Raw genomic sequence first — 55,053 nt, 5'->3', positions numbered from 1 at the left:
CGTTGCAGAGAAACCGGAGAATTCAAGGTCCACAAAAGTGCAGTGCCGTAGCCCCCGGAATAGTCGGCCGCGCATCCGTTCCCATCGCTCGACGGAGTACCACCTTTGCGTCGGGGGACCTCGCGAGCATCTGCTACAATATGACGCACAGTACTCCCAACCCACAGCGTTCCTGCGCCTTTTTGGATGGAGGTGGCTGATGGATGCGCTTTCCGATATCCGCTTTGAAGTCTTTAGCACGTGCCCGCAATCCGGCACGGTCCCGGCGGCTGACTATGTCGAACGGGTGCAGGCCATAGCCCGCTGGAGCGAAGAGGCAGGCTGCAAGGGGATCCTAGTCTACACGGAGAATTCCCTGGTCGATCCCTGGCTCGTCTCGCAGGTCATCTTGCAGGGCACCAAGCAGCTCTGTCCGCTGGTGGCGGTGCAGCCCGTCTACATGCATCCGTACAGCATCGCGAAGATGGTGAGTTCGCTGGCGCATATGTACGGACGCCGGCTCTATCTGAACATGGTCGCGGGCGGCTACACGACCGAGCTGACGGCGCTCGGCGACGCGACGGCGCACGACAAGCGGTACGCCAGGCTCGTCGAGTACACCGGCATCATCAAGCTGCTGCTGGAGAACGCCGAGCCGGTGACCCTCGAAGGGGAATTCAATGTCGTCCGGAATCTCAGGATGACGCCGCCGCTGCCGCCGGAGCTGCTGCCCGGCGTGTTCGTGTCGGGCTCCTCGGAAGCGGGGCTCGCGGCCGCCAAAGCGCTGGGCGCGACGCCGGTGAGATATCCCAAGCCGTCCGCAGAGTACGGACCGGCGGACGCCGCCGACTGCATGGGTTCGGGCGTGCGCGTCGGCATCATCGCCCGCCCGAGCGCCGACGAGGCCTGGCGGGTCGCGCACGAGCGCTTCCCCACGGACAAGAAGGGGCAACTGGCGCACAAGCTGGCCATGAAGGTTTCGGATTCGGCGTGGCACAAGCAGATGTCCGATCTTGCGGCCGAGACGGCCGCTCAGGATACGCCTTATTGGCTCGTCCCGTTCGAAAACTACCAGACCTTCTGCCCGTATCTGGTCGGCAACTACAGTGTCGTCTCCGACGAACTCGCGCGCTACGCCGCGGCCGGCTACGGAACGTTCATCCTGGACATCCCGCCCACACGCGAGGAACTAGTCCACACGGGCGAGGTCTTCGGATTGGCGCTGACGAAAGCCCGGCGTCGGAAAGCGTCCGTGCTTCGCGATTCGGCGCGTCAGGGATTGGCAGGCTAAACGAGGATCGCTCGATGGAGTTGCGCACGGACCGATCACGGCGAGGGCTGTGGACAGGCTTCCTGCGCTCGGCAGAGCTGTTTCCCGACCGTCCTGCCGTCGTTGCGCAGGGCGCATCGCTGTCGTATCGGCAGCTTCGCGAGGTTGCCGTCCGCATCGCGGCTTGCATCCAGGCCCATCGCGAGGTGTCATGGACGCCCCTGACTGCCGTGTTCGCGCATCGCAGCGCAACAGCGTTCGCCGGCGTGCTCGGATCGCTTCTTGCGGGGAACGGCTACGTGCCGCTGAACCGCACGTTCCCGGTCGAGCGGACCAAATCGATGTTCGTCCGTTCGGAGTGCCGCTCAATCATCGTCGACGCAGAATCCTTGCCGCAGATGGACGCGCTCATGGAGGGCGTGGACGAACGGCTGCTCGTGATCGCGCTCGGTCTCAAGGATCCGCACCCCTATCGCGAACGATGGCCACGGCACGTCGTCGTCGGGGCGGCCGATCTCGAAGAATACACCGACTGGCGCGAGCCGGAGGCGTGCGAGGACGCGATCGCCTATCTGCTGTTCACATCCGGCAGCACCGGAACCCCGAAGGGGGTGATGGTTGCGCACCGCAACGTCGTCGCCTATGTCGATCATGTCGCGGTGCGCTTCGCCATCACGGAGCTGGATGTTGTCTCGCAAACGTTTGACATGACGTTCGACCTGTCGGCCTCCGACATGTTCGTGGCGTGGGAACGCGGCGCGTGCGTCTGCTGTCCCTCGCAGAAGACCCTGATCAATCCGGGGCGATTCATCCGCGAGCAGGGGCTGACGGTCTGGTTCTCGGTGCCCTCGATGGTCGCCCTAATGAAGCAGTCCGGCCTCCTGAAGCCGGGAGGGTTTCCCTCGCTCAGGCTGAGCTTGTTCTGCGGTGAGCCGCTTCCCGTCAGTTGCGTCGAGGCTTGGACGATGGCCGCGCCGAACAGTGTCGTGGAAAACGTCTATGGACCCACGGAGTTGACCATCGCATGCACCGGCTATCGATGTGATCCAAACCGCGCGCTAGCCGAATCGGAGATGGGAATTGTGCCGATCGGCGCTCCGTTCCCGGGAATGGACGTGCTCGTCGTTGACGAGCGTCTAAACCAGGTCGAGCCGGGCGCGGATGGCGAACTGCTGATGCGCGGTCCGCAGATGTCACTCGGCTACTGGAAAGATCCCGAGAAGACCGCTGCGGCCTTCGTTGTCCCGCCTGGACGGGAAGACGTATTCTACCGTACCGGTGACCGTGTGCGCCGGCCCGCTGGCGACGGTCCCCTGACCCATCTCGGCCGCATGGATTCCCAGGTGAAGATCCTCGGGCACAGGGTCGAACTCGGCGAGGTCGAGGCGGTGGTGCGCGAGGCCTCAGGCGTCGACGGCGTCGTGGCGATCGGCTGGCCCATCACGTCGAGCGGCTATGTCGGCATCGAAGTGCTCATCGAAGGAGGGGCGGTCGATCTCGACCGGCTGCGCGAGGCGGTCGCCGCCCGCCTGCCCGACTACATGGTCCCCAGACGATGGCACGTCCGCAGTCGGTTGCCCCGCAACGCCAACGGCAAATACGACCGCAAGTCCATGCCGGCGCTTTTGGGGGACGGTCAATGAACCTTCCGACCCCGGACGACGTCCGCTCGTTCTTAGGAGCCTTCCTCAACCGCAAGCTGGAGGACCGCGGACTGCGTCCGCTGCGCGATCTTCCCGACGACTACGACCTGCTGCTGTCGGGAGCCCTCGATTCCCTAGCCTTCGTCGAGATGATGATGGCGGCGGGCGAGCACTTCGACAGGGAAATCGATTTCGAGGATCTCGACCCCGAACGGATGACGCTGATCGGCCCCTTATGCTTGTTCGTGTCGGAGCAATTGACACAGCCTCGGTAGCGAAAAGGGGCGATCGGGTCATCGCCACCATGATATCCCGGTGACTGGGCTCGCACATTGGACGGGCGCCGGGATGGGAAGTGAATTCGGGTTAGGGAGAGGTTGATGGTGCAGACCGGTACGCGGGCGCAAATTCTGACGCGCTCCAAGTATCATGCCGCCGACATCCTGCTCCGGCTCCTAAAAAGCCGACGGCGTCCCGCGTCCGGTCAAACCGTATCGGCGCCGCTGACCGGAAGCGCGTTGGCGCCGGCCAAGCAGCGAGAGGTCCGGTTCGCGGATTTCGAAAGCGTCGCGAAGCTGAAGGAACGCGGGGGACTTGCGAAAGACAGCCTGGAGAACTGGCAGCGGCTCTGGCAGCAGAATCCCGCATTGGTCGCCGCAAAATCGCAGCCCAGCATGGGATGGGTGCTGGAGACCGAGCAGGGGATTGTCGGGTACCAGGGAAACATTCCCGTCCTCTACCAGCTCGAAAGCCGAACGATAATCGCCGCGATAGCCGCTGGGCTGGTGATCGACCCCTCGTACCGCACTCGCTGCATCGGCCTGCTGGCTTCGTTCTTCCGGCAGCGAGATGTCGATCTCTTTGTGATCACGCACTCGACCGCATCCGTGGTCAATCAATCAAAAGCCCTTCATGCGAGGTCGTTGCCTGACCCCGACTATGACAAGATTTTGTTCTGGATCCTGGATGTTCATCAGTTCGCGCGGGCGCTTGCAGCGAAGTTCGGCCGCGGGAGCGGAATGGAGGCGGTCGGGACTTTCCTTGCCTCGTCGGCACTGCGGCTGGATTCGCTCCGTCGCGGACCGCGGGGCCGTCTGATGAGCAAAATAACGGAAATCGATGTGAAGAACATCGGGGACGAATTCGAAGCACTGTGGCGGCGCAAATTGCGCGAGGCCCCTCGGTTGCTGGCGGACCGAAGCCCCGCCTCTCTCAGGTGGCACTTCACGCTCCCAGGGAGCTCTTCGACGGTTGCCGTGCTCTGCTGCCATCGATTCCAGCGCTTGGCAGGGTATGCTGTCGTCCTTCATGCGGTCGACCGCAAGACCGGCTTGCGACGGTCGATGCTTGCCGACATCCTGGTGGAGCAGGACGACCCGGACGTGACCGAGGCGCTACTTGATGCGGCGTATTCGAACGCGGTCGCTTCGGGCGGTCATCTCTTCGAGGTGGTCGGCGTGGCCGGACACATCAGGCGGATCATGATGAGCTGGAAACCTTACGTCAGGAGCTACCCGACCGATCCGCTCGTCTACAAGACGACGGACCAGGCCCTGGCCCGCGCCCTCGCGGACGAGAACGCCTGGTACGCCGGCCCATTCGACGGCGACGCAACGCTGCTGCCGTGACGACTCCTTTCAGCCCGCGCGGCGGAACGAGGCGAGCGGCGTGCTGATGCCCAAGGCCGACGTGCATTCATATCGCTTCTATGTCGCCTTTTCAGGGCAAAGCGAACGCGGCCTTTATGATCGCCCTAGCGAAGCGTAACCTAACATCTTCGGGGTACGACGTTGGTGGGTTACGACGGAGCCGTCATCGGGCCGCGCTTTTTGTGCGGACCCGGTGGGTTACGGCGTAAGCATGCGGCGTAGGCCGCCGGCTGGCTGGTTTGTCCAGTTACCGGCTAAACCTCGTCGGGCTTTTCGGCCTTCGGCTTAACGATCGCCGCGAGCACCTGGCGGCGTTCTTCAATGATCCAAGGAGCGTCCTTGTGGATCTGGATCAGATGTTTGAGGTTCTCGATTCCATCATCGGTGAACGCCATCACCCCGTCTTCACCGACACCGACGACCCATAGCTGGCCGTCCTCGGTGTCCATTTCTTCGGCGACCTCGAACAGCCATTCCTCGTCTTCGCCGAGCATCTCAGCGACATGGCCGAGAGTGAACACGTGGCTGACCTTGTTGACGTGCCCCATCAAGCCGCCTGTGCCGCAAGGCCGTGCTGTTGCGCAGTCTTCCAGTTCCAGGGCAGCAGCTCATCAAGCCTGTGGGCGGGGTGGGTGGCGATGCGAGCGAGTACATCAGCGAGCCAGGCCTGAGGGTCGACGTCGTTCATCTTGGCAGAGACGATGAGGCTATACATGGCGGCGGCTCGGCGCCCTCCGCGGTCGGACCCACAGAATAACCACGACTTTCTGCCCAATGCGATGCCGCGCAGCGCTCTCTCGGCTGCATTGTTCGAGAGGCAGACGCGACCATCGTCGAGGAGGCGTGTGAAGGAGGCCCAGCGCTTGAACATGTAGTTCATGGCCTTGGCCAGATCGTGGCCGCGGGAGAGCTTGGCGCACTGCTCGCGCATATAGGCTTCCAGATCGGCGACGAGCGGTGCGCTCTGCGCCTGGCGAACAGCCTTTCGTTGGTCGGCGTTTTGGCCATTGATAGAGCGCTCGATCTCGAACAGAGCGTCGATGCGGCGCATTGGCGACGGGCGAGATGACGATTTCCTTCTTTCCGGCCGCTTTGCGCCGCGCGTTTTCCTCAAGATCCGCCATGGCGAAGAACGGGCGCCGGGCATGGACCCAACAAGCCGCTTCGCTGATAAGCCCAGGACTTCGCTCGGGCTCGTAGAGCTTGATGTATCCGCCGAAGGCGTCGGCCTGGAGGATGCCGGTGTAGTTGGCCAGATGCGCCTGCGGATGCTCACCACTTCGATCGCGCGAGTAATAAAACATCGCCGCCGGCGGATCTGAGCCGCCGAAGGGGCGGTCGTCCTTCACATAGACCCAGCATCGCGCGACATCGCACTTGCCCAAGGCCAGCACGGGCACGGTGGGTGAGTAGGCCGGAGGGATTTCACCTCCAGCCTCTCGCAGAACCGGGCGTGAGACTCTCGCCTCACCCGGCTCCCATCAGGCAAGCTTGCCGCCATCGCCGAGTTGCCAATGCACAAAGAGCCTGCGCTTCTCACGCGCGATCTTCTCCAGGAAGAGACGCGCGCGTCCTAAACGGTGATGGAAGCGCTTGTACTTTCGCTTCAGCCAAATAGCTAACGTCTGGTTGATGTAGCGTGCCAAAGGATAAAGCGCTGAGCGCGTGTATTGCCCATAATAAGCGATCCACCCCCTAACCATCGGGTTTAGCTCGCGAGCAATATCGTCCAGCGTCACCTCGGTTCGCCTGCGAAGTTTCAAGCCTCGGACCGTTGCCCGCATGGCGTTCAGCGCTGGTTTGCTGACCGCTGGGGTGAACCCACAGAACATCTTCTGCGAATGCGGCCCCAGGACCGATCGTGGCCGGAAGCAATAACCGAGAAAGTCAAACATGACCGTCTCGCTTTTACCTCGGCGTCGATCATCCTTGCAGTAGACGATCCTCGTCTTCGTAGGATGCAATTCCAGGCGGCACTTCGCCAGCCGAGCCTGGAGCGCTTCGCGAACGCTTTGCGCCTCCATCTCATTCCGACAATGTACCAACCCGTCATCCGCATACCGACACCACCTGAGATCGGGGAACATCCGTGCCATCCAGAGATCAAATGCATAGTGCATGAAGAGGTTGGCGAGGATCGGGCTCACCACGCCCCCTTGTGGGGTACCACGGCTTCGCTCGATTATCGTTCCATCCTCTTGCACCATCGGCGCTGTCAGCCATCTTTCAATGTAGAGCAGCGCCCATGCGCACGTCACATGTTTCCGGACGGCCCGAAGCAGAAGCTCGTGGTCGATATTGTCGAACAGTCGCTTGATGTCGAACTCCAGAACCCAATCGTACTTCTCGCCTCGCGGTCTTCTCCGCTTGTGCTTCCTATTTCGACTCAATCATTGCGCGCTCGACTTCGTCAGCGAGTGCTCGGTGATGCGCTGCCAGTTTGACGAACAGCGCTTTCTTTGCCGCGTTGGTCGCGAGCTTGCTGATTAGTTCGCACTCTTCCGCCTCGACGCTGGCAGATGATCCGGAAGTGGCTTATCGAGTAGGCCGGCGACCAGCACAGCGAGCGCTGCGCCTTCGATGGCCCCCTCGGCGTATTCGACCCTATCCCACTCGAAATGGAAGACCGCCGAAGCGATGGCCCGCATTCCGTCGATCGTCGTCGGGCGCATTGTGATCATGCGGGCGTAGAGCGCGCGCAACTGATCCATGGCGCCATCAAACGCCTCTTGCGCCGCTGCTAAGCCCGACTGCTCGTCAGCGTCGGCTATAGCTGCATTGTACCCGCTGCGCGCCTCCTCGCCGCGCAGACACGCGTCCCGATAGGTCCCCGGACGGGTATGACCGGCGGGCGATCTCAACCAGGCGGCCCGTTTCATCGTTCGCGGCATCCCGAAGCCGCGATATTTCGACGAACCGCCTCCCCAGTTCGGTCAGCTCGGCATCTGGACTGGCCAAGGAAACAGTTGTTGCGGCAGTCGGCGCCGCTGCGGCATCAGCCGATCAATACACACCTAAGATTTTGAAAACAATACAATTAATTTAAGCTACCGAAATTAGCCCACAGTCCAACCCACAAACACGAACGGCCCCGACGGCGCGCCGAGGCCGCCATTCCAGACTCCCGGTCGAGCGCGCCACCTGTCTCCGGGAGCAATGAAGGGACTCATTGGCCCGACCACTTGTTCCTGAGGATGGCGATGCCGCACAACAACGATAGCGGCCCTGGCGCCGCTTTAAACTCCCGGTCGGGGGGCAACCTATCGCGGGAGCCTGTGTAAGATTCCCGACATTACCACTTGTTCCTGCTCCTCTCGCAACATCACAGTGCGTAACAAGAAGTGCCCTTCGGCCAATCACCGAGGCCACAGGTTCTGCGGTTGACTCTGCGCTGGGGATTTCAGGGCCCCCAGTTCAGGAAGGAAACGCCGCCGGGCGTGTATTTTTGAGACCGGCGGCGTCTTTTCTTGGGACTATTTCGATGATCCACACGGCTTTCGTGAAGTTGGGCAGCAAAGACAGTAGTTGCCCGCCCTCCAAAAACTCGATTCCGAAATCTTTAATAAATTCGGACCAGCCTCCATCCGCGACAGGGAGGTGTGTCATGCGTAATCATGACTTCGTGCCCGATGGATTCCTCGCGCTAATCGCGACCTGCCTTGTGCTGTTGTGCTCGGGCCTGCTCGTTATCGCATTTAGCTAGTCTGACCTTGGCACCCTCATCGTTCCGGATGCTCCTATGGGCCGCTTGGGGACACCCGCGCAGAGCACAAGCATGCCGCATTTTCATCACGCAAAAACGGCTGGCCTGCTCATCCAGCATTCACGTTCAACTTCCTACTGTGTGGGGTGCCTTAGATTCCACGAGAGGAAACCATGAAGCTTGAATTTGCACTTGTTGGACTTGCTGCGCTCGGCAGCCTTGCTGCGGCAGGTAGCGCGTCAGCGATGCCGCTCGCCACACTTTATCCCGCTTCAAACGTCGAGAACGTTGCCGTAGTCTGCGGCCCGAACGGCTGTGTCCGCACGGCGCCCGTCTACAGGCCGTACGGCTACGGTTACGGCTATCGTGGCTACGGCGTCCGTCGTTACGGATACGTGCACAGGGGCTACGGTTATCACAGGGGTTACGGCTATCACGGCGGTTATCGCCGCTGGTGATTTCGCGCAAAAGCCCGTCGGTAGGATCATCCGGCGGGCAGATTGATCTGCATCACTCGCGTGTGTTGACCGCCCTGCTACCGCAGTGTTGCTGGGATTGCAGGGCCAGCTGGAAGACCGCCGCCGGGATGCTGCATTCAAGCCCGGCGGCGTACTTTTTGATCAGATCCAGGCCGCCGCCCGCGCTCACCGTCTGGGCCGGCTTCTGATTAATGGAACGGCAACGTCGTTTGCATAAGATGCAGCCCACTCGCTGCGGGACGCTCGAAAATGACCGAGTACGTCATCAGGGAAGTTGGCCTTCGTCAGTGGCTCGTGTTTGCCGATCGGCGAAGCATCGCTTTTTGCGCCGACGAAGATGAGGCGGTGAAAGCCATGGCCGAACATAGCGCGCGCCACCGTCGACCACCGGAAACAATGGAAATTGCGCCAGGGGAAAACCCGCCGGCGTGAACCGGCGGGCGCCTCGCCTTCACGCTAGGCTAAGTTGACGGCTGCAGCGGCCATCGTCTGCCGTAGCTGATAATGCCAGCCCTCCCGACCGATGCAGTCACTGTTGGGCCATTCCTCGCCCTTGTCTTCGTACTGGTTCACGTACTCGAGAACCGCAGCAACGCCGGCCAATGTCGTCGGAATTGTCCTGGCCAGATCCCAAGCTGCATCGGCCTCCGCATGGCAGCATGCTCCTTGATGGTCGTCGGCCAGCCAATAGGCCTCAGAGCGATATTCGGTGGCGTCGGTCGCCGTGATGGCTGCATTGTGGTCCGCGTCCGCCTGCTGGTGTTTTGCGATGGCCTCCAAAGCCGGATCAGTGGCCTGCGGTGATCGCCCTCCTCGATTCAGCGCTGAGGCGGCGACCGGGTTACCAGCAAGCAATATGAGATCGAACGCGACGGACCATGCGACGATCTGCTTCTCGTCGCGCAGGTAATACTGCGCCTTGGCGTCGCCCAAGACCGCCCCTTCAAAAGCCATCGAGGCCATCGATTTTACAGCAAGTTCGGAGAGATCTCTGGCCCGCACTAAACCGATGCCATGCTGCGCATCTCGATAGCACTTTTGAGCCCTCTCATAGTGCTCAAGCTTGGGTGTAAGCTCGAGATCATCCGCCAGCCGCTTAGCCCGACGCGACCATTGTCGGTATGCCCGCGGAGCGCTTGGGCTGGGGTTCTTGGCCTCCCACGCCCGATACCGATCCCAAGCTTCCTTCCGAGTTGCGCCGGCTTCCTTAAGCGCCTCATAGGCGGCTTCTAACGCGCGTGGAAGGCGTCGCGAAGCTCCGGGCGCGCGTCGTCGACATGAGGGACAACCAACGGTGCTTCCACTGCTGAGATCGGCGCGAGATATTCGCGATCATTGGCGCATGCCCTGGCGCCGCAAGCCCGCTCGTCATCTCCGCTACTGTCCGGCCCCGTCGATCGCAACGGCGGAAGACGGTGCTCATGTTCTGCGTCGGGTGCCAGCACAACGGCCGGCTGAAGCTCGCCGATCTGCCTGGATTGGGACTGGGCTGAAAACTCGGCGCACATCAAGTGCAGCGCTTGCGGTCGTTCCCGCTATCGCAAGGCTCATTAGGAACTTGAAGCGTTGTTGAGCCGTTTGGAGATTGCAAGACAAACGAGCATGACGCACGGTTCAGCCATCGCAACGAGATGTACAAAGAGCCGATCATTGACGAGTTAAGGCAGATTGAATTCGCGACAGTCGAAGGAGAACGGCGGCTGGCGGAGAAAGAAGCGCAGCTCATCGAATGTAGGCGGCTGAATGAGGACACGAGCAAGATTGAAGCCGAGCTTGCGGTAATGCGCGAAGTACAGCTTGATCGCGAGAGGCTTCGCCAGCGCCTGCTTTCTCTTCTGCACCCCTTATAGCGCGACAATCAGGATGAGAGCGCGTATTGCCTCACATATCGATGCTCCCGAGTGCGATCGGTTGCCTCATTTATTTTGCTCCCGGCTTGGGTTGAGGAGCAGGCCGGGTGCGGAGATGGCCGGGGTTTCGGAGCGCCCGGCCTCCTCCGCTGGCACCTGGCACATCATTGGGGTGTTGTGACCTCATACTCCGGAAGCGTTTCCTCCGTAGGAACGAACAGTAACGCGTTCGCTTGCTCGCTGCGCCAGGATTTAAGTCGACGTTGAAGCGTTCGAAGAAGCTTGTTCGGATAGGCTCCAGGATATTCCACCTGCAACCGGGAGAGCAGTTCGCTGCCAGTCCGCCAAGGTTCGACTTCAAACCATTTTCGCAAATCTGGCGTTGCCCTGATGAGCGGGTCGGGACGGCGCCGACCTCTCTTCGCTTTCGCGATTGGCCGATCCGTCGGTCGCATAGCTCCGTCCTTCCAGGCGGTTCGTAGACTTGCCAGAAAGAGATCAATCGATTGCGATACCCCACAGGATTGACGATAGGCTGGGTATCCGCAAGCGCCGCGAGGCCTTCCTGCGCGCCGCGGATATCGCGCAACAACGCGACCGGGTCGAGAGCGGCATAGATTTCTTGGAGTTGGGCGCGAACCGCGTCGGGCGTGCGGGCGTCGGCGGCCAAGCGCTGGTGTGGTGTTGTCGGCGCGCTGTATGTCTTGCGCACACGCGCACCGTCGCGCTGCTTGGCTATCAATTGAACGAGGGTTGGAAGAAGTTCACGAACAGCCGCGCCGATCGATAGAGTTCAGCCAGCAGGTTGGCCGCTTCCAGGCCCTCGAACCGACGATAGCCGACCATCCTGCGCACGGCGGCGCCGTTCTTCTGCTCGACGAACGCCTGGTCATTCTTTCGGTAGGGCCGGCAACGCGTGAAGACGATGTTGGCCGCCTCGCAGTAGGCTTTCAACGTCTCGTTCATGAACACGGTATCATTGTCAGTGTCGAGGCCGAGCAGCGCAAAAGGCAATTGTTTGCGCAATTCCGTCAGCACCGCACTCAACAGCGTCTGTTCGCGCACGATCAGAGGAGCGCACTCCGTCCAGCCAGTAGCAATGTCGGTGAGCACGAGGGTCTGTATGAAGCTGCCGCGCGCAGATGGACCGCTATGCGCGACAAGGTCGGCCTCGACGAATCCCGGCGCCGGATCATTCCAATCTGCCGACGTCCTTATTGGAACACTGCGACGCAATGAATGCGCCGCGTGCCGCCGGCGCTTGCGACCTAATTCTTCTCGGACCCGCACCAATGCGCGGTCGATCGTCGCAGCGCTCATCGCCAAAAGTCTGTCGCGGATCTCGGGGGCAAGGTCGAGGTGGCCGTGCCGTTCCATCGCCTCAATCAGCGCAGGCATTAACGCCTTCAGCCGCTTCCCGCAGATCCGGTCTGACGCCTCCCAAAGGAGCACGAGCGCGTTGTGTTCTGCCTCATTATAGACTCGACATCGCGCCCGTCGGCCTTGGCGTGCGTCTTCCTGACCTCGAAGTAGTCGCATCGCATGCTTGCGATGGAATCCGGTGATGTCGACGAACTCGTCCAATATCTGCGCCTTCTTCGCGCGATCCGAACGCCGATAGCGCGCGCCTGCTGCCGCCGTCAGTTCCTTCCGCGTTGCCATGCTTAGCCACCCCATCTTCGCCCCCGCTCGTTCCCGATCCAAGGGAGCAATTTACGTGAGGCAACGGCTCAGCATCCGGTAACAATTAGGGCGAGGCAATGCGGAGTCTCACCCTGATCGCCGCCGCGCACGCGGGGCTGCCGCGTGTTTGACCGCTTCGCAGACTGGAGCGCGCCGCGCTCAAACCGTCTGATATGCCTTCGTGGCCTGGGCCCGAGCGCTAGATGCTCTGGGAATTCCGATGGAGCTATTTCTTTGACGCAGGACCATATTTCGCAATCCGAACAACTGGCGAGCGTCGCAGCTCTGACGCCGAAGGCGGTTGACTTGCTAAATCTTCAAAAGAGGATTTCCGCTGTCCGGTTCGGTTAGGATCGCGGTGTCACTCGATGGCTGCGAGGCGGATACCTTCGACGAGAAGCACATAACCGTCAGGCCGCATCCACGGTCGCTTTTCCGGCCAACGCTCAAGCTGCTCCAGCGACTGGGCGCGCCTCGTCAAACGCCCAGGATAAGCGGCGCGGCAATGGATTGGAAGGTAACTACATAACCCGGATGCAGGCGAGCAACTTGGCGCAATGCCTGCAGCGCAGGCCGTGACATCGCGTGGAAGGAACTGCAAGAGCCCACGCCAGATCAACCAAGGCCACATTAGCAGATCGTGCGGGCTGGCACGGATCGCCTGCTACAATCTTTCGAGTGCTCTCTCTCGATATCCGCCGCCCCTCAGCAACCTCTATTACTTTCCGCGCGTGGAACAAAAACATCGGCAGGAGAAACGGGCCTCAGCGAGGATACCGAGCTTGCCGCTTTCCCCGGATTCCTACGGACGCGTTAACCACTTGCTGTCGCAGCCTAAGCAACTCGTTAACAGGGAGGTGCGATTATGCGGTCTTTGAGCGGAGAAATAGTGAAATGTCCAAGGGCATGGTCAAGCTGTTTAAGGAAGACAAAGGCTTCGGATTCATAAAGCCGGATACCGGTGGGGAAGATATCTTCTTCCATGTCACGTCCCTTCTGCCTGGAGTAACACCTAGGCCAGGTGATCGTGTTACTTTCGAACTCGGGGTTGATCGAAGAACCGGACGTAGCCGGGCCGACAAGGTTATGATGGGCTAAGACCCTCGCTCCAACGCGAACAACCGATCTGCGCAAAAATCGGAATCCTTTACCAAAAGTTGCCGTGCCCATTTCACGACTCGGGGATGCGCACCCTTCTCCCATGAGTGCGCATGGGCAGCCCCGCCCGCGCAAGACATTGATTTCATTCGGATAACAGGCCCCTAAAAACGCAAAATTTGGCAGTTCGGACCACATCAAGCTGACGATCGGCTGTCCTCCGAACGCGCAATGAGGCCGCGCCTGCGAAGTCGCGCGGTGAGCCCGTCAAGAGGGACGGGTTTGAAGTTCGGTCGCTCAGCGCCGCTTGAATCGTGACTGATCACGAGTTCATAACCCGGCAGGGTCTGCCGGCTGACGACATGGCGCAGGTCGTACGCAAACTGTTTGAGCGGCGAGAGCAGCCATTCTTCGTCGGCGACTGCTATTCCTAGCGGCTGGACGGACCGGTCGTCGCCGAGACATTTCCGCGGTTCGCGCAGAAGCCGGTCGAGGTGAAGCAGAGTTCGTGAGCCGCTAGCGCTCGCGCCAGGCGCGCATCAGCTGATCGGAGAACGGCTTGAAGAGGTAAGACATCACTGTGCGCTGCCCGGTCTGAATAAAGGCTTCGACTGGCATGCCCGCGATCAGCTTCACGTCGCCGAGGCGGGCCATCTCCGCCTCCGTCACCGCAATGCGGGTGACATAGAAGCTGGTTCCAGTCTTTTGGTCGTTCGTGACATCAGCGGACACGTGGTTCACTTCACCGTTTAGCTGCGGCGTGGTCCGCTGGTTGAAGGCGGTGAAGCGCAGCAGCACCGGCTGGCCGACCGATACCCGATCGATCTCATGCGGGGCGATGCGCACTTCGACGACCAGCAGGTCGTGGGCGGGGACGATCAGCATGATCGGCTCGCCGGCGGTGACGACGCCGCCTATCGTGTGCAGCGCGAGCTGCTGCACGGTGCCGTCCTGCGGCGCCCGGATATCGATGCGCTTGAGCTGATCCTCGGCGGCCACCCGCTTCTCGACCAGTTCCGAGGTCTTCGCGCGAATCTCGGCAAGCTCCTTTCCCACCTCGGTGCGGAGATCCTGATCGACCTGAATGATTTGCAGCGCGGTCTCGGTGATCCGGCCCCTCGCTTCGGCGATGGAGGCGACCAGAGCCCCGCGTTCGCCGTGCAGGCGCACCGCATCGCGCTCAAGTGTGGTCACGCGCGTGATCTGGACCAGGTTCTTGCGCCACAGATCGCGCACGCCGACGAGCTCCTGGTCGACAAACCTCGTCTCGCCGTCTTTCGCGGCGATCTGCTCTTCCAAGCCGCCGATCTGCTCTCGCAATTGGCCGATGCGCTCGTTGAGCTGGGCCTTCTTGCCTGCTCGGGCGGTGCCGCGCAGCTCGAACAGCTTGTGCTCGCCGACGAGCACGCGCGCCACGTCCGTGTCGGAGATACGCGCGATAAGGTCCGCCGGAAAGTCGACGCGCTTTTGGTCGTCGCGCTCCGCCTCGAGCCGGGCCTGGCGCGCCGCTAGCTCGTCGAGGCTCTTGAGAATGACCAGAAGGTTGGCCCGCGTCACCGTCTCGTCGAGGCGCAGCAGCACGTCTCCAGCCTTCACCCTCGAGCCCTCTCGGACATTGAGTTCGCCCACCACGCCGCCGGTCGGGTGCTGCACCTTCTTGCTGTAGCTGTCGACCACCAGCGTACCTGCGCCGATGACGGCGCCCGCGAGTTCCGTCGTGGCAGCCCAGCCGCCGACGGCGCCGGCGAGAAGGATGACACCCACCAGTCCCGCGCCGAGGTGCCGGCGGATCGAGAGCGGCACGACGTTGACCGGCTCGCGGTTCATGGGCTCGTTCATGGGCTCGCTCCCTCGCTCACGACCTTGAGCGGTACCGGAGCCGGCCGCGGCTGCATCATCTTGGCCAACAGCGCATCCTTCGGCCCGAGCGCCTGCACACGTCCCTGCGACATCACCATCAACTGGTCGACGCCGGAAAAGCGCGCTGGTTCGGTGCGCGACGACGATGACAATGCCGCCGCGTGCGCGCACGCCCATGATGGCTTGCGTCAGGGCCTGGTCGCCCTCCATGTCCAGGTTGGAGTTGGGCTCATCGAGAACCACCAGGAACGGATCGCGGTATAGCGCACGGGCGAGCGCGATGCGCTGGCGCTGCCCGGCCGAGAGCGCCGCTCCAGCCTCGCCGATCTGCGTGTCGTAGCCATCAGGCAGTTGCAGGATTGTTTCATGCACACCGGCCGCTGTCGCGGCGGCGATGGTCGCCGGCACGTCGGGTTCGGGATCAAATCGGGCGATGTTCTGGGCCACCGTGCCGGCGAACAGCTCGACATCCTGTGGCAGATAGCCGATGTGCCTGCCGAGTGCTTCCGAATTCCATTGTTCGAGGGCGGCACCGTCGAGCCGCACCTTGCCGCTTGCCGGTGTCCACACACCGACGATGGCGCGCACCAGCGATGACTTGCCCGCCGCACTCGGGCCGACGATGCCGAGCCCTTGTCCGGGCTGTAGTGTGAAGGAAACCTCGAGCACCACCGCGCGCTGATCGCCCGGCGGGGCCACGGAGACGGTCTCGACGGCGAGGCTTTTGCACGGCGGCGGCAGCGGAGTCTTCTCCGACTCGTCCGGGAGCTGCGCCCAGTATTGCTGCAGACGTTTCCAGCTCTGCCGGGCGGCGACCAGGCTTTTCCAGTGCGCGATGGCGAGCTCGACCGGAGCGAGCGCGCGCGACGTGAGGATGGCGCCGGCAATGATGATCCCGCCACTCGCCTCCTGTCGGATGACCAGATAGCCACCGACGCCGAGCACCGCCGATTGCAAGGCCATGCGCAGCACCTTGGAGGCGGAGCCGAAGCCGCCGGCGATGTCGGCGGCGCGCCTCTGGCTGGCCATGTAACCGTCGTTGGCCGCCGCCCAACGCGCGGCGAGGCGCCCACGCATGCCCATGGCGTGCAACACCTCGGCATTGCGGCGGCTGGCCTCGGCCAGGGCATTGCGCTGTGCTACCCGCCCGGTGATGTCCCTGGCGTGCGCACGCGTCAGCCGATCGGTGACTAGCGTCAGCAAAACGAGCAGCAGCGCGCCGATCAACGCGGTGAGCCCCAGCAGCGGGTGGAACAGGTAACAGATTGTGAGATAGAACGGGATCCACGGCAGGTCGAACAACGCGGTCGGCCCGAGCCCCGAGAGATAGCTGCGGACCTGATCGAGGTCGCGCATCGGCTGCAGCCCGTCGCCGCTGATGCGCGCCCGCAGCGGCCAGCGGGCAACAATGTCATAAGCCCGCTCCGAGAATGCGCGATCGAGCCAGTCGCCGATGCGGATCAGGATGCGCCCGCGCAAGATGTCAAGGAATGCATGGAAGAGGTAGAGGCCGCAGGCCAGGACGACGAGGCCGACGAGCGTCGGCACGCTGTGGCTCGGCACCACGCGGTCATAGACTTCCAGCATGAAGAACGAACTGGTGAGATATAGCACGTTCAGCATGGCCGTGATCAAGCCGATGCCGATCAGCACGCCGCGGCAGGCCCGGAGCAGCGACGGAAGATCGTGTGCGGTCGGTGACCCGTCGTGATCGCCGGCGGGAGCAGGCCGCATGCGCCCCCGCCGCCTTCGCGCCAGCCGGAGAAGGATGATTGCCGCCACGATAGGCAGCGCCGCGCGGAGCATGAAATCGCGCGGCCCGTCAAGAGCCGGGCCGAACCAGGCTTGCGCGTTGGCGGCGACTTGAGACCAGCACTCCGAGAGAATGTCCAACACGCGTATCGATTCCTAGGGGCTCTCGACCTCAAGAGACTTTGGCTCGGCGGCGCGGAGGCGCATCCATGTCGGATGCGTCTCCGCGCGACGGAACTAGGCCAACGGCCAGTGGCTCACGGTCGTCGAGTCCGGGTTGTCCACCAGCACGTTGAAGGTGGCCTTGGCCGTATCGCCATCGGCGTCGGTGTTGACGATCCGGAACTGGATGTCCTGATCGTTCACCGGGGCGGCCACCTGGGTGGTGAAGTTGATGATGCGGACACCCGCATTGGTGTCGACCGGGGTGAAGAAGAACCGGATGTATCCGGTCGAGAATGTTTCTCCGGCGGCATCGTGATTGCTGCCGGGCACGATAGTATTGCCCAAGTCCGCAACGGTGACGTGGACGTTGCCTTGCTTGAGACCGCTGATGGTTGGGTTCTCGTAGTCGATCAAATCGCCGGCGGAGTTGAACAGCCAATACTCCGCCTTGATGCTGGTGACGTTGCCGATTCCGGCCACATCGAAGGCCAGGTTCTTGAGGTTGAGGCCGCTGCCTTCATTGAAGAAGAAGCCCTCGTTCATGTTGATCTGCGACGCCTGCCCGTTCTTCACCCCGAAGCCGATATTGTCGGGGTTGAGGTCGTCGGCCGGGTTCGAGGTGCCGAGATCCGCGGTCAGCAACTGGGCCTGGGTTTGCAGTCCGAGGGCACCTGTATCGGCGGCGGGGAACAGCAGTCCGTTGAAGACGATGTTGTGGCCGCCGCTGGTGCTGACATTGAGCGTCTCGACCGGGCTCCCCGACTTGATGGCGCTGAAGTTGAGCGTCTCCGGCGGGTTGGCGAGCGTCTGCAGCACCGTGAAGGTGTAACCTGTGTCGGATACGCTCAGCTGGTAGACACCGTTGCCGCCGGAATCCTTGTAGGTCAGGACTGTATGATCGGTGTTGTATGACTGCGTGAGCCCGGTGATGGCAGCGGCGGCATCGATCGTGACCTTGGCCCCGTCGGCGCCGTCGGGTGACGTGAACGAGTCCGATCCCGAGGAGCCGGCAGTGAAGCCGACGGCCGGATGCTGGGCGTCCTGCCCGGAGAGGCTCTGCACCCCGCTGAGGCTTGGACCATCGTCGAGCAGCTGGAACTTGTTTCCGATGTTGGCCGCCGCGGCGGCGCTCGTGTCACCGTCCTTGTCGGTGGCAGTGGCCGAGAGCGTGATCAGGTCCGCGGCCATGCTAGCGCTGGCTTCGGAACTGTCGCCGACCGCCCCATCAGTGCTGGTGGTGTCGGCGGTCGCTTCCTTGACGGCCCGAAACTCCGAGAACGTGACGGTTCCTGCCGAATCGACGTGAACACCGAAAACGAGATCACCGCCTGAGTTCGTCTTGCCGATAACGTCCCCGGTGACGATGTTGTGGCTGGGGTCGTTGGCACTCGCAATACTGAGCAGAACAGCCTGTCCCGACACGGAATCGACCAGCCCGGAATCGACGTTGGCGGACTTGACGCCGAGCGTGTAGCCGCCGACGGCTCCAGCCCCGTCGGCGCCGTAATTGGGTGTGAACAGGCCGCTGAAGCTGCCGGACGTGGTGGTGTTCGCTGCATTGGGGGTGGAGCCGGCCGCAAGATAGCTCTCGTCGACCTGCAGTGCGGTGGCAGTGCCGTTCGCCAGGATGCTTGGCCCGTCGTCCTCGAACAACAGGTTGCCGCCGACGCCGGTATGCGCAGTGTCGTTCGTCGAGTTCGAGACGCTGAACGTGAAATTGCCGGCGTCGAAGCTGACATTGGATCCGCTGCCGCTGACCGGTTGGGCGTTGGCGACCACGAAGCGGTCCATGTGGCTGGATTGCGCGACCTGGAAGTCGACGGTGTAGTTCTTTTTCAGGCCATCGATGAAGTATGATCCGTCGCCCGCAGCCGTAACGGTGATGCCTGATGTGACTAGCTGGGTCTTCGCGAGGTCGGAATACACCTTGATCGTGTTGCCGAGGATCGGGACCAGCGTCTGGTCGTTGCCGGCCAAGCCGCTGCTGCCGATGCTGGTGGTCGAGACAAGATTGCCGGCCTGAAGATCACTCGTTTCGTTGAAGGCATATATGTGCACCTTAACAGTGGTGTTCGCGTTCCCGGGGTTCACCTGGGTCAACGAAAAGCTCGCCTCCGTCACCGAGGCCACATGCGTGCTGTAGCTGAGCTTCGTCAGATCATGCACGTCTGGATTTGTCAGGGGGAAGTCGGGGTAGTTCACGTGATTGACGACATCGACGCGCACCGCCTCTCCGGGATTGAGCGCTTGCGAATTGTTGCCGAGGCCCTGTGTGCTGACGGTCACTTTCGAGCCCGGCGCCAAGCCGGTGATGAGCATGTCGGGATCGCTGGTGTCCGTCCCGGCGGTCGCGGTCTGCTCGATGGCCGACCAGTCGTCAGATCCGGACGGCACGTGGCTGAAATCGCCGAAGCCGACCGTCGTCGTCGTCGTGAAGAAGGCCTTCACATCGACGAGGCCGGAAAGGTTAAGCGTATCGGCGTCGTCGATCCCGGTGGTATTGGTGTGCTTCAGCGCCTCGTACTGGATGGTCCAGACGTTGCCGCCTGTCACGTTGCCGGAGGTGATGGTCTCGTCCAGCACGATAGCGAAGGCGACGGTGCCTGTGGAACTGGCTTGCCAGGTTTGGCCACCGTCCGACGTTGTGCCCTCGCGCCCGAGCAGGATGTGGCTGTTGGAATCGGTGTAGAGGAAGATCTGCGCGCCGTCGCCGGTGGCGAAAATCTGGGTCGGCGTGCCGTTGGTGATCGTCCCCCCCGTGGAGTTCGAGAATTGCAGGTCGGTGACGGTGGTCGTGCCGAGCTGGATGAAATCGGTACCGGCACTGCCGATCGTCCGTGCCGCAGCTTGCGGAAACACCACGCTCGTATCACCCGACTCTTCGCCGGTGGAGCCAGCCGCAATGCCCAGACTGGTCTTGAGAGCCGCGCTCATGTTCGTAAGCAGGAAAGACCAGGCAACTTCGTTGTCGGGCCCCGCCTGAACACCCGTGTCATTGTCAGTGCCGCTGGTCTGCAAGCTCGCGGCTTCGTCGATGATGAGATTGCCGTTGATGGTCAATACTGATGCCATGATTTCCTCCCTGGGAAAGGCGGCGCTCGTTCGTACCTTCTTCGGAACAGGCGGTCGCCGCCCGGGCTCGCAATCGCCCAACGGTTTCGCTGCAAAACAATGCGCAATCCAAGCGTCAGCTCTTCGGCGATCTGTGGCGCTCGCCGGGAGGGGACGTCAGTTTCTGGAAGTCCGTTAAGACGGGGCGCAGCGGAAGCTTTGTCGCTATTTCGCGTACGCCCCTCCGACGCTGCCTGAATAATCAGTCGCGGAGAGAAGTACCTGCAATCGAATGATCGGATGCTTTTGCATGCTATTCTCCCTCGATCTGCTGCAAACTGCTGCGAACGCAAGTGGAGAAGCAAACACCGTCCAACAAATTTCGAGGCCATGCCTCCCAATGGAACTTTGCCAGTAAAGGAGTGAGAAAATTCAAGGTAAAGGGTGAAAAAGCAGTACCACCTATGGGGTAACGCGCATCCCGCACACCTATTTTGATAGGACAATGACAATATCGCCCTTTACGTGTGGACACGGCGGGGATGCTGCCAACAGCATGCGATAAGCCGGCACGATGATCATGCAAGAAGTGCTCTGGAAGCTGGGCCGGAAGATCAGCTCCTAACGCTGGACGGCTCCTCCACAGGCACGAGAGTGCCAAGGAGTGGGCGCCGTTTGAGGTTCCCACGATTCGGACTAGCAGCCTACGCAGTCAATTTCGACGATCGGTCTGGATATCGCGAAGTCGGTCTTCCAAGTGCACGGCGTTGATGGAGCCGGTCAGGTGGTCATACGCCGACAGTTGAAGCGCCGGCACGTCCTGGCATTTTTCCAGAAGCTGCCGCCATGCCTGGTGGGGATCGAGGCTTGCGCGTCATTGCATCATTGGTCACGCGAGCTGCGGACGATGGGGCATACGGTGCGGTTGATGGCTCAGGCCTATGTGAAGCCCTACGTCAAGCGGCAGAGCCTTTCGCTCGATCCAGGACCGGGTAGTACGACGGCATGTGATCGAAGCTGTCGAGGCGATGGCGGATCGCCGCGAGGCTCCCGACGACAATGCCGACACGGTGAACATCGCGGACAACCAAGATCGAGCCACCATCCGGCCAGAACGCGGCCATGAAGGCGACCAATGATCGCGATGTCAGCAGCGGCGAGGCAGCGCGATCTCGGCCTGGTTGACCCCTATCCCCAAGGTCGAGATCGCACCTTCGTAATGCCCGGATCAGTTGTCGTACCATTCACTGGAATTCCCCGCGTGTTCTTTACGTCGCTCGAGGCTGAAACGGCGGTGGCGGCATGAGTATGTTTCTTGTTTTCGGACATGCCTTCAGCGCGTCCATTGAGCCGAAGATCGTGCATCTTCTGCACGATCGCGAGGCCTTTAAGAAGGCATTCGTGGCTGGGTTTGAGGAGGCAGCTGCTGCGGGATTCGATGCCGTGGATAAATTGCCGGTCGTGCTCGATGACACGCTGATCAGAACAACCTTCCAAGTGCTGGAAGATAAGTTCAATCGATCAAACGACACATCGGAGCGGCGTAAAATCGTCGCCGAAATACTAAATCTGGCGGAGTTGGCAAAATGACCGCCCCCGACATCGAATTGCGCGCCCTCTTGCTGCCCGAATCGGAACCGCTCATGGCGCGGCCGGAAATTCACATTTCGGCATGTCCTGACGGCCCGGCCCACCCCAGAGCTACCCCAAGGCCGGGCCGCTTTTTTCTACTTTTCAGCAGGGATATTGCAGCGCGTTGGGGCGCACGAACTCGCCCGGTAGGTCTCCACCGATCACATCCCATCTCAGAGCTAATGTTGCCGTGGAGCGCAACCGGCCAGCCAAGCGCGAAGCAAATGACCAAGGAGATCGGCAGTCCGATTGCCGCCGCGAAACCAACGGGGTCAAAAATCTCTCTGGCACCGGGCCAAACCGCATCATTGCGAGTCAGCGACAGGATGCCGTTAGCGAGCATCGGCAGCGCCGTCGCCAGGATCATAAAGAATGTCCATGCCGCCAGCGAACCAGAGGCGTCCGCTTTTTCCGCCGGCACAAGACTCAACTGCGGGCACACCAACGTCGCGAATTCTTAATTCAGGACATTGACGAAGTCTTTCTCGCGCAAAGACTAACGGACTGGGAGTGCCTGTCTACGTGGTTCGTGCCATTCCGCGAACAAGCGAGCCATTGCATGTTCCTAGGCCGACCGACGCTGCGGAAGCGTCGAGTCAGATAGACAATGCTACCCGCATCAATCGCTGCGTTGTTCGCCCACCCTTTGTCGACCTGATGAAGGTAAGCTGCTGCATTCCTTGCGGTTGGGCTGTCGACCTTTGCGACGAGCAGAACGTAACGTCGTCTTCAAGACGGCACCGGTCTATTTGCGATTTGCGTCGGTAACACCACCAGTAGACTTGCAGGCGCCTCCGACTGGATTCCCGCCCTCGGGCCTCAGGGGGTAATCTGATAGCCACCTTAGTCACGTCTGCCGAAGATAGTCAGTTTTTGGTCTGATGCTGACTCTGCAGAATGTGTATTTCGGCTCGCGCCAAGTGGCGACGAAGTGCGGCAATTGCTTGAAGGCTCACCTCGAAGGCGACGGGGCCCATCTCCTTAGTTTCCAGACGAATGGCAGCATGTCCGTCGGAACGCAACATCGTCTCCGAACCAGTCACATTCAGGATCATAAGGTTTCGGTCCATTTTCCCTCCCATCGAACCCGTCTCTCACGAGGACGTTTCCTTGTTGCTTAGACGAGGCAGTGCTAGCGTCGGCTTGGCTTCGGCGTAAGCAGACCCTATTTCGGCCTCGTTTCTTTCATTTTAGCATGAAATCGCCGTTCCGTTCCGCCAACGGAGCACGCGGCTCCGCCGCACACCGCTGGATCGCGTCGGCTCTTGAGGAAATCCCGCTATCGTTACCAGGAGATTCGTCTTGATTGGCCGGGCATTTTCACAGCGTTGGCAGCTAGTAAATGCGGTGAAAGCGCAAGGTTAGTGGATGATGAACAAGCGGATGGCGACGGACGGCGATCTGTCGCGGTTTCAGTCCGACGGGGAATTGACGATTTTGGGGGTGGCGCCAGAAAACCTTTGATGTCCGGCATCCGCGCGAAATCGCGAGAGGGCTAAGTGGCCTTTGATCCAGCGAGATTGCTGGCGGCGCCGATCCGCTCGAAAAGCGCTCGCGAAAGTGGCGATAGTGATCAATGCCTTCACTTGCATACTGAACGGTGCGGTCGTGATATTGGCGTTGTCGTGTTCGCGGCCTGATCAAAGTCGAGCGAGGGTGACGCATTGCCGATCTGACTGAATGCTATCCATTACACGGCGACTTGCCCGCAAACAGCGCGATGGCATGCGCAGGCGTATTGCAGACGAAGTGCCGAAATGGCGCGACATCATCGCAAAGGCGGGAATCAAGCCGGTCAGAGCAGATCAACATTGCGCGACACGCACAGCGTGTGATCTTGCGAGCACGAGCCAGCATCCCTACGCTCCCCCTATAACAAAACAACCAGGGAGGCGATCGTCATGACTACAAGGCGGGATTTCCTGAAGGCGGGAGCAACGGCGGCGGCAGGCATCGTGTTCTGCGGCTGCGGGCTCGTCCACAACGCAAATGCGCAGCAATCGCGCAAGCAGTTGCCGGTCACGGTCAACGGCAAACGTGTCAAGACGATCGACATTCACGCGCATTGCCATTTCCGCGAGGCGGGCGCGCTGCTCGGCGCGGACGCCGGAAAATATCAACTGCCGCCGGTCAACGGCGCCGCGGAAGCCTTCATCGAGATCGACAAGCGGCTGGCTGCGATGGACGCGCAGGCCATCGACATGGAGGTGCTTTCGATCAATCCGTTCTGGTACGACCGCGACCGCGACCTCGCCGCGCAGATCGTGAAAATCCAGAATGAAAAGCTCGCCGAACTGTGTGCCTCGAAGCCCGACCGGTTCGCAGCTTTCGCCTCGCTGACGCTGCAGGCTCCGGACCTTGCGGTGCAGGAGCTGGAGACGGCGGTGAAAAAGCAGGGGCTGAAGGGCGCGGCGATCGGCGGTGTCGTCGATGGCACCGAATTCTCAAATCCGAGGTTTCATCCGGTATGGGCCAAGGCCGAGGAACTCGGCGTTCCCCTGTTCATCCATCCGCAGGGCGTGCCCGAGCTCAACAAGCGGCTCTCCGGCAATGGGTGGCTTGGCAACACGATCGGCAATCCGCTCGAGACCACGATCGCACTCTCCCATTTGATCTTCGAGGGCACGCTCGACCGCTTCCCGGGGCTGAAAATCATCGCCGCACATGGCGGCGGTTATCTCGGCTCGTACGCCGACCGCTCGGACCATGCCTGTCTGGTTGGACCCAAGGGATGCAATCCGGAGATCAAGCTCCAGAAGGCGCCGGCGGAGTATCTCAAGCAGATTTATTTCGACTCTCTGATCTTCACGCCGGAGGCGATCAGGCACCTCGCCGCCCAGGTTGGCGCCGGCCAGATCGTGCTGGGAAGCGACTATCCCTATCCATGGCAACTGGCAGCGGTCGACCACATCTTCGCCTCGTCGTCGCTAAGCGACGATGACAAGGCCAATATTCTCGGGCGGACCGCAGCAAAGCTGCTTGGAGTAGCCGCGTGAAGGCGGCTTGCTGCTGGACAAGCGGCTGTCGTCGCGCCTTGCCGCGCAACGACAGTATCAACGATCAGTAGGCCTTCACCGTCCGGATCTCGCTGCCCGGCCGAACCGTTGGTGCCACCTGCGCGATATTGGGTATCGGATCAGTGTAGACGGTGTCGGTTCCGACGAACTCCGCTTGCGTCGCGTCCGATATCCATCTGACCGCCGCCGGATGACTGACCAGCATCCCGATCAGCGCAACGACGACAAGCACCGGCAGCGCGACAAGCTTGATGCTGAAGCTCTGGTAATTGTGCTGTGGGTCCTGCCGTCGCTTGTCGAAAGAGCTCTGCATGGATTCGTCCATATTGTGCTCCCCTGACGCGTCACTTACCGCAGCGCGTGCAAGGCCGATGTGAATGGCTTCACAGGCCTGTTCAGCTCACCGTTTCGTGAAATGCGCGACCGACGGGGCGGCCGGCGCGACTACTCGCCGTCGTTCGCCCCGGCGTCGACCAGCTCCTGGAGGGTCTCGCGCTTCAACACGACGATCGCGCCATGCTCGAGCCTGACCCAACCGCGTATCGCCCACGCCCGGAGCTGCTTGTTGATGCTCTCGCGCGTCATCCCGACCATCTCGCTGATCTCCTGCTGAGTGATCGAGATGGTGCGCCCCTGCGGCTTGTGCTTGTCGCTCAGGCGCAGCAGCGCGCTGGCCAGACGGCCGGGCAGGTTCTGCAGGATGACCTGCTCGACCTGATCGCTGGTCCGGCGCAGTCTTTCGCAAAGCAGCTCGATGAACTTCATCGCAAGCGTCGGCTGGCTGCGCACGAACGGAATGAACTCGCGCCGGTCAATGACGAACAGCTCGCAATTGGTGTTGGCGGTGGCATCGGCCGTCCGCGACAAGCCGTCGAGCAGCGCGATCTCGCCGAAGATCTCGCCGGCCTCGATCAGGTTCAAAATCGCGTTGCGACCATCCGGCGACGAGATGCTGATCTTGACCGTGCCCGAGATCACCGCAATCAGGCTGGTGCCCGGATCGCCCTTGGAAAAGATCGTCGTGCCCCGCTTCAGCGTGGTGTGCTTGGCGTAGCGGCAGAGCTGATCGAATGCCTCGGGCTCGAGATCGGCGAAATAGGGATGCTTGCGCAACACCGACAGCTTGTTGTTCGAAAACAACGGCGCGCCGGAAGTTCGTTCTATGGGCGACGCACCGGTCATCGTGATCCAGACTGATTGTGTTGCGTTCAATCGGCCCGCCAGCACAGCGGACGCCGACAAAGCCATCGATCAATGAAAGCAGACGGAAGTATAGCCCCCCCGGGGCCCTACAGCAACAAAGGTCCGGGCCGGCGCAGTTGGGATGGAAGGCATCCAAGGTACAATTTGGAATAAATCTGTGTCGATGCAACGCTCAATTGCAGCTGCGCGCTGCCCTTGATCTGACATGCCCGGCCGATCCGCGACAATCTCGCCTGGCAAGATCCCGTCGGCGCGAGGGGTCAACGCGGCCAGCTCACAGCAGCTTGCCGTCTGGCCCAAAGAACGGATGCGGCCCGTCAAACTGACCGATCGGGACCTGGTGCGTGACCAACTGTCCAAAATCCGGCCCGGGAAACCACGTGTGCAAGTGAAATGCCGGCGGTTCCACCTTGAACGACGGTTCGCGGAGCTGTCCGAGGTCCAGGTCAACCGCATGGTTCGGCGCGGGGCACAATGTCGCGGGAATCCCGGCGAAGGAGGTCAGCATGGCACGATGGACGTGCCCACAGCCGATCAAACGCACCCGCGGATGGCGCCTGACGATTGCTGCCAGTTCTGCGGCATCGAAAAGGTCCTGGCGGTCCATGTGCCAGATGCCGCCCTTGAACGGCGGGTGATGCAGGAAAAGCAGCGCGGGCCGGTCTGCTGCCGCCAGTGTCGCGTCCAGCCATTGCAGCGTCGACGGCTCGAGCATGCCATGAGGCTTCCCGGCAACGCTTGAATCAAGCAGCAGCAGATCGAGGCCATTCACCTCGATCTCCTGGTCGAGCGGGCCTGTCGCGTGAACATAGGGTGCGGCAGGAAACGCGGCGCGCATCCACGCACGCGAGTCGTGATTGCCGGGAATTCCGGCAAACGGAACGCGCAACGGCGCGAGCAGTCGTTTGAGATGGTCGTATTCCTCGACCGACGGCGTATCGACAAGGTCGCCCGAGATGACGACGAAATCGGGCGCCGGCTCGAATCCATTGATCGCCGCCACGCAGCGTTCAAGCGCCTTCGCGGTATCGACCCGGCCATAGGCCAAGGCTCCCGGCGGCTTGATGTGGAGGTCGGAAATCTGGGCGATGAGGACCGGTTTCGACGGCATCGATCAATCTCGTGGTTCGGAGGGAAGCAGACGGACAGCGTCGGGCGCAATCGAAAGCCCGACACGATCGCCGATCCTGGCTTGAATCGTGTTGGGAGCGTCGACATTGAGCGGCTTGCCCGATGCATCACTCACGACGAGCCGCTGCCGGTCGCCGATGAAGCTGACGGAATCGACGAGTCCCGAGAGCAAACCCTCGCCCGCCTCCGTCACGCGAATGGTTTCGGGGCGGATCATGACGGTCGCGTTCGCGGTCGTAGCTGCACCCTCGATCGGCAGTCGCCCGCCGGGCAGGATCAATGCCCCGTTCTCGACCGGAGCCTCTACAATGTTCGCCGCTCCGATGAACTCCGCCACAAACCGGTCCTTCGGCGCGAAGTAGACCTCGCGGGGCGTACCGATCTGGGCGATTGCGCCTTTCCGCATCACGACAATCCGGTCGCCCAATTCCATGGCTTCGGACTGATCGTGGGTGACATAGATCGTCGTGATCCCAAGCGCTCGCAACAGCCGGTTGAGCTCGCTGCGCAGCCGGTCCCGCAACGCGGCGTCGAGCGCGGTCAAGGGCTCGTCGAGCAGCAAGATGCCGGGCCGGATCGCGACGGCGCGCGCCAGTGCGACGCGCTGACGCTGGCCGCCCGAAAGCTGGTCGATGCGGCGATTCTCCAATCCCGTGATGTTCGTCAGAGCAACCAGCTCGGCGACGCGTGCGGCACGCTCGCCCCTGGCAACACCGCGGATCTTCAGCCCGTAGGCGATATTGTCCGCCACCGTCATGTTGGGGAACAGGGCGTAGGACTGGAACACCATCCCGACATTGCGCCGCTCGATCGGGACCGAGGTCATGTCCTTGCCGTCGAACAGGACCTTGCCGCCGACATCCGGCAGCTCGAGGCCTGCGATGATGCGCAGCATCGTCGTCTTGCCGCAGCCGGACGGCCCAAGCAGCACCAGCGTCTCGCCACGCGCAATGTCGAGGGTCGCGGGATCGAGCGCGCGCGTGCCGTCGGCAAAGGTCTTGCCGCACGCCTCGATCCGCACCGCTGCGCCATGCCCGGCCGTGCTCATCGCTTGTGATCCCTGTCGGCCAGCAGCTGCATTGCGACCAGCAGCGGAATGATCATCACGAAGAAGATCAACGTATAGGCCGACGCCACTTCGAGCCGCATCGAGGCGTAGCTGTCGGCGAGCCCGATCGGCAGTGTCTTCGTCAACGGCGTATGCAGCATCCAGGTCAGGTTGAATTCACCGAGCGACAGCGTGACCACCATTAGCGCGCCGGCGAGAATTCCGGGTAGCGCGTTCGGCACGATGACGTCGCGGAAGCGTCGCCATGGCGATGCCCCGAGCGAGGCCGCCCCCTCATCCAGCGTCTTGATGTCCACGGTCGCGAACACCGCCATCACCGACCGCACCATGAACGGCATGGTGAAGACCACGTGGCCAACCAGGATGAACAGCCAGGAACGGCGAAAGTCGCCGAAGCTGCCATAGGCGAGCAGCAGTGCGAGCGCTATCGCAAGCCCGGGGATCGCCAAGGGCAGCGTAATGATTTCCTCGACGATGCGCGCAAGCCGGCCTCCCCGCGCATGCAGCGCATAGGCTGCGGGAACGCCGGCGAGCAGCGTGACGGCAAGGGTCGCGAATGCGATCACGAAGGAGAGCAGGATGGTGCCGGCATAGAGCTCCCAGACCTGCGCGACCCATTGCAGGGTCACGCCGGACTGGATGCCCCGGAAGTAGTTCACGGTCACGCCGGCGGAGATCGACAACCCCGCGGGGACGACCAGGAAGGCGGCAACGAGCAGCGTGAAGATGAACTGGCCGGTGAAGATCAAGCGATCACGCATGCGTTCACCCGGCCGCCGCGACCGCGCTGCCGCTGAACGAGCGGGCGAGCGCGAGGATGAGCCAGGTGATCAGGCCAAGTCCCACCGACAGCGCGGCCGAGGTCGCGAAATTGGCGGCCAGCGTGAACTCGGTATAGATCAGCATCGGCAGCACATCGATATTCGTCGCCAGCGTAAACGCAGTCCCGAAGGCCCCCATCGCCGTCGCAAATGCGATCGCGCCGGACGCAACGAAGGCCGGCGCCAGCGCCGGCAGCACGACGTCACGCTGGACCGCCCAGGGGCTGGCGCCGAGCGAACGCGCGGCTTCTTCCAGACCGACATCGAGCTTTTGCACGGCCGCCATGATGGTCAGGATCACGCGCGGGATCGAGAAGTAGAGATAGCCGAGGAACAGCCCGTAGATCGAATAGGCGAAGACGAACTTCTCGCCGAAGATCCGGTTCGACAGATCGCCGATCAGCCCCTGCCGCCCCGCCAGCAGAATGATCATGAAGCCGACCACCACGCCGGGAAACGCCAGCGGAAAGGTCAGCATCGCGATCAGCACGGCCCGGCCTGGAAAGCGGTGCCGCTGCAGAAACATTCCGGCTATCGTCGCCACGATCAGCGTGACGACGGTCGTTGCCGCCGCCAGGAGCACGGTATTGATCAGCGTCGCGCGATAACGAGATTCGGTCAGGATGGCGAGATATCCGGCGAGCCCGTGCGGCCCTTCGGCGCCTGCGACAACCAGCCGTGCCATCGGCAGCAGGAAGAATGCCGTGGTCACGACCGCGAGCGGCAGCAGGCAGAGCCAAACGAAGGATTTTTGCGACATCGGAAGAATGGTGCCCCGGCGAAGGGCACCATATTGCCTCAGCGAACCTCGGCGAGATAGCGGTCGACGAAGGCTTTTTGCACGTTTTCCATCTCGCCCCAGTCGACGCTCTTGGCGCGGGCGTAGTCGCTGTCGGGGAGGAATTTCCCCTTCACGGAAGCCGGCAGCTCGATCGGGCGGGCCGGACGCAGATAGGCATTGGTCCAGATCGCCTGCCCCTTGTCGGACAAGAGATAGTCCATCACCTTCTTGGCCTTCTCCTTGTCGGGTGCGTTCTTCACGAGACCAACGACATAGGGAAACACCACCGATCCCTCGCAGGGAATCACAAACTCGAAGTTGCCCTTCTCCGAATATTTCGCGCGATAGGCATTGAAGTCGTAGTCGAGCAGGATCGGCATCTCACCGGAGACGACGCGGGCATACGACGTCTGCTTGGGTACGATCGGATCGTTCTTGCGCAGCTCCTTGAAGAAGCTGATCGCCGGATCGAAGTTGCCTGGCGAGCCGCCGAGCGCCAGATTGACGGCGACCGCGCCGACATAGCCGACCGCCGCCGACGACGGATCGAGATAGCCGACCATCCCCTTGTAGTCGGGCTTCAGGAGATCCTTCCAGCAGGCCGGCACCGGCTTGCCGCCAAGCGCATCCTTGTTCACGAACAAACCGAGCGTGCCGGAGTGGATCGTGGTCCAGTAGCCATCGGGGTCCTTGAGGCCGGCCGGGACCTGATCCCAATGCGCCGGCTTGTAGGGCTCGAGCGCATCCTGGGCCTTGGCCTTCATGCCGAAGGTCACGCCGAAATAGCCGATATCGCCGACCGGATTGCTCTTCTCGGCCAGGATCTGGGCCAATGCCTGACCGGAATTCTTGTTGTCGTGCGGAATATCGTAGTTGAGGTCCGCCCTGATCGCCTTCAGCATCGACGCCCAATCCGCCCATTCCGGCGGACAATTGTAGCAGATCACGTCGGCCGCCCTGGCGGATTGCCACGGCGCGATCAGCGTCAGCGCCAGCAACGCAAGGACAAGGCGGACGGTCTTCATGGGAGGCTCCGGTCTGGGAGAGAATGCAAAGAGGATTTCAACATCAACCGGGCGACCAAGTATAGGCCGCGTATGAATGTTTTGCGACGCGCTTGCTGCCGTGCAGCAAATGCAACGGCTCCGATGCCGACCATCGGGTGCTCGCGGCAGCCCGTCGTTTCGCGCTAGGCTGTCAACCAAAAGAGGAAGCGCCCATGTACCAGCCGCCCGGCGTCAGCACATCGCCCGATCTTCCCGTTCCCGGCCTGATGCAGGCCTGGGTCCTTGGTGACCCCGGCCGGCTCCTGCTTTGCGAAAAGCCGACGCCGGTCCCCTCGCGTGCCGAGGTGCTGGTGCACATCGACGCGGTTGCGATCTGCGCCACCGATCTCGAAATCATCCATGCCGGGTCGCCGGCAAGCATTCAGGGCGGCCTGCCCTTCAACAAGAACTTTACGCCGGGCCACGAATACATGGGCACGGTCGCCGCACTCGGGCCGGACGTTGACGAATTCAGGATCGGTGATCGGGTCAGTGTCGAAATCCATGCCGGTTGCGGCCAATGCAAACGCTGCCGCCAGGGCATGTACACATCCTGTCTCAACTATGGAAAGCCGGAGAGGGGCCACCGCGCCAACGGCTTTACGACCGACGGCGGATTCGCGGAGTACGCAGTCAACCACATCAATACGCTGGCGCGCGTACCGGATAGCATGAGCGATGCGGAGGCGACGCTCGTGGTGACCGCAGGCACGTCGATGTACGGCTTGACGGAATTGGGGGGATTGGTGGCGGGCGAGAGCGTCGTGGTGATCGGCCCGGGGCCGATCGGACTTCTCGCAGTTGCCGTGGCCAAGGCGCTTGGCGCAAGCCCGGTGATTCTGACCGGCACGCGCAACAAGCGGCTGGCGATCGGCCAGGAACTGGGGGCCGACCGCGTCATCAACATCAACGACGAAGACGCCGTTGAGGTCGTGAAGCAACTAACAGGGGGAATCGGCGCGGACTATGTCGTCGAATGTGCCGGCACCGAAGCGACACTCAACCAGGCCATTCACATGACCAATCGCGGCGGCAAGATTTGTCTGGCCGCCTTCCCGCACGAGGCCGCGACGCTGGATATCGCGCATCTCGTGCGAAACAACATCTACGCTTACGGGATCCGCGGCGAGGGCCGCAGCGCCACGCGCCGCGCCATGGAATTGATGGCAGCGAAGCGGTTCGACGCGACAAGAATCCACACGCATACGTTTCCGCTGGAAGACCTGCCGACGGCGCTCAGATATGCACGGGATCGCGTCGATGACGCGATCAAGGTCGTCGTCACCACAAGCAAGGCCGACGCGATCGCGCGCGCTGCGGAGTAAGGTCCGTTCGCGCCGGCGGGAGACCGGAGAGCCCGCTCACACCGAACAATATCGTTCCTTGATCTCGTCGTCGGCCAGCAGGGCCTGCGCCGACGCCTGGTGCACCACCGCCCCCTGATCAAGGACGTAGGCACGATCGGCGATGCCAAGCGCGAGCTCGACATTCTGCTCAACCAACAGCACCGTCGTTCCCTGCGCCTTCATACTGCGGAATAGCTCGAACATTTCGTCGACCAGGACCGGCATGATGCCCTCCGAAGGCTCATCCAGCATGATCAGGTCGGGCTTTGCGATCATCGCCCGCGCGATCGCCAGCATCTGCTGCTCGCCACCGGACATCGTGACCGCCTCCTGGTCCATGCGCTCGGCCAGCCGTGGGAATATCACCGCGATCTCGTCGATCAGCTCGGCCTCCCGCTTCTTCGCCGGCGACGCCACCAGCCCGAGCCGCAAATTTTCCCGGACCGACAATCCCTGCACAATCCGCCGCTCTTCGGGAACATAGGCAAGTCCCAGCGCGAAGCGCACATGCGCCGGCCGGCTCAGCAGCTCCTTGCCCTTGAAGGTGACCGAGCCGCGCGTTCGTCCCATCAACCCCATGATCGATTTCAGCGTCGTCGTCTTGCCGGCTCCATTGCGACCGATCAGGCAGACGATCTCGCCCTTGGTCACTTCGAGAGTTATGTCCTGCAGCGCGTGACTTGCGCCGTACCAGGCATTGAGCTTGCTGATCTGCAGCATTCGTCAATGCTCCCGCTGGCCGAGATAGACGCGCTTCACCGCCTCGTTCTGCCGGACCTCCTGCGGCGTTCCTTCGGCGAGAAGTTCTCCGTGATGCAGCACGAGGATGCGATCGCTGATCCCGAGCACCAGCTTCATCTTGTGCTCGACGAGGATGACCGTACGCTCCTTTGCGAGCTTCACGATCAGATCCATCATGGTCCGGGTCTCCTCCGGGCTCATGCCGGCCGTCGGCTCGTCCAGCAACAGCAACCGGGGTTGGCTGGCAAGCGCCATGCCGATCTCCAGCGCCCGCTGCTCGCCATGGGCCAGCGTCCTGGCGGCACGTTCGCGAGATTCCCACAATCCGACCAGCGCAAGCAGCTCGTCCGCCCGCTCGACCAGCTCGGTCAGGCGCGCGCGGGGACGCCAGATGTCGTATCTCGACACCAGCGCCTGCAGACCGACGCGGATGTTTTCACGGGTCGTGAGCTGCGGGAACACGCTGGTGATCTGAAAGGACTTTGCGATCCCCATATGCGCAAAGCGGTGCTGCGGCAGCCCGGTGACATCCTTGCCCTCGAATTCAACGCTGCCTTTGGTGGGCGCAAACGCGCCGCACAGCAAATTGAAATAGGTGCTCTTACCGGCCCCGTTCGGACCAATAATGGAGGTGATCGCTCCTCTGGAAAACTCCGCCGAGATATTGTTCAGCGCAACAAACTTCCCGAACGTCTTGCCGACGCCCCTGGTACGCAGAATGATTTCCTTGGTTTGGCCTTCCGCGGCGCTCATCGCCTGCCTCGCGCGATCAGCGTGCCCCAGATGCCGGCGGGGAAGAACAGCACGCATGCAATGAAAATGGTGCCAACGATCAGTTGCCAGTGAACCGTCCACACGGAGACCACGTTCTCCAGGACCAGGAAGACGGCGGCGCCGATCATCGGCCCGAAGAACGTTCCCATACCGCCCAGCAATGCGATCATCACAACCAGACCCGACGTCTCGTAGTGCAGGATCTCGATCGGAACGATCGACAGATGCAGCGCCTGCAAGGCTCCCGCGAGACCGCAGAAGCCGCCAGACAAAACGAAGGTCAGCAATCGGGTCTTGGTGACGTCATAGCCTGACGCGCGGGCGCGCATCTCATTCTCCCGCACGGCCTCAATGACGGCGCCAAATGGCGAGGCAAGAATGCGCGACATCACGAAAAACGCGGCAATCACAAAAGCCGCGATGACATAGTAACGGATCATCGGATTGATGAAGTCGAGCCGCAAGCCGAACAGATCGATGGTGCGGACATTGATGCCGCGGAGGCCGTTTTCGCCGCCGGTCAGGTCAACCGCCTGATAGAACAGGTAGTAGACACATTGCGACAGCGCCATCGTTACCATCGCGAAGTAGATGCCGCGGGTCCTGATCGCGAGCACGCCAATCAACGATGCCATCAACAGGCCGCCGGCGATCCCGGCTGCGATGGCCGCATACCATGGCCAGCCAAAATGCACGATGGCGATGCCACACAGGTAGGCACCGGTTCCGAACAGCGCCGCGTGACCAAACGACAGCAGACCGAGATAACCAAACACGAGGTTGAAGCCGACGGCATACAATCCATAGATCAGGATGTTCACTGCGAGGGCCGTGAACGGCATCACCAACGGGAAAATCAGGATCACCGCGGCCACGATGCTGGCGCGATGCCGCGTTGCGAATTCGTACCAACTGCCCGTCGTGGCACGAGACTGTTTGACGGATTCGGTGGCTCCGATCATCCCTGGCTCTCAGCTCATCAGTCCGGCGCGGCCGAAGAAGCCTTGGGGACGAACGATCAGGACGATCGCCATCAGGGCAAAGATCGAAACCTTGGCCATCTCGGGCGCAAACAGCGACGTCATGCTGACCACCACACCAACGAGGAGGCCCGCCAGTACGGCGCCACCGATCGAGCCCATGCCTCCTACGACCGTAACCACGAAAGCCTCGGCGAGAATCGTGCCGCCCATCTCGGGAATGACGCCTTGAAGCGGGGCAGCCAGCAGCCCGGCAAAGCCCGCAATCGCGGTGCCTATCCCGAACACGATCAACCAGACCCTGGAAACGTCGACCCCGAGGACGCGGACGATTTGCGGATCGCGCGCGCCGGCGCGGATAATGAGTCCGAAGCTGGTCTTCTCCAGAAACAGCCAGAGCGCCAACAAGACAACGGCCGTCGCGCCGATCACGAACAGGCGGTAAAGTGGAAAATATCCGACACCGATGTCGACAGCCCCCTGCAGAAGCTCAGGCGTGTCGAAGGGATAACCGGTCTTGCCGAAGGCAATGCGCACGCATTCGACCATGACGTAGCTCAGCCCGAAGGTCAGCAGCAGCGGATAATCGATGCCGCGGCCGTAAAGCGGCCGGATCAGCACGCGCTCGACGGCAAGGCCGAACAGCCCGATCAGAAGCGGTACCGCCAGCAAGCAGAGCCAGAAATTGCCGCCGATCGAAATCAGGTACAGCCCGACATAGGCGCCGACCATGTAGAACGCGCCATGAGCGAAGTTGACGACGGTCAACATCCCGAAGATCAGCGAGAGGCCGATCGCAAACAGCACGTAGATCGCGCCGAGCGCCAGCCCAGCGAATAGTTGCAGTGCAATCAGATCAAAGCTCAGGCCCGCCATTTGTCCCCCCCTCAGCACGCGCACCGCTCCGCGGTGCGCGCCGGCGCATGGCTCAGCTCTTGTGGCCAAGCGTGTCGCAGGTACGCAGGTTCTTCTCGTTAGGCTCTTCGGTCGATAGAACCTCGAACACATCTGACTCGTTCTTCATGTCCTTGGACTTCGACTTGATCACGAGCACCGATTGCACCGATTGGTGATCGCATTTGCGATAGTATTGCGGCCCCTTGTAGTAGTCGTACTTCAGAGCCTCCAGTGCCGCGACGACCTTGTCGGTCTCCACGCTGCCCGCGCCCCTGACCGCCTCGAGCACCGTCCGAACACCGCCATAGCCTAGCGCACCGTAGTCGGTAGGCAACTTGCCGTCATACATCTTGCGGAACGCGTCGTTGAACGCCTTGGTCGAGGCGAACTTGTCCTCGATGCCCCAGAAGAACGAGCAGCCCCCGACGACGCCTTCGAATGCCTGGGGGCCCGCCGCAACGCGACTGGCATGCGACAGCAGCGGCGCGATGATCTGGATCGATTTCTTGATGCCGAAGTCGGTTGCCTGCTTCAGCGCGATCTGCTGATCGCGGCCGAAATTGCTGATGCAGAGAATATCGGGCTTCAGCGCCTGGAGACGTGGCAGCAGGGTCGAGAAATCAGTCGTCCCTAACGGATGGCGGATGTCACCGAGATTCTCGATGTTGAATTCCTTCCCGACCTCGAGAAAGCCGCGAACCATCTCGTGACCGTAAGCATAGTCCGCTGTGAGAAACGCAACCTTCTTGCCGAATTTGGTGAAGGCGTAGCGCCCGACCGCCCCTGACGTCATGTGCGGGTTCAGCGCTTCGTGGAACGTGTATTTGCTGAAATCTGCTGCCTCGTTGATGGCGTCGGACTGGCTGATCGAATTGAAGATGACGCCGCGTTCCTTGGTGACGTTGTTGATCGCGAGCTGAACCGCCGCCGATAGACTGCCGACGACGAAATTCACCTTCTCCTTCTCGACCAATTCCAGGGTCCGCGTCGCCGCCTCACCAGGATTCAGCTTGTCGTCACGCACGACGAGCTCGGCCTTGCGGCCGTTGAGACCGCCGGCATCATTGAACTGGGTGACAGCAAGCTGACCCGCCCGCACCTGGTCCTGGGCCTCGGCACCGTATGGACCGGTCAAAGGAACCGGGAAGCCGATCTTGATGGGCGCTTCCTGGGCCTGAAGCAGATTGATGCGAAAAGGCGAGACGGCGAGAACGGCGCCGGCGCTTGCCGTCGTCAGCAGACGACGCCGTGATATCGATCCAGCTTTGGTGACCTTCTTCGTCATGACTATTCCTCCCCAAGAACTGTCTGCGTTTTTGCTTATCGTATTATCGTTGCCCGGAACGTCTCCACTCAGATCCGTCCCAGGGCGGTCAGGATAACCTGAGGCGTGAGCGGAATCTCGGTAATTGTTGCGCCAAGCGGCCGGAGCGCGTCATTGACCGCGTTGGCAACCGCTGCTGCCGCGCCGGCCGTCCCCGCCTCCCCAGCCCCTTTGGCTCCCAGTTCCGATTCCTGCGTCGGAGACACCACGTGGCCGACCTCGATGTCGGGCATCTCGCCGGACATCGGGACCAGATAGTCCGCCATATTGGCATTGGTCAGCTGACCGCGTTCGTCGTAGATGCACTTCTCGAACAGCGCCGCGCCGAGCCCCTGCACGACCCCGCCCCGGATCTGCTCGTCGACCAGTTGCGGGTTGATGATGGTGCCGCAGTCTTCGACAACCCAATGCTTCAGCAGCTTGACGAACCCGGTCTCGGTATCGACCTCGAGCCATGAGGCCTGAACGCCGTTGGTGAACGCAAAGGGATATTGGCGCGGAACGAAATGCCGGGTCGCCATCAATTCGGGCTGGACACCGGGCGGCAGGGTGTCCGGTCGAAAATAGACGATCCGCGCCAGCTCGTTCAGTTCGATGCGAAGCGCGCCGTCGGCGGCGTTGACGATCGTGTTGTTGACGATATCGAGCCCGTCCGGCGTCGATTGCAGGATGGCCGCGGCGACGTTCAGGATGTTCTCTCGCAGGCCCTTGGCTGCCTGCAATGCAGCTTCGCCGCCGATGCCGGCACCGCGCGAGGCCCAGGTACCACCGCCATAGGGCGTGTGGTCGGTGTCGCCCAGGATGACGCGGACGCGTTCCATCGAAACGCCAAGCACGCTGCCGACGATCTGGGCCGTCAGCGATTCCGACCCTTGCCCCTGTTCGGTGATGCTGGTCTGGCAGATCACGGACCCTTGCGCGTCGAGCCGGACCGCAACGCCATCCTGCGATGAAATTTTCGCGCCGCCCACGCCGTAAAAGGCAGCGCTGGGATTGGTCACCTCGATGAAGCTCGCGATTCCGATGCCTCGATGGACGTTTCTGGCGCGCAAGGCCGCTTGCTCAGCCCGCAACGCGTCATAATCCATCATCTGAAGCAGCTTGGTCAACGAGGCGTGATGCGAAAGCTGCTCGAACTTCATGCCCGAGGGCGATGCACACGGATAGGCATCGTCGGCGATCAGATTGCGCCGCCGGATTTCGACGGGGTCCATGCCGATCTTCGCGGCCGCCAGATCGACCAGGCCTTCGGTGACCGAACAGGCGATCGGGTGTCCGACCGCCCGGTACTGGCACATTACGTTCTTGTTCTGGAAAACGACGCGCGCCCGCGCCCGATAGTTCGCCGTGGCGTAGGGCCCACCGACCAGATTGACCACCTGATTGGCCTCGATGGCGCTGGTGCGCGGATACATCGAGTACGGGCCGATCCCCGTCAGGTCGTCGATCTCGAAGGCCGTAATCGTACCGTCCGGCCTGACCCCGATCCGTCCCCTGCATCGATGATCGCGGGCGTGGATGTCCGTGTTGAAACTCTCGACGCGGTCCGCCACGAACTTGACTGGCCGACGCAACAGCTTGGACAGCGCGTAGGTCGCCATTTCGTCGGCGTAGATATGGACCTTGATGCCGAACGAGCCGCCGACATCCTTGCAGACCACTCGGACCTGCGCTTCCCCTAACCCAAGATGCAGCGCCGCGATGTTCTGCACCATATGGGGCGCTTGCGTGCCCTGATAGATCGTGAGCCGTGCCTCGGCCGCATTCCAATCGGCAACGACGGCGCGCGGTTCAAGTGTCACGCCGGTGTGGCGCCCGAATACGAAGTCGGCCTCGACGAGTTCGGACCCCGACAATGCATGATCGACGTCGCCGGCGTCGAGCGTCCGCTCAAAGGCAAGATTGTCGCCGAGCGCAGCATGAATGACGGGAGCTGCCGGATCGAGCGCAGCACGCATGTCCGTGACCGCCTCGAGCTCCTCGTAGTCGACTGAAATATGCTCCATGGCATCTTCGGCTGCAGCACGGCTGGTCGCCACAATCGCTGCAACGGCCTCGCCCTGCCAGCACACGCGGTCGACCGCGATCGCGTGTTGTGGCGCTGACTTCAGTCCCTTCAGGTGCGAGAGCACCCCGACCCACGGCGTGATGACCGCTTCAAGTTCACGACCCGTGACGATGGAAACGACACCGGGCACGCGCCTTGCCGCCTCGGCGTCGATCGCTGCGATTTTGGCGTGGGCATGTGGCGACCGTAGAAAAACCACATGCGCCATCCGAGGCAATTCGAGATCACTGACATATTGGCCCCGCCCCTGCAGCAACCTGTCGAGGTTCGGCCGCGGTACGGTCTCGCCGATGTAGGAATTCGGGCGATCAAGCACCGAAAGCGCGTCTGCTGGCGCCCGCGTCACCGTCATACGCCCCGCTCCGCGCGCGTGATGGCTGTCGCCTCAACCGCATCAACAATGGCCTGATAGCCCGTGCAGCGGCAATAGTTGCCGGAAAGATGCTCGCGGATTGCTCGACGATCAGGCACGGACACGTGCTTCAGCAGGTCCTGCGCCGTGATCAGCATCCCAGGCGTGCAATAGCCACACTGCAATGCATTGCGTTCGCGAAATGCCGCCTGAAGATCGGCTATTTCACCGCTGTCAGACAGCCCCTCGATTGTCTCAACTGACGCGCCCTGCGCCTGGACCGTCAGCATCAGACAGGAGCGAACGATCTCGCCATCGAGTCGGACCGTACAGGCACCGCAAACGCCGTGCTCGCACCCAACGTGGGTTCCGGTCAGCTTGAGATTTTCCCGGAGGAAATCAGCAAGATTGAGCCGCGGCAAGACGAAGGCGTCGATGGGTTCGCCATTGACCAGAAGCGAGACCGGTACCGGAGCGTTCACTTGCCGACTCCCGTTTCCAGTTCTGGCCGTGCCAGCAATGCTGCCACGCAGCGCCGGAGCAAGACCGTCGCGAGGTGTCGACGCATGGCCGCGGTCGCCTGCTGGTCCTCCTGTGGATCGAGTTCATCGGCCAATGCGGCCGTCGCCTCTGCGAGCAAGGCGGGAGTTACCGTGGCATCGATCAGTTTGCCGGCGGCCGCCGCGAGCAATGGCCGGTCGCCAACAGCAAAGAAGCCGAGGCGAAGAGCTGAGAACCTGCCGGCCGCAACTACGGCACGGGCGGCGAGACCAACGACAGCGTAGTCGCCATGCCGCCGGGCATATTCCTGAAAGAAAAATGTCGAGCCTTGGCCTGCGACCGGCACCTCGACCGCGACAAGCAACTCGTCGGGCAACAGTGCCGTTTCGTAAATTCCCCTGAAAAACTCCGTCGCAGCAATCCGGCGCTCGCCGGCCGAGCCCCGAACAACGATCGTGGCGTCAAGCGCCACAACACAGGCCGGCAGCTCCGACGCAGGATCGGCGTGAGCGAGGCTGCCGCCGATCGTTCCGCGATTGCGAATTGCGGGATGGGCAACGTGGGCAACGGCATCGCGCAACAGCCGCGCGTGCAGTGCAACCTCCGGCGATCTGAGCAGATCGACGTGCCGGGTCAGCGCGCCAATGACCAGCACGTCTCCCCTCACGGTGATGCCGCGCAACTCGGCGAGGCAGCCGATATCGACCAGAATGTCCGGAGACAGGAGCCGCAGGTTCATCGCCGGCATCAGGCTCTGACCACCCGACAGAACCTTCGCCTTGTCGCCGTGCATGGCGAGCAACTCCAGCGCGTTCACGACGCTGGTCGCGCGGGCGTAGGCGAAAGCCGCAGCTTTCATGTGGGCATGGCCTCCCGGGCCCAATTTTGGTTTGCCCGATTAGAGGGCCGCCCTCTTCAAAGGTCAAGCTTGTTTATCGAGTGATTATTTGTGCGGCAGGACTTGTCTTCGCCTCGGGAAGGCCGCAGGTTCCTTGCCAACTAAAGTTCAAATCGCGGGGAGGCGGATCATGAAGCTCGGTTTCTTTACGATGCCGATCCATCCTCTCGACAAGGATTGGCGGCAATCGCTCCGGGAGGATCGCGAGGCTTTTCTGCTCGCGGACGAGCTCGGCTTCACCGAGGCGTATGTCGGCGAACACGTCACCGACAAGGCCGAGAACATCACCTCCAGCATCGCCTTCATTGCCTGGCTCGCAGCCGCAACCAAACACATCAAGCTCGGAACCGGCACGATCAACATGCCAAACACGCATCCGGCAGCCATCGCAGCGTCCGTCGCCATGCTCGATCACATGCTTGATGGCCGTTTCATCCTTGGAATCAGCCCCGGTGGATTGCTGTCCGACGCGGAGGTTTTCGGCAATCTCGATGCCGACCGCAATGCCATGTTCCTCGAAGCCATCAATCAGGTTCTTGATATCTGGGCCGGTAAGCCGCCCTATGATTTGCAGGGCAAATATTGGAACATTTCGGTCAAAAGGACTCTGATCGATGATATCGGCCAGGGAATCGTCGCTCGCCCCTTGCAGGCCCCTCACCCGCCAATCGTGGTGACCGCGGTTGCGCCATTCTCAAAGGGCGTGACGGAGGCGGCGGCGCGCGGCTGGGATCCGATCTCGGCAAACTTCCTGATGCCGGCATGGGTGAAGAGCCACTGGCCGAAATATGTCGAGGGTTGTGCGCGCGTGAACCGGGCAGCCGAGCCTGCCAATTGGCGTGTCGCCAAGAGCGTGTTCGTGGCAAAGGATGCAGCAACCGCGAAGGCCTATGCCACGTCGCGCGATAGTCCCTACGTGTACTATTATCACCAGCTGTTCACGAAGCTGAAGCGCAGTGGCCGGCTCGAGTTGTTCAAGACGCGACGGGATCAACCCGACGCCGAGGTCACACTGGAGTCGATCTGCGACAAATTGATCATCTACGGCACGCCCGAAAGCGTGGCTGACCAGTTGCTGGCGTTCGAGCAAGAGATTGGCACCTTCGGAACCCTGCTTTACGCCGGCAAGGACTGGAAAGATCGCGAGCTTGGCCGTCAATCGATGATCCTGATGGCCGAGAAGGTCCTGCCGCGGATCAATGCCACTGCTGCCGGATCATCGACGTGAAGGAGGTTCGACATGGCCTTTACTGATCGCATTCCGTACCAGGCACAGGTCGATCGACCGAAACTGACATTACCTGACGGCAAGAAGCTTGCCGTGTGGGTTATCCTCAATGTCGAGGAATGGCGCATCGAGAATGCGATGCCACGCACCGTGCTGAGCCCACCGATGGGCCAGCCCTTGCTGCCCGACGTGCCGAACTGGTCGTGGCATGAATACGGCATGCGCGCCGGCTTCTGGCGGCAGTTCAAAGCTCTGACCGATCGAAAGATACCGGTGACACTGGCTGCGAACGCCAACGTCTGCAACAGCTATCCGCGTGTGGCGTCGGCGGCGCGCGAGGCGGGCTTCGAATTCATGGGACACGGGTTTGTTCAGGGCCCGATGCACAAGGTCGAGAACCAGGCGGACGCAATCAAGCGCGCGGTCGACACGATTGCTGGATTTACCGGCAAGCCGCCGCGATCATGGGAAAGCCCGGGCCTGACCGAAACCGAAAAAACGCTCGATCTCCTGCGCCTCAACGGGATCGAATACGTGGCCGATTGGGTGATCGACGATCTCCCCCAGGACATCGCCACGCCGCACGGCACCGTGACGACGATTCCCTATTCGGTCGAGACCAACGACATTGTCATTCACGCGCTGCAACACCTTCCGTCGGAACAGTTCCTGACCCGCTGCACTGACCAGTTCGATCGGCTGTACCTTGAGGGCGCAGAGAACGCGCGGATCATGGCCATCTCGGTGCATCCCTACATCACGGGCGTGCCGCATCGTATCAAGTACCTGGAGGCCCTGCTCGATTACGTCATCGGCCATGACGGCGTCGCCCTCATGACGGCAAGCGAGATCGGAGATTGGTATCGGGGTCAGATGGCGACAATGTAGCCCGGGTCAGCCGACGACCTTGATCGGCGCCCGTCGACGATCGGTCGCGCTCTCCGCCATCCTCTCAAATCCCGCGAGGAAGATATCCAGCGCGTCACTGATCATTTGCGCCTTGTCCTCGAGGACAGGCGCTTCGTAGATGTACTTGCGTACGCCATAATAGAAGATGCCGCCGTGAAACACCCAGGCCAGCTCGAGTTCTGCGGCGCTGGGCCTGCCTTGCGTCGCGAGGCCGGCGTCGTGGCGGCATTCCCGGAGAATGCGTGTCAGGATCTTGTCCTTGACCATGCCAACATACCACCGATTGATATCGAGGCCCTTCAGGCCGGAGTAGAGATAGATCCGGAGCCATCTTCGGTTGAAAATCGCGTCGGTATAGATCTCGTAAAATTCCTGAAGCCGCACGCGGAGCGGACGTGACCGATCCGAGAGCAACTTCTCCCAGCCGATTTCAAGCGGTTCGAGATATACCTTGCGGTAGACCTCCTTGATGAGATCGTCCTTGCTCGGAAAGTAGCGGTAAAGCAGCGGCTGCGTTACGCCGAGCTTGTGAGCAAGGGCGCGCGTGCCGCCGCCAAATCCCTCCTCCGCAAATAGCTCGGTTGCCTTGGTAACGAATTCACTGCGACGATCGACGGCTGATAGTCGCCTCTGCTTGGCACGAACGCGCTTGACGGGCGTCTTTCGATTCATGATGTCTTGTCACCACCCTCAGCCAAAAACCCGCCAAAACCTCCGCGCGCGAACACCAGCGGATTGTTCCGGTTATAGGCGTAGGCTTCCACCGCGCCCAGGAAAATGACGTGATCCCCGCCATAGTAGCGGTTGGCGGCACGGCACTGGAAATTCGCGACCACATCGGCAAGCACGGGAGCATTCCCGAGGCCCGGCGTCCAGCTCACACCCGCGAACTTGTCACCCGACGATCTGGCAAACTGCACCGCCAGCGCCTGTTGCGACGCGTCTAGAACGTTGACCGTAAAATGGCTGGCATTCTGGAAGATCGGCAGTCCCTGCGAAAACATGCCCAGGCTCCACAACACAAGTGGCGGATTGAGCGACACCGATGCAAAGGAATTACAAGTAATTCCATAGGGCCGTCCTTCAGCCGCCATCGCGGTGACTATCGTCACACCTGTTGCGAACGTACCGAGCGCATTGCGGAAATCACGGGGATCGATCGCCGAACTATCGCTTGCGAGCTCACTGGCGGGATCCAGCGGATGTTTGGGCGAGTCGGACATCCGGCTTACCTCAAAGCGTCAGGTTTTCAGACGGCAGCCCCAGAGCCACCCGCCCGTAATTGGTGCCCGCCGCGTCAAAATTGAACGCGAGATGCGAATTCACCGCGTGCGCGTCGCGGAATTGGCGCTGCAACGCTCCGGAGGTAAACAGGCTGCGTGCGCCGCCCGCCGCAAATAGAAGAGACACCGCCTCGGTGCACAAATTGACCGCGAACGCACCGTCGCGCCGAAGCTTCGTCTTCGCTGCAATGCCCGGGATATCGCCACGCCGGACCTCCGCAAGTGCCTCAACGCAGCTCGTGCGCATGATTAGCCGCGCGGCATCGATCTTCGCCGACGCCTCGGCGATCTTGATCTGTGTGCTTTGCAGGTCCCCAATCTTGGCCCGGTTATATGTCGAAGCGCGGTGTCGCGCGATCTCGACATAGTCATCAAGGCAAGCCTGCGCATTTCCCAAACCAACCCCGGACAACACATAGGGAAACAACGAAAAGACCGGAAGCATGTAGAGCGCATTCGGATTGACGATACTGCCCGGCGTCGCACCTCCCGCAAGATCGCTGACGGCAACGGTCATATGCTCGGGAACGAATGCGTCGGTGACCCGCACGTCGTTCGATCCCGTTCCGCGCAAGCCAGCCGCATTCCAAGTGTCGTCGATGCTGTAGTCCCGCCTGTTCAACAGGAATAGCCGATACTCGACACCATCGGCCTCATCATCCGAGGCGACCACGCTCGCGAGCATGTTCCATCCGCAGGATTCCACCCCGGACGAAAACGGCCAATGACCACTCAGAACATATCCGCCACTTGCCTTCCTCGCACGACCTGCCGGGAAGACAAAGGAAGACGCGATCAGCGCATCCGGATCCTCTCCCCACACCGCGCTCTGCGCTTCGGGCGCGAACATACCCAGCATCCAGTGGTGACTTGCAAGGTTGGCAAAATTCCAGGAGACCGAGGCGTCTCCCTGCCCGAGGGCATCGGCGCAGTCGACCAGGGCAACATAGTCGAGCTCGCTGCCTCCGACGCGCTTGGGCTGCAGGATCCGGAAAAGGCCGCTGTCAAGCAAATCCCGCTCGGTCTCCGGCGGCAATCTGCGCAGCTCTTCGGTCCGCGATGCCCGTTCGCGCAATGCCGGAACAAGCGCCCTGGCGCGTGCGACCATGACCGAATAACGATCCATATCCGGGCCTGGCTGTACCTTCGTGTCGAGCCCGCGGCCAACCTCAACCATGGTCTCTTCCTTCGTTCGATCTCCAAGACATTTGCGCGCGCGATCGAGCCGTCAACTCAGTTTATCGATCGATCACCAGAGATCAAGGCGCGCAAGCCTGCATTCCGCGAATTCAGCGCTCAGGATCCACGACTGCCGCCGGGCGCCCATTTAAGGAAACGCTTCCAGCGATGCTTCGTTCGCACTGCAGAGGCCCATTCTAGCATCCCCACGCCCAAAATTCGATGCCGGCTACGACCGCGGCTTGCCAAAGGATGTTACCCATGGCCAGAAACGCAAAAAACCCCGATCGCCGAAGCCACCGGGCGCTCAACGTCATCGAATTGTTCGCGACAACCCGAAGCCACGTCGCAGGATCTAGACGAGCTCCTTCCTCCAATACAGCGTGTGCTGCCATGCCCAGGGCGAGACAGGTTCGAAGAGCCGATATCCTCGCCGGATAAAATCATTGGCCAAGAAGATGTACTCGCTCGGAGCCGTGTCGCAATCCGGATCAGGATCAGGCAACACCGCACGAAAATGCGACCGTGGGAACGTCCGTCTGCTCGCGTTTGGAATGCGGGCGCTGAATGAACTGGATGATCTCGGGGCTCATGCAAGCTCCCACAACGCGATGGCAACCAGATCCGCGAGCGCGAGCGATATCAGATAGGCGGTCATGCAAACCTCGTTGATCGGCCGTCAGCGCGCGATGCGGCCATGGCATGAATGTGCGGCAGATCGCGCAGCGGGCGGCGATCTTTGGGGCGCGAACCTTAGCCCTGACGAGTGGGGCCGCGGGCGGCGCCGGCTTTCGCCGCGCCGCAGGACCGGCGCGTTCGCGCGCACCAGCCAATTCGTTCTCTTTTCAAGGGGGCCGGACGGCGGCGCGCTTGCGACACTCAGGCGACGGGCTGGGAGGATATGGCGTCGTGACGGTGCGGTCGCCGTCCGATTGGTGAAACGGCAAAGGAAAAGCCCGCCGCGGATTGCTCCGCGCGGGCTCAACAATTTCTGATTTTCGGATTATGACCCTGAGTTGCCCGACGTGTCAAACCTATTTCGGGCTGAATGCGATCGGTAAAATGCGATGCGTCGGCTTCGATGGTGAGAAACCGCCTTGAGCGAAAGTTTGGGCATTGATCCGGAATCGCAGCGCAGGCCGGTGCCAAGCGCCTATGCTTGCTGCGATGATGTGTGCCCGACGCGTCAAGCGGACATCTCACAATATTTGGATCGACATCAATGCAGTTTTTGGCCTGCGTCGGTCGAACTGACCCGCGCCGCATTTGATTGCAAGGAGGAAGCGTCGATGTATTTCGTTGCTGCCGTGCTCGCGGTCCTGTCCGGCCTGTTCTACGCCGCGGGCCATCATCAGATCGGCTCTCTCGGTGCCACCATGTGCCAGTATGGCGGCATGTTCTGCGACAGCCCGGTGCTGGTTCTCGTTGGTGCAGGATTTGCAGCAGCGTGGGGCATGCTGGTCAGCATTCGCTGATCATCCCGCGACATTCCGACGATGATTTTGTGCCGCTGATTTGCCCGACGTGTCAATTCCCGCGCCCTGCGTCGGGATGTGATCCCACGAACGCCCGCAGCTATTGCGGCGTGCTCGGGTTTGCCGGATGAGCGGGCTTTGGGCCGGGTGGATCAGGCTCGATCGGTGCCTTGGGCTCGGTCGGTATGACCTTTGCGCCAGCCGCGCGCGCCGCCTCGCCGGTCGTTGAGTAGTTAGCCGAAGCGGCCGGCTGCACGTTCGGCTTGTTCCACGGACCGTGATCCACGATCAGCATGCCGAGCACGCCGAGGATCGCAACCACGGCCGCGACCAACAGCGGCGTGCCACCATGCCGATTTCGATGCTTGACCGAACCGCCATCTGCAATGCCATGCGCCTGCATTGTCATCATCGTCTCCTCCACGGAAACAAGCCGCGACCCGCGCGTAAGTTTCCGGTTCCCCGATGTGAAAGCGAGGCATGTCGGTGGAACCAATCCGCCGCTGCGGAATTTCTGGGATATGTGACCGCCATCGCCGTTCAATACGTGCGGATGGCAAAGGCGTTGGTCACCTGACTTTCAATAAATCGCGGCACGGCACATGAGCTCCGAAACACCCGAGTTCCCGCTTCAACCCACACTCGGTGAACGAGCGATCGACACCGCGACGGACGTCTCGCGTACGATCACGGAGGTGTCGGATGGACTCCGAGCCGCCGCCGATCGCCTCAGCGATGCCATCGCGACCTCGCGCCGACCGGGCGGAGCCCTGGCCACCGTGAGTGCGGTCACGCGCGAAGCGCCGCTCGCAAGCCTGTTCGTCGCGTTTCTGCTCGGCGTCGCCGTCGCGCGCCGGCGCTAAACCGTCGATGGGGCCGCGAACGCCGTCCTAGAACTTGCCCTTCGTCGCGTCCTTGGTCGCCGACATCACGCTACCGCTGATCTGCCGCATGTGTTCGCCGGCATTGGTGAACTGGCTGCGCAGGAATTCCGACTGGATCCGCATCGCCTCCTGCAGATCCGTTGCGTGCACGAGCTTGCGCGCATGCTCGAACGCCGCCTTCATGTTCTGCTCGGTGAACGACAGCGCTTGTTTGGAGATCTCGGTACCGGCGCCCGGCATCGACGTCATCGACTTGCTCGCAGCATCAAAGAACAGACTGAAGGCCTGTTCGGCCTGGTCGATGGTCTTTTCCGCGAGATCGCGCAACTCGGCGGGAACTTCAAGCTTAGGCTCAATCATGATCGCGCCCCCTGAAATAAGCGTCTGGCGAGGTTAGCATAGATTGTGACGGCGTCAGCGCCGGATCGCGAGCAATGACTCGCTCCGGCCAATTGAGGAAAAATTACCTAGCCACGACCGACAGCCGATTCCAATTATGTCAGCACTGTGGCATAGTGATTCGGCTTCTTCGTCGGCCGCGTTCGCGTCTCTGGGGAATAAGGGGATCCGATGCTGCGCGCCGTTCGTCCGACACCGACCTGCACCCGGTTCAAGACCAGCATAGAGATGCCGTGCATGAAGTGCGGCACGCAAATGCGGCTTGCCTTGATCGAGCCTCGCGACCAAGTCTACGACGTGCTGACCTATCAGTGCACGCCTTGCAATTCCGGTGAAAGCTTCCTGAACGCGCGCTAGGCTGCGCGCCTATTCAGTCCCTCACCACGGCGGCTCCCGTCTCCGTCAGCCCGGGCTCGTCGTCATGCAGTTCGACGAGACCGAGCTCAGCGAGGATGTGCAGATCCTCGTCGCTGACCGGTGACAATTTGAGCCTGCCGGCCTGAATATCCCGCAAGGTCCAGCGCAAGCCGATCGCGCGCTCGAGTGAAAATTCCGCGAATGGATTATTTGCCATCCGCCTCGACTAGTGCGGCATTTGGATCAGACTTTGTCGTTGCCGCGGCGGCTTCATGGACACCACAGATTGATCGCCGCTGGCGCGATCGAGGCGCACAATGCCTCGACCACGCCAACGCTTCATAGATTGCTCGCAGCGGCTCAGTAGCGGTAGGGATCGATATCGAGAAGCGGGAATGCGCTGAACACGCTCGGCAGATTGGTCGGCATCGCCGGATGCAGGTAGGATTTGTCCAGTTCGGCAAAGCTGGTGACGCCGAGCAGACCGAGGCAGCGGATCACCTCGTCCTCCAGCAGTTCAAGCATCCGGACAATGCCGGCCTCGCCGGCCGCGGCAAGCGCCCAGCACTGCAGGCGGCCGATGCCGACAAGATCAGCGCCCGAAATGATAGCCTTCACAATATCGGTGCCGCGGCAGAACGAGCCGTCGACCATGATCTTGGCACGGCCCGCGACCGCCTGAACGATCTCGGGCAGGACATGCATGGACCCACGGCCATGGTCGAGCTGTCGGCCGCCATGATTTGAGACGTAAATCCAGTCGACCCCGTGGTCGAGGGCGATCTTGGCGTCTTCGGCGGTGGCGATCCCCTTGAGGATAAGTGGAATCTTGAACTTGTCCTTGATCAGCTTCACCGTCCGCCATTCCAGCCCCTTCTGGAAATCGCCGCCGGTGGCGCGGATGCGGCTCTCGCGGACATAGCGCTTGGCTATGTCGCGCTCGCGCCGGCTGTAGTGGGCGGTGTCGACCGTGAGGCAGAACGCGGCGTAACCGTTGTCGATGGTGCGGCTGACCACATCCTCGACAAAGGCATCGTCGCCGCGCACATAGAGCTGGAAGATGCGAAGCGCATCCGGTGCCGCCCTGGCGGTGTCCTCCAGCCCGGGCTCGGAAACCGAACTCAGCATGTGCGCCGCGCCGAACGTTCCCGCTCCACGCGCGACGGCCGCGCCCGCATTCGGATCGAAGATCTCGAGCGCGCCGACCGGGGCGATCATCACGGGAAGCCGGAGCTTGCGTCCGAATACCTCGATGGAAGGATCGACGTTGATGACGTTGCGCAGGACGCGCGGCCGGAACGCGATCTCGTCGAGCGCCATTCTGTTGCGGCGCATCGTGGTCTCGGTCTCCGAGGCGCCGACGATGTAGTCCCAGGCGTTCTGATTCAGCTTGGCGCGGGCCTTTCGCGCGAATTCGTGCAGGTTCTGGAATTCCTCGCCGCTGGCGCCGAGTTCGACATTGCGCGTCTGCCGAATGGGGGTCCCGTCATTCATGGTGTTTCTTCTCCCGATTTGGCCGGCACATTAGCCGCAGACAAACCGGAAAAGCTACCACCTTGAGCCACGAATCCGGCCAGCGAAGGCCAGCTATTCGCTCGTGAGATAGATCGGTTCTCGACGCGACGCGGTTCGTATCCAGACGACCTCGCCCGAGGCGAGCTAGCTGCCCGAAAACCGGTTTCGGTACTCGGTCGGCGATACGCCGAGGTGGCGCAGAAAGGCCCGCCGCATTCGCTCGTCATCGCCAAATCCCGCGCGCTTGGCGACCTCGACCACACCGCCGATCTGGCGGCTTTCGAGCAGCAAGCGGGCCGTCTCCACGCGCAGCGCCTCGACGCCGCTTGCCGGTGTCATGCCGGTGCGGCTGACATAGGTCCGGGCGAAGGTGCGTGGCGTCATCCCCGCCTTTTCCGCGAGGGTCTCGACCTTGAGGTCGCTCGTGATGTTCTCGATGATCCAGGCGTGCAGCGCGCTGAAGCGTCCCTCGACGTCCGATGCCTGTGCGGCAAGGACGGTGGAGAACTGGCTCTGACCGCCCGGCCGTTTCAGAAACACCACAAGTCTGCGCGCAACATCGAGCGCGATGGTGTGGCCGAAATCCTCCTCGATCATGGCGAGCGCCAGATCGATGCCGGCGCTGACCCCGGCCGATGACCAGACCCGTCCGTCCTTGACGAAAATCGCGTTGGGCTCAACCCGGATATTGGGAAAGCTATCCTGCAGACGGGGACAATAACGCCAGTGCGTTGCTGCCCGCTTGCCGTCCAGAATCCCGGTCCAGGCCAACGCAAATGCGCCAAGGCAAACCGACGCGATACGGCGCGCCTTCGGCAGCGCCTCCGCGATCCAGTTCATCAACTTCGCGTCGTTGCGAATCTTCCAGATACCGGGCCCGCCGGGGATCACCAGCGTGTCGACCTCGGCCGGCGCAATACTGTCGATCGGCGTCGTGTCGATCATCATGCCGACATCGGTTGGCACCAACCCGCCGGAGGTCGACAGGTAGGACAGCGAGTAGTCCGGTCCCGGCAGCTCGATCGCTTCCAGTTCTGCAAACACCTGCGCCGGTCCCGAGATGTCGAGCAAGGTCACACCCGGAAAGGCAACGATCGCGATCCGCCGCGTCGCTTTCTTGTCGCGCGGCTCAGGCCGGGGCGCTTTGGCAGTTTTCGAGGGCATATTGTCCTTTAAGCCATTCGAGGCTGCCCTGTATAGCTCGCATTGGAATTCTGGAGTTCTGCCATGCCGCGAAGTCTGGGCAGCGGATACGAGGCGATCAAATCGCCTTGGACGGATTACGCGATCTACAGTCTACCCGATGCCTCCCGGGTCGAAGCGTGCGACCGTCAGCCGCTGATGGACGCCATGAACGGCATCATTGCCGTCAACTGGCAGGCCACCGAGCCGCACTGGACAACAACCTCCTCGCCCTTCGACAAGAAGTATAGCCTGATCCTTGTCTACGATCGGTCCGGCCTCATTGCCTTCTCGGTCTACCGCATCCTGGAGATGTCGGCCGGACTTGGAATCTATCGCAGCGGCACGGAAGTGCTCCCGGCGCACCAGGGCCGCGGCTTCTACGGCTTCTTCACATCGGAAGTCCTGAAATGCTCCGGCGCCGCCGCGAGAGCCGAGGGCAACGTGCTCTACGGCTGGCGAACCCGCAACCCGATCGTCTGGGCAGCGAACGCTAAGATTTGCGAAAAAGTGACTCCATCTTTGCTCGACGATACGCAGGATCTCGCCCTGCAGGCGGCCTGTATCGAGATGTGCACCTCGCTCTATCCGGGCAAGCCGCTCGAACTGCCCGACATGATCATGCGTGGCGCTTACGGCCACATTAAGCACCATCGGCAGGCCTATCATGGCACCGCGTCGCTGGTCGATGCCGCGATATCGCGGAAGATTCCGAATTCAGCGGATGCCCTTTTCTCGGTGGGTTACGCGAGGGTGTGATGTCGATGCTCGGACAACAAGCTGTTTATGCCCCGACGTCGCGCTTCACCGATCGCGCCTATCTCGCGTGGACGGCGGTGGCCATCGCCTACGCCATCGCCTTCCTGCAGCGCGTATCGCCGCAGTCGGTCAGCCTCAGCTTCATGCACGACTTCAACACCGACGCGGCCGGCGTTGCGATGCTCGCCTCAAGCTACTTCTGGGGCTACACCTTGATGCAGATTCCGGCAGGCCTTCTGGTCGACCGTTACGGCGTCAAGCGCGTCGTTCTCGTCAGCATGATCGCCTCCTCGCTCGGCAGCGCCGCGTTCGCGCTAGCACCGAACCTGCTCGACGTTTTTGTTGCGCGCCTGATCGTCGCCTGCGGCGATGCGCTGGTCTTCACCGCACTCCTGAAGCTCGTGGCACAGAGCTTCGCGGATGAGCGGTTCGGCATGATGTCGGGCATCTCGCAGGTCTCCGGCTATGTCGGGGGCGTGATCGCGACCACGCCGCTTGCAGCTGCGGTCTCAGGGTTCGGCTGGCGGGCCTGCTTCCTGTTCATCGCCTGCATTGGGTTGGCCAACCTGGCTTTCGCCAAGCTCGCGCTCAAGCCAGATCCGGCCTCGCACAGCAACAAGACGCTGAAGGGCGTGGTGATCGCCGCGCGGCAATCGCTGGCTCATGTCGCGAACTGGGGTTGCGCAATGACGTTTGCGTCGCACTTCGCGGTGGTGACGACGCTGTCGGGCGTCTGGGGCATTCCGATGGTCGCGCACTTCTTCCACATCTCCCCGACGGCGGCCGGCACGCCCCTGCTCGCCTTCATGATCGGCAATGCGCTCGGCTCGATCTTCCTGGGTCACGCCGCCGATCGCGCCGCGGCGGCGCTTGAGCGCGCGCTGATCGGCATTTGCGTGCTGCGCATGCTGCTGATCGCGATGCTGCTGCCGCCGATCGCCCAGACATTTGGTCTCGCCTACGTCACCGTCGTGTTCACTGCCTTGGGGCTCGTCGCTGGCGGCACCGTCCCGCTGGTGCTGAAATGCGTCAAGAAGCTCTACACCGCCGATCTGATCGGTGTGGGCGCATCCGTGAACACCACAGCCGCCGGAATCTTCGCCGGCATCTCGCAGCCCATCATCGGCTTCGCGATGCTCGCCGCCAGCAACGCCTCGGGGACCGACGCCGTACACAACACGGCCGCGATCGGCGACGGCGGCTACAGCGCCTTGATTGTCATTCTGCTTCTCATGTCGCTGCCGGGCATTGCCGGACCGCTCTTGATGAGAAGCAAGTTGATAGCTCGTTAGTGTCGTTATGAGTGTAGGGGGTGTTATGGAGCGCTTGTTCTTGAGAAAAGGCGAAGTCACGTCAAACTTTCCGGTCAGCAGCTGGCAGAGCGTGATGTTCTCCGAGTTTGAAGCGCAGATGAGCAGCGAGGCAAGGCCGTTCCCTTGCGTGTTCGGCGTGACCGGACATCGCCAGGATCAGCTCCGCTACCTTTTCCTCGATCCATATGACGTGGCGGTGCTGGGCGAGCAACTCGGGCAATATGTCTCGCAGGCGCGCTCGTTCGGTCCCAACACCTCGTTGATCGTGTTCACGCGGCCCCGCCCGGTGCAGACGCTCGATGCCTATTATCGCAAGATGTGGCTGACGCTCGATCAGCTCGCGCGGCTGGACAAGAACCCGTGGCCATCAGAGATTCCGGAACAGATCGACCATCCGATGTGGGAGTTCTCGTTTGCGGGCGAGCCGATCTTCGTGGTCTGCACGACGCCCGCGCATGTGATGCGGCAGAGCCGCCGGTCCAGCGCCTTCATGCTCACGTTCCAGCCGCGCTGGGTGTTCGACAAGATCCTCGGGACGGAGAAGGCCGCGAACGCCGCGTTCGCGGAGGTGCGCAAGCGCCTGATCCCGTACGACAGCGCAAGCCCCTCTCCGCTTCTTGGCCGCTACGGCGCAACCGACGGCCGCGAGTATCTGCAGTACTTCCTGCACGACGACAACCATGCGAGCTCGGGCTGCCCCTTCGCCAAGCTCGCGCAGAACAAGGCTCAACCGATCGCGAACAAGGAGCAGGCAGCATGACCCAGATCATCGCAGGCACGAAGACTGAATTTGCCATCGCCCCGGAGATCCTGAACCTGCTCCCGGCCCAGGGCTCGGTCGAGCTGCAGCATGATGCGGCCGGCAAGGTGCATCAGTTCCATACCCATCCGGTCGACGAGATCCTGATGATCGTCAGCGGCCGGCTGAACTTCATCTGGGATGGCGGCGAGCGGGTGGTCGGCGCCGGCGACACCATCCTGCTGCCAGCCGGCACCCGTCACCAATCCGAAGCGCTCGAGGGCGGCGCGATCTACGTGATCGCGACGCAAGCGCCCGCCAAGCCAATGAACAGCTGACGCACAGGAAAGATTTGCGAGCACCTCAGGACAGTGAGGGATCGCGCGGCGGCTCAACCGCCAAACGTTCGATCAGCTCGATGACCTCGGAACGCTGGTCGGGCGCAAGTCGAAGGAAAGCCTTCAACAGTCGCAGGCTTTCCAGTGTTTCGCTCGATGGAGCTCCGAGCTTCTTCTGCAGCTCCGCAACGTATGTGGGATTTTTCATCTCGCACCTTAAGTGAGGATTACGAATGGCATACCCAGGTAAACGTGAAGGCTTGGCCCAGAAGGTCGACACCGCAGCACAAGAGGCCGAACGCCTCGGCCTGACCACGGCAACCCTCATCCTCCGGATGGCACGCCTCGAGATTGATCGGGCGGAACCCGAAGAAGTTGAAAGTATGCCAAGGAACAACTTGCGCAGCAAGCCGAACTGAGTTCCCGAAACGGACCAGCTTCAAGGCCGCCGGCGACGCGCCGGGGCCTGCGACGCCTGAAAGACATCTCGCCAGGCGAGAGGCTTTCCTCTCGCCTGCTGTCAGGTTGTTTTGCGAATAGTTGATCTTTTGTGCAGGCTGAGCACGCTGGAGCGTTTTCGAGCGAAGCGGATACCGGTTCGTGTCAAGGAAACGCGTCAAACTAGAAGCCAGAGCCCCATTCCGATTCCATCGGAACGGAAAAGGCCCTAGCCGGTGTTGCCTGCCTTGCCGAACGCGCCGGCCTCGGCCAGCGCGGCGATGCGCCGATC

56 protein-coding genes and 5 pseudogenes (1 of these 61 running past the window's edge) are annotated in these 55,053 nt (G+C 61.8%); 24 read left to right on the top strand and 37 right to left on the bottom strand.

The annotated features are described in order from the left end of the window. Positions 1–199: 199 nt before the first annotated feature. The 4 genes from ACVIYL_RS25305 (at position 200) to ACVIYL_RS25290 (ending at position 4,520) form a co-directional block, all read left to right on the top strand. Complete coding sequence (locus ACVIYL_RS25305; RefSeq protein WP_253607761.1) at positions 200–1,270, top strand: LLM class flavin-dependent oxidoreductase; 1,071 nt, start codon at positions 200–202, stop codon at positions 1,268–1,270. Positions 1,271–1,284: 14 nt separating this feature from the next. Continuing rightward, positions 1,285–2,892: an amino acid adenylation domain-containing protein gene (locus ACVIYL_RS25300; protein WP_253607760.1), complete on the top strand. Its 1,608-nt coding sequence runs from the start codon at positions 1,285–1,287 to the stop codon at positions 2,890–2,892. Continuing rightward, positions 2,889–3,167 (top strand): acyl carrier protein, encoded by a 279-nt coding sequence (locus ACVIYL_RS25295; RefSeq protein ID WP_253607759.1) that lies wholly within the window; start codon positions 2,889–2,891, stop codon positions 3,165–3,167. The genes ACVIYL_RS25300 and ACVIYL_RS25295 overlap by 4 nt, the downstream gene beginning before the upstream one ends. Positions 3,168–3,272: 105 nt before the next feature. Next, entirely contained in the window at positions 3,273–4,520 is a 1,248-nt protein-coding gene (locus tag ACVIYL_RS25290; RefSeq protein WP_253607758.1) for a hypothetical protein, read from the top strand. A gap of 275 nt (positions 4,521–4,795) precedes the next feature. On the opposite strand, the gene ACVIYL_RS25285 is transcribed toward ACVIYL_RS25290, so the two are convergent. The 5 genes and pseudogenes from ACVIYL_RS25285 to ACVIYL_RS25265 form a co-directional block, all read right to left on the bottom strand. Next, positions 4,796–5,089: a hypothetical protein gene (locus ACVIYL_RS25285; RefSeq protein WP_253607757.1), complete on the bottom strand. Its 294-nt coding sequence runs from the start codon at positions 5,087–5,089 to the stop codon at positions 4,796–4,798. After that, complete coding sequence (locus ACVIYL_RS25280; protein WP_456780122.1) at positions 5,089–5,688, bottom strand: IS66 family transposase; 600 nt, start codon at positions 5,686–5,688, stop codon at positions 5,089–5,091. The genes ACVIYL_RS25285 and ACVIYL_RS25280 overlap by 1 nt, the downstream gene beginning before the upstream one ends. A 49-nt stretch (positions 5,689–5,737) precedes the next feature. Beyond that, positions 5,738–5,890: pseudogene (locus tag ACVIYL_RS25275) on the bottom strand (IS66 family transposase); the annotation flags it as partial. Between the two features lie 132 nt (positions 5,891–6,022). Then, complete coding sequence (locus tag ACVIYL_RS25270; protein WP_456780121.1) at positions 6,023–6,931, bottom strand: reverse transcriptase domain-containing protein; 909 nt, start codon at positions 6,929–6,931, stop codon at positions 6,023–6,025. 96 nt (positions 6,932–7,027) lie between these two features. Further along, a complete protein-coding gene (locus ACVIYL_RS25265; RefSeq protein ID WP_253607753.1) occupies positions 7,028–7,420 on the bottom strand; it encodes a hypothetical protein in 393 nt (130 codons plus the stop codon). Positions 7,421–8,417: 997 nt separating this feature from the next. Between ACVIYL_RS25265 and ACVIYL_RS25260 the strand changes: the two genes are divergently transcribed. Next, the gene (locus tag ACVIYL_RS25260) at positions 8,418–8,702 is read left to right on the top strand and encodes a hypothetical protein (protein WP_253607752.1); all 285 of its coding nucleotides are present in this window, start codon (positions 8,418–8,420) and stop codon (positions 8,700–8,702) included. Positions 8,703–8,972: 270 nt separating this feature from the next. Continuing rightward, the gene (locus ACVIYL_RS25255) at positions 8,973–9,155 is read left to right on the top strand and encodes a hypothetical protein (protein ID WP_253607751.1); all 183 of its coding nucleotides are present in this window, start codon (positions 8,973–8,975) and stop codon (positions 9,153–9,155) included. Positions 9,156–9,179: 24 nt separating this feature from the next. Here ACVIYL_RS25255 and ACVIYL_RS25250 read toward each other — a convergent pair whose 3' ends face one another. Beyond that, positions 9,180–9,656 carry a hypothetical protein gene (locus ACVIYL_RS25250; protein WP_253607750.1) on the bottom strand — a complete coding sequence of 159 codons (477 nt, stop codon included), beginning with the start codon at positions 9,654–9,656 and terminating at the stop codon, positions 9,180–9,182. 698 nt (positions 9,657–10,354) lie between these two features. Here ACVIYL_RS25250 and ACVIYL_RS25245 point away from each other — a divergent pair. Continuing rightward, complete coding sequence (locus tag ACVIYL_RS25245) at positions 10,355–10,573, top strand: hypothetical protein (protein ID WP_253607749.1); 219 nt, start codon at positions 10,355–10,357, stop codon at positions 10,571–10,573. A 164-nt stretch (positions 10,574–10,737) separates the two neighbouring features. On the opposite strand, the pseudogene ACVIYL_RS25240 reads toward ACVIYL_RS25245, so the two are convergent. After that, positions 10,738–12,250: pseudogene (locus tag ACVIYL_RS25240) on the bottom strand (ISNCY family transposase). 900 nt (positions 12,251–13,150) lie between these two features. Between ACVIYL_RS25240 and ACVIYL_RS25235 the strand changes: the two are divergent. Continuing rightward, the gene (locus tag ACVIYL_RS25235; RefSeq protein ID WP_253607748.1) at positions 13,151–13,354 is read left to right on the top strand and encodes a cold-shock protein; all 204 of its coding nucleotides are present in this window, start codon (positions 13,151–13,153) and stop codon (positions 13,352–13,354) included. 516 nt (positions 13,355–13,870) lie between these two features. Here the strand turns inward: ACVIYL_RS25235 and ACVIYL_RS25230 are convergent. The 3 genes and pseudogenes from ACVIYL_RS25230 to ACVIYL_RS25220 form a co-directional block, all read right to left on the bottom strand. Then, positions 13,871–15,181: an HlyD family type I secretion periplasmic adaptor subunit gene (locus tag ACVIYL_RS25230; RefSeq protein ID WP_253609939.1), complete on the bottom strand. Its 1,311-nt coding sequence runs from the start codon at positions 15,179–15,181 to the stop codon at positions 13,871–13,873. Positions 15,182–15,189: 8 nt separating this feature from the next. Next, positions 15,190–16,948 (bottom strand): annotated as a pseudogene (locus tag ACVIYL_RS25225) (type I secretion system permease/ATPase). A gap of 255 nt (positions 16,949–17,203) precedes the next feature. Next, the gene (locus ACVIYL_RS25220) at positions 17,204–20,203 is read right to left on the bottom strand and encodes a DUF5801 repeats-in-toxin domain-containing protein (RefSeq protein WP_456780120.1); all 3,000 of its coding nucleotides are present in this window, start codon (positions 20,201–20,203) and stop codon (positions 17,204–17,206) included. 694 nt (positions 20,204–20,897) lie between these two features. Here ACVIYL_RS25220 and ACVIYL_RS25215 point away from each other — a divergent pair. The 4 genes and pseudogenes from ACVIYL_RS25215 to ACVIYL_RS25200 form a co-directional block, all read left to right on the top strand. Next, positions 20,898–21,146: pseudogene (locus tag ACVIYL_RS25215) on the top strand (IS110 family transposase); the annotation flags it as partial. Between the two features lie 43 nt (positions 21,147–21,189). After that, positions 21,190–21,321, top strand: a complete 132-nt coding sequence (locus ACVIYL_RS25210; protein WP_456780119.1) for a hypothetical protein — start codon at positions 21,190–21,192, stop codon at positions 21,319–21,321. Between the two features lie 163 nt (positions 21,322–21,484). Beyond that, positions 21,485–21,772: a hypothetical protein gene (locus ACVIYL_RS25205; protein ID WP_141341754.1), complete on the top strand. Its 288-nt coding sequence runs from the start codon at positions 21,485–21,487 to the stop codon at positions 21,770–21,772. 266 nt (positions 21,773–22,038) lie between these two features. Beyond that, positions 22,039–22,275 carry a hypothetical protein gene (locus ACVIYL_RS25200; RefSeq protein ID WP_253607747.1) on the top strand — a complete coding sequence of 79 codons (237 nt, stop codon included), beginning with the start codon at positions 22,039–22,041 and terminating at the stop codon, positions 22,273–22,275. Positions 22,276–22,680: 405 nt separating this feature from the next. Here the strand turns inward: ACVIYL_RS25200 and ACVIYL_RS25195 are convergent, their stop codons facing one another. Further along, positions 22,681–22,884 carry a hypothetical protein gene (locus ACVIYL_RS25195; RefSeq protein ID WP_456780118.1) on the bottom strand — a complete coding sequence of 68 codons (204 nt, stop codon included), beginning with the start codon at positions 22,882–22,884 and terminating at the stop codon, positions 22,681–22,683. Between the two features lie 831 nt (positions 22,885–23,715). Between ACVIYL_RS25195 and ACVIYL_RS25190 the strand changes: the two genes are divergently transcribed. Then, on the top strand, positions 23,716–24,810 hold the full coding sequence (locus ACVIYL_RS25190) for an amidohydrolase family protein (protein WP_456780117.1): 1,095 nt from the start codon (positions 23,716–23,718) through the stop codon (positions 24,808–24,810). A 64-nt stretch (positions 24,811–24,874) separates the two neighbouring features. On the opposite strand, the gene ACVIYL_RS25185 is transcribed toward ACVIYL_RS25190, so the two are convergent. From ACVIYL_RS25185 to ACVIYL_RS25155, 7 genes are all read right to left on the bottom strand, one after another. Next, on the bottom strand, positions 24,875–25,156 hold the full coding sequence (locus ACVIYL_RS25185; protein ID WP_253607744.1) for a hypothetical protein: 282 nt from the start codon (positions 25,154–25,156) through the stop codon (positions 24,875–24,877). 119 nt (positions 25,157–25,275) lie between these two features. Beyond that, positions 25,276–26,013 carry a Crp/Fnr family transcriptional regulator gene (locus tag ACVIYL_RS25180; RefSeq protein ID WP_456781886.1) on the bottom strand — a complete coding sequence of 246 codons (738 nt, stop codon included), beginning with the start codon at positions 26,011–26,013 and terminating at the stop codon, positions 25,276–25,278. A 295-nt stretch (positions 26,014–26,308) separates the two neighbouring features. Continuing rightward, a complete protein-coding gene (locus ACVIYL_RS25175) occupies positions 26,309–27,145 on the bottom strand; it encodes a phosphodiesterase (RefSeq protein ID WP_253607743.1) in 837 nt (278 codons plus the stop codon). 3 nt (positions 27,146–27,148) lie between these two features. Continuing rightward, a complete protein-coding gene (locus ACVIYL_RS25170; protein WP_253607742.1) occupies positions 27,149–28,213 on the bottom strand; it encodes an ABC transporter ATP-binding protein in 1,065 nt (354 codons plus the stop codon). Beyond that, complete coding sequence (locus ACVIYL_RS25165; protein WP_253607741.1) at positions 28,210–28,995, bottom strand: ABC transporter permease; 786 nt, start codon at positions 28,993–28,995, stop codon at positions 28,210–28,212. Before ACVIYL_RS25165 ends, ACVIYL_RS25170 begins: the two co-directional genes overlap by 4 nt. 4 nt (positions 28,996–28,999) lie before the next feature. Next, complete coding sequence (locus ACVIYL_RS25160; RefSeq protein WP_076834043.1) at positions 29,000–29,815, bottom strand: ABC transporter permease; 816 nt, start codon at positions 29,813–29,815, stop codon at positions 29,000–29,002. Positions 29,816–29,853: 38 nt separating this feature from the next. Then, entirely contained in the window at positions 29,854–30,861 is a 1,008-nt protein-coding gene (locus ACVIYL_RS25155; protein ID WP_253607740.1) for an ABC transporter substrate-binding protein, read from the bottom strand. A 194-nt stretch (positions 30,862–31,055) separates the two neighbouring features. On the opposite strand from ACVIYL_RS25155, the gene ACVIYL_RS25150 reads away from it, so the two are divergent. After that, positions 31,056–32,207 carry a zinc-binding dehydrogenase gene (locus tag ACVIYL_RS25150; protein ID WP_256558682.1) on the top strand — a complete coding sequence of 384 codons (1,152 nt, stop codon included), beginning with the start codon at positions 31,056–31,058 and terminating at the stop codon, positions 32,205–32,207. Between the two features lie 36 nt (positions 32,208–32,243). On the opposite strand, the gene ACVIYL_RS25145 is transcribed toward ACVIYL_RS25150, so the two are convergent. From ACVIYL_RS25145 to ACVIYL_RS25110, 8 genes are all read right to left on the bottom strand, one after another. Next, the gene (locus ACVIYL_RS25145) at positions 32,244–32,948 is read right to left on the bottom strand and encodes an ABC transporter ATP-binding protein (protein WP_253607738.1); all 705 of its coding nucleotides are present in this window, start codon (positions 32,946–32,948) and stop codon (positions 32,244–32,246) included. 3 nt (positions 32,949–32,951) lie between these two features. After that, a complete protein-coding gene (locus ACVIYL_RS25140) occupies positions 32,952–33,722 on the bottom strand; it encodes an ABC transporter ATP-binding protein (RefSeq protein WP_168856021.1) in 771 nt (256 codons plus the stop codon). Continuing rightward, on the bottom strand, positions 33,719–34,705 hold the full coding sequence (locus ACVIYL_RS25135) for a branched-chain amino acid ABC transporter permease (protein ID WP_253607737.1): 987 nt from the start codon (positions 34,703–34,705) through the stop codon (positions 33,719–33,721). Before ACVIYL_RS25135 ends, ACVIYL_RS25140 begins: the two co-directional genes overlap by 4 nt. Before the next feature lie 9 nt (positions 34,706–34,714). Further along, a complete protein-coding gene (locus tag ACVIYL_RS25130) occupies positions 34,715–35,599 on the bottom strand; it encodes a branched-chain amino acid ABC transporter permease (RefSeq protein WP_076834052.1) in 885 nt (294 codons plus the stop codon). 52 nt (positions 35,600–35,651) lie between these two features. Continuing rightward, positions 35,652–36,905: an ABC transporter substrate-binding protein gene (locus ACVIYL_RS25125; RefSeq protein WP_253607735.1), complete on the bottom strand. Its 1,254-nt coding sequence runs from the start codon at positions 36,903–36,905 to the stop codon at positions 35,652–35,654. A 68-nt stretch (positions 36,906–36,973) separates the two neighbouring features. Further along, on the bottom strand, positions 36,974–39,364 hold the full coding sequence (locus ACVIYL_RS25120; RefSeq protein WP_456780116.1) for a xanthine dehydrogenase family protein molybdopterin-binding subunit: 2,391 nt from the start codon (positions 39,362–39,364) through the stop codon (positions 36,974–36,976). Then, positions 39,361–39,846, bottom strand: coding sequence for a (2Fe-2S)-binding protein (locus ACVIYL_RS25115; RefSeq protein ID WP_229188835.1), 486 nt, complete (start codon positions 39,844–39,846; stop codon positions 39,361–39,363). Before ACVIYL_RS25115 ends, ACVIYL_RS25120 begins: the two co-directional genes overlap by 4 nt. Then, positions 39,843–40,724, bottom strand: coding sequence for an FAD binding domain-containing protein (locus ACVIYL_RS25110; protein WP_141342848.1), 882 nt, complete (start codon positions 40,722–40,724; stop codon positions 39,843–39,845). Before ACVIYL_RS25110 ends, ACVIYL_RS25115 begins: the two co-directional genes overlap by 4 nt. A gap of 169 nt (positions 40,725–40,893) precedes the next feature. On the opposite strand from ACVIYL_RS25110, the gene ACVIYL_RS25105 reads away from it, so the two are divergent. Further along, positions 40,894–41,991 (top strand): LLM class flavin-dependent oxidoreductase, encoded by a 1,098-nt coding sequence (locus ACVIYL_RS25105; protein ID WP_456780115.1) that lies wholly within the window; start codon positions 40,894–40,896, stop codon positions 41,989–41,991. Positions 41,992–42,003: 12 nt separating this feature from the next. Then, positions 42,004–42,879, top strand: coding sequence for a polysaccharide deacetylase family protein (locus ACVIYL_RS25100; protein WP_253607731.1), 876 nt, complete (start codon positions 42,004–42,006; stop codon positions 42,877–42,879). Positions 42,880–42,885: 6 nt separating this feature from the next. Here ACVIYL_RS25100 and ACVIYL_RS25095 read toward each other — a convergent pair whose 3' ends face one another. The 4 genes and pseudogenes from ACVIYL_RS25095 to ACVIYL_RS25080 all read right to left on the bottom strand — a co-directional run. After that, positions 42,886–43,572, bottom strand: coding sequence for a TetR/AcrR family transcriptional regulator (locus ACVIYL_RS25095; RefSeq protein ID WP_018272811.1), 687 nt, complete (start codon positions 43,570–43,572; stop codon positions 42,886–42,888). Next, positions 43,569–44,123, bottom strand: coding sequence for a flavin reductase family protein (locus ACVIYL_RS25090; RefSeq protein ID WP_076834073.1), 555 nt, complete (start codon positions 44,121–44,123; stop codon positions 43,569–43,571). The genes ACVIYL_RS25095 and ACVIYL_RS25090 overlap by 4 nt, the downstream gene beginning before the upstream one ends. Positions 44,124–44,133: 10 nt before the next feature. After that, positions 44,134–45,309 carry an acyl-CoA dehydrogenase family protein gene (locus ACVIYL_RS25085; protein WP_375167139.1) on the bottom strand — a complete coding sequence of 392 codons (1,176 nt, stop codon included), beginning with the start codon at positions 45,307–45,309 and terminating at the stop codon, positions 44,134–44,136. A 408-nt stretch (positions 45,310–45,717) separates the two neighbouring features. Further along, positions 45,718–45,813: pseudogene (locus tag ACVIYL_RS25080) on the bottom strand (GNAT family N-acetyltransferase); the annotation flags it as partial. 838 nt (positions 45,814–46,651) lie between these two features. On the opposite strand from ACVIYL_RS25080, the gene ACVIYL_RS25075 reads away from it, so the two are divergent. Then, positions 46,652–46,837, top strand: coding sequence for a hypothetical protein (locus ACVIYL_RS25075; protein ID WP_092082963.1), 186 nt, complete (start codon positions 46,652–46,654; stop codon positions 46,835–46,837). A 100-nt stretch (positions 46,838–46,937) separates the two neighbouring features. On the opposite strand, the gene ACVIYL_RS25070 is transcribed toward ACVIYL_RS25075, so the two are convergent. Beyond that, positions 46,938–47,240: a hypothetical protein gene (locus tag ACVIYL_RS25070; RefSeq protein ID WP_057020638.1), complete on the bottom strand. Its 303-nt coding sequence runs from the start codon at positions 47,238–47,240 to the stop codon at positions 46,938–46,940. A 199-nt stretch (positions 47,241–47,439) separates the two neighbouring features. Here ACVIYL_RS25070 and ACVIYL_RS25065 point away from each other — a divergent pair, with 199 nt between their 5' ends. Further along, a complete protein-coding gene (locus ACVIYL_RS25065; protein WP_050383887.1) occupies positions 47,440–47,700 on the top strand; it encodes a hypothetical protein in 261 nt (86 codons plus the stop codon). Between the two features lie 27 nt (positions 47,701–47,727). Here the strand turns inward: ACVIYL_RS25065 and ACVIYL_RS25060 are convergent, their stop codons facing one another. Further along, positions 47,728–48,081: a phasin gene (locus ACVIYL_RS25060; RefSeq protein WP_016847366.1), complete on the bottom strand. Its 354-nt coding sequence runs from the start codon at positions 48,079–48,081 to the stop codon at positions 47,728–47,730. A 210-nt stretch (positions 48,082–48,291) separates the two neighbouring features. On the opposite strand from ACVIYL_RS25060, the gene ACVIYL_RS25055 reads away from it, so the two are divergent. Continuing rightward, entirely contained in the window at positions 48,292–48,477 is a 186-nt protein-coding gene (locus tag ACVIYL_RS25055) for a hypothetical protein (RefSeq protein ID WP_018272817.1), read from the top strand. A 13-nt stretch (positions 48,478–48,490) separates the two neighbouring features. Here the strand turns inward: ACVIYL_RS25055 and ACVIYL_RS25050 are convergent, their stop codons facing one another. The 3 genes from ACVIYL_RS25050 to ACVIYL_RS25040 form a co-directional block, all read right to left on the bottom strand. After that, complete coding sequence (locus ACVIYL_RS25050; RefSeq protein ID WP_253607729.1) at positions 48,491–48,694, bottom strand: hypothetical protein; 204 nt, start codon at positions 48,692–48,694, stop codon at positions 48,491–48,493. 143 nt (positions 48,695–48,837) lie between these two features. Further along, positions 48,838–49,971, bottom strand: coding sequence for an alpha-hydroxy acid oxidase (locus ACVIYL_RS25045; protein ID WP_253607728.1), 1,134 nt, complete (start codon positions 49,969–49,971; stop codon positions 48,838–48,840). Between the two features lie 165 nt (positions 49,972–50,136). Then, entirely contained in the window at positions 50,137–51,156 is a 1,020-nt protein-coding gene (locus tag ACVIYL_RS25040; protein ID WP_225645890.1) for a GlxA family transcriptional regulator, read from the bottom strand. A gap of 42 nt (positions 51,157–51,198) precedes the next feature. Between ACVIYL_RS25040 and ACVIYL_RS25035 the strand changes: the two genes are divergently transcribed. The 4 genes from ACVIYL_RS25035 to ACVIYL_RS25020 are packed head-to-tail and all read left to right on the top strand — an operon-like array spanning position 51,199 to position 54,323. After that, positions 51,199–51,933, top strand: a complete 735-nt coding sequence (locus ACVIYL_RS25035; protein WP_456780114.1) for a hypothetical protein — start codon at positions 51,199–51,201, stop codon at positions 51,931–51,933. Further along, entirely contained in the window at positions 51,933–53,225 is a 1,293-nt protein-coding gene (locus tag ACVIYL_RS25030; protein ID WP_225645893.1) for an MFS transporter, read from the top strand. The genes ACVIYL_RS25035 and ACVIYL_RS25030 overlap by 1 nt, the downstream gene beginning before the upstream one ends. A 40-nt stretch (positions 53,226–53,265) precedes the next feature. Continuing rightward, complete coding sequence (locus ACVIYL_RS25025; RefSeq protein ID WP_253607726.1) at positions 53,266–54,006, top strand: YqcI/YcgG family protein; 741 nt, start codon at positions 53,266–53,268, stop codon at positions 54,004–54,006. Further along, complete coding sequence (locus ACVIYL_RS25020) at positions 54,003–54,323, top strand: cupin domain-containing protein (protein WP_253589728.1); 321 nt, start codon at positions 54,003–54,005, stop codon at positions 54,321–54,323. The genes ACVIYL_RS25025 and ACVIYL_RS25020 overlap by 4 nt, the downstream gene beginning before the upstream one ends. A 25-nt stretch (positions 54,324–54,348) precedes the next feature. Here ACVIYL_RS25020 and ACVIYL_RS25015 read toward each other — a convergent pair whose 3' ends face one another. Further along, the gene (locus ACVIYL_RS25015; RefSeq protein WP_168856031.1) at positions 54,349–54,531 is read right to left on the bottom strand and encodes a hypothetical protein; all 183 of its coding nucleotides are present in this window, start codon (positions 54,529–54,531) and stop codon (positions 54,349–54,351) included. Between the two features lie 25 nt (positions 54,532–54,556). Between ACVIYL_RS25015 and ACVIYL_RS25010 the strand changes: the two genes are divergently transcribed. Continuing rightward, a complete protein-coding gene (locus ACVIYL_RS25010; protein ID WP_016847356.1) occupies positions 54,557–54,742 on the top strand; it encodes a hypothetical protein in 186 nt (61 codons plus the stop codon). A 248-nt stretch (positions 54,743–54,990) separates the two neighbouring features. Here ACVIYL_RS25010 and ACVIYL_RS25005 read toward each other — a convergent pair whose 3' ends face one another. Beyond that, positions 54,991–55,053, bottom strand: the 3' portion of a protein-coding gene (locus ACVIYL_RS25005; RefSeq protein ID WP_253609938.1) for a CaiB/BaiF CoA transferase family protein. Its footprint extends 1,200 nt past the window's final position; only the last 63 of its 1,263 coding nucleotides appear in the window; its start codon lies beyond the right edge, outside the window; it ends in the stop codon at positions 54,991–54,993.

The sequence above is a fragment of the Bradyrhizobium sp. USDA 3315 genome, from assembly GCF_054056795.1.
This window is presented reverse-complemented; position numbering and strand designations above follow the sequence as displayed.

Coding starts and splice junctions, on each gene's coding strand:
- ACVIYL_RS25120 (WP_456780116.1), bottom strand. CDS start 39,364: ATGACGGTGACGCGGGCGCCAGCAGACGCGCTTTCGGTGCTTGATCGC.
- ACVIYL_RS25220 (WP_456780120.1), bottom strand. CDS start 20,203: ATGGCATCAGTATTGACCATCAACGGCAATCTCATCATCGACGAAGCC.
- ACVIYL_RS25150 (WP_256558682.1), top strand. CDS start 31,056: ATGTACCAGCCGCCCGGCGTCAGCACATCGCCCGATCTTCCCGTTCCC.
- ACVIYL_RS25105 (WP_456780115.1), top strand. CDS start 40,894: ATGAAGCTCGGTTTCTTTACGATGCCGATCCATCCTCTCGACAAGGAT.
- ACVIYL_RS25265 (WP_253607753.1), bottom strand. CDS start 7,420: ATGAAACGGGCCGCCTGGTTGAGATCGCCCGCCGGTCATACCCGTCCG.
- ACVIYL_RS25130 (WP_076834052.1), bottom strand. CDS start 35,599: ATGGCGGGCCTGAGCTTTGATCTGATTGCACTGCAACTATTCGCTGGG.
- ACVIYL_RS25060 (WP_016847366.1), bottom strand. CDS start 48,081: ATGATTGAGCCTAAGCTTGAAGTTCCCGCCGAGTTGCGCGATCTCGCG.
- ACVIYL_RS25175 (WP_253607743.1), bottom strand. CDS start 27,145: ATGCCGTCGAAACCGGTCCTCATCGCCCAGATTTCCGACCTCCACATC.
- ACVIYL_RS25050 (WP_253607729.1), bottom strand. CDS start 48,694: ATGGCAAATAATCCATTCGCGGAATTTTCACTCGAGCGCGCGATCGGC.
- ACVIYL_RS25145 (WP_253607738.1), bottom strand. CDS start 32,948: ATGCTGCAGATCAGCAAGCTCAATGCCTGGTACGGCGCAAGTCACGCG.
- ACVIYL_RS25285 (WP_253607757.1), bottom strand. CDS start 5,089: ATGGGGCACGTCAACAAGGTCAGCCACGTGTTCACTCTCGGCCATGTC.
- ACVIYL_RS25095 (WP_018272811.1), bottom strand. CDS start 43,572: ATGAATCGAAAGACGCCCGTCAAGCGCGTTCGTGCCAAGCAGAGGCGA.
- ACVIYL_RS25260 (WP_253607752.1), top strand. CDS start 8,418: ATGAAGCTTGAATTTGCACTTGTTGGACTTGCTGCGCTCGGCAGCCTT.
- ACVIYL_RS25300 (WP_253607760.1), top strand. CDS start 1,285: ATGGAGTTGCGCACGGACCGATCACGGCGAGGGCTGTGGACAGGCTTC.
- ACVIYL_RS25295 (WP_253607759.1), top strand. CDS start 2,889: ATGAACCTTCCGACCCCGGACGACGTCCGCTCGTTCTTAGGAGCCTTC.
- ACVIYL_RS25165 (WP_253607741.1), bottom strand. CDS start 28,995: ATGCGTGATCGCTTGATCTTCACCGGCCAGTTCATCTTCACGCTGCTC.
- ACVIYL_RS25180 (WP_456781886.1), bottom strand. CDS start 26,013: ATGACCGGTGCGTCGCCCATAGAACGAACTTCCGGCGCGCCGTTGTTT.
- ACVIYL_RS25140 (WP_168856021.1), bottom strand. CDS start 33,722: ATGAGCGCCGCGGAAGGCCAAACCAAGGAAATCATTCTGCGTACCAGG.
- ACVIYL_RS25245 (WP_253607749.1), top strand. CDS start 10,355: ATGTACAAAGAGCCGATCATTGACGAGTTAAGGCAGATTGAATTCGCG.
- ACVIYL_RS25100 (WP_253607731.1), top strand. CDS start 42,004: ATGGCCTTTACTGATCGCATTCCGTACCAGGCACAGGTCGATCGACCG.
- ACVIYL_RS25020 (WP_253589728.1), top strand. CDS start 54,003: ATGACCCAGATCATCGCAGGCACGAAGACTGAATTTGCCATCGCCCCG.
- ACVIYL_RS25195 (WP_456780118.1), bottom strand. CDS start 22,884: ATGGACCGAAACCTTATGATCCTGAATGTGACTGGTTCGGAGACGATG.
- ACVIYL_RS25230 (WP_253609939.1), bottom strand. CDS start 15,181: ATGAACCGCGAGCCGGTCAACGTCGTGCCGCTCTCGATCCGCCGGCAC.
- ACVIYL_RS25015 (WP_168856031.1), bottom strand. CDS start 54,531: ATGAAAAATCCCACATACGTTGCGGAGCTGCAGAAGAAGCTCGGAGCT.
- ACVIYL_RS25160 (WP_076834043.1), bottom strand. CDS start 29,815: ATGTCGCAAAAATCCTTCGTTTGGCTCTGCCTGCTGCCGCTCGCGGTC.
- ACVIYL_RS25070 (WP_057020638.1), bottom strand. CDS start 47,240: ATGCAGGCGCATGGCATTGCAGATGGCGGTTCGGTCAAGCATCGAAAT.
- ACVIYL_RS25125 (WP_253607735.1), bottom strand. CDS start 36,905: ATGACGAAGAAGGTCACCAAAGCTGGATCGATATCACGGCGTCGTCTG.
- ACVIYL_RS25065 (WP_050383887.1), top strand. CDS start 47,440: ATGAGCTCCGAAACACCCGAGTTCCCGCTTCAACCCACACTCGGTGAA.
- ACVIYL_RS25085 (WP_375167139.1), bottom strand. CDS start 45,309: ATGGATCGTTATTCGGTCATGGTCGCACGCGCCAGGGCGCTTGTTCCG.
- ACVIYL_RS25090 (WP_076834073.1), bottom strand. CDS start 44,123: ATGTCCGACTCGCCCAAACATCCGCTGGATCCCGCCAGTGAGCTCGCA.
- ACVIYL_RS25290 (WP_253607758.1), top strand. CDS start 3,273: ATGGTGCAGACCGGTACGCGGGCGCAAATTCTGACGCGCTCCAAGTAT.
- ACVIYL_RS25185 (WP_253607744.1), bottom strand. CDS start 25,156: ATGGACGAATCCATGCAGAGCTCTTTCGACAAGCGACGGCAGGACCCA.
- ACVIYL_RS25200 (WP_253607747.1), top strand. CDS start 22,039: ATGACCAAGGAGATCGGCAGTCCGATTGCCGCCGCGAAACCAACGGGG.
- ACVIYL_RS25255 (WP_253607751.1), top strand. CDS start 8,973: ATGACCGAGTACGTCATCAGGGAAGTTGGCCTTCGTCAGTGGCTCGTG.
- ACVIYL_RS25170 (WP_253607742.1), bottom strand. CDS start 28,213: ATGAGCACGGCCGGGCATGGCGCAGCGGTGCGGATCGAGGCGTGCGGC.
- ACVIYL_RS25030 (WP_225645893.1), top strand. CDS start 51,933: ATGTCGATGCTCGGACAACAAGCTGTTTATGCCCCGACGTCGCGCTTC.
- ACVIYL_RS25055 (WP_018272817.1), top strand. CDS start 48,292: ATGCTGCGCGCCGTTCGTCCGACACCGACCTGCACCCGGTTCAAGACC.
- ACVIYL_RS25075 (WP_092082963.1), top strand. CDS start 46,652: ATGTATTTCGTTGCTGCCGTGCTCGCGGTCCTGTCCGGCCTGTTCTAC.
- ACVIYL_RS25155 (WP_253607740.1), bottom strand. CDS start 30,861: ATGAAGACCGTCCGCCTTGTCCTTGCGTTGCTGGCGCTGACGCTGATC.
- ACVIYL_RS25110 (WP_141342848.1), bottom strand. CDS start 40,724: ATGAAAGCTGCGGCTTTCGCCTACGCCCGCGCGACCAGCGTCGTGAAC.
- ACVIYL_RS25235 (WP_253607748.1), top strand. CDS start 13,151: ATGTCCAAGGGCATGGTCAAGCTGTTTAAGGAAGACAAAGGCTTCGGA.
- ACVIYL_RS25305 (WP_253607761.1), top strand. CDS start 200: ATGGATGCGCTTTCCGATATCCGCTTTGAAGTCTTTAGCACGTGCCCG.
- ACVIYL_RS25040 (WP_225645890.1), bottom strand. CDS start 51,156: ATGCCCTCGAAAACTGCCAAAGCGCCCCGGCCTGAGCCGCGCGACAAG.
- ACVIYL_RS25010 (WP_016847356.1), top strand. CDS start 54,557: ATGGCATACCCAGGTAAACGTGAAGGCTTGGCCCAGAAGGTCGACACC.
- ACVIYL_RS25280 (WP_456780122.1), bottom strand. CDS start 5,688: ATGCCCGGCGCCCGTTCTTCGCCATGGCGGATCTTGAGGAAAACGCGC.
- ACVIYL_RS25205 (WP_141341754.1), top strand. CDS start 21,485: ATGAGTATGTTTCTTGTTTTCGGACATGCCTTCAGCGCGTCCATTGAG.
- ACVIYL_RS25135 (WP_253607737.1), bottom strand. CDS start 34,705: ATGATCGGAGCCACCGAATCCGTCAAACAGTCTCGTGCCACGACGGGC.
- ACVIYL_RS25045 (WP_253607728.1), bottom strand. CDS start 49,971: ATGAATGACGGGACCCCCATTCGGCAGACGCGCAATGTCGAACTCGGC.
- ACVIYL_RS25190 (WP_456780117.1), top strand. CDS start 23,716: ATGACTACAAGGCGGGATTTCCTGAAGGCGGGAGCAACGGCGGCGGCA.